Origin of the sequence: Oricola indica (assembly GCF_019966595.1) — a bacterium.
Taxonomy (GTDB): domain Bacteria; phylum Pseudomonadota; class Alphaproteobacteria; order Rhizobiales; family Rhizobiaceae; genus Oricola; species Oricola indica.
This window is the reverse complement of record NZ_JAINFJ010000001.1, coordinates 1,076,743-1,133,353: the sequence shown is the minus strand read 5'-3', so window position 1 is coordinate 1,133,353 and position 56,611 is coordinate 1,076,743. Positions and strand designations below refer to the sequence as shown.

The window sequence follows — 56,611 nt, the reverse complement described above, 5'->3', positions numbered from 1 at the left end:
TGGAGCTGCCGGTGCGGCATCACGGTCGTCGTTTCCGCCGCCGCCGAAAAGGCCGGCCAGCAATCCGCCGCCTCCTCCGCCGCTACGTCCGCCCGAAACGATTGCCGTCGCCTGGCCCTTGCGCTTGCGTTCCTTGTAGGCGGCGAGCGCCTGATTGTAGCCGGGCAGGGGCTTGCCGTCGGGCGGCAGGTGCAAGGTTCCCCCCTTGGGGAATACCCGGGTTAGCTCCGAACGGCTCATGCGTGGCCATGCGCGGACGCTGCCGGTATCGAAATGCACGAAAGGAGAGCCGGATTTCGGATAGTATCCGACGCCGCCGCCCTGAAGCTTGAAGCCGATCTCGCGCAGCTTGGAGAGCTTGACGCCGGGGATATAGAAATCCATCGCCTTGCCGACCATGTGCTGGCTTTTCTTGGCCTGACCGCCGCGGGTCCGGCGCAGCATCTCGTTGGTCGCCGGCGAACGGTAGGCAGAGACGACGTGGATATAATCCCTTGCGCCTGACATCTGATAGGCTTCCCAGATGATGTCGAAGAGCTGAGGGTCCATCTTCGTCGGTTCGTTACGGCGCCAGTCGCGCAAGAAGCGATTAAGCTTGTTAAGCCCGCTCTGGATATAGCGCCCGTCCTTCTTGAAGGTGATCTCGGCGCGTTCCTTGGTATGAATGTAGTAGAGTTTCAGCGTGCGCGTTTCGGCCTGCGCAGCGGCGAATGCCGTCAACATGAGGGGCAAAGCCAGACAAGACATGACCGCCGCGTGCCAGAACGCACGCGCGACCCAGCGACAGGGCCTTGCCGCCTGATTTGTCTTCCGGAACCTCAAAACACATCAACCTGTAAAAACAGCAACGCCCCGGAGGCTAGCGGAAACATGGTTAACCGCTTGTTAGCGTGGTGATCGCACCGATAGCCGGCAAAATCCAGTCGGAAACCTTGCGAAAGGGCAATCTGCACCACGTATCCCCGGTGTTCCCCCGATATCTGGCCCTGATGATCGGAAAATGCGGTGATACGATGGCAAGACAGTGCGGGTCGAAACCCGCAAAACTTCATGGTTACCAATTGCATATGTGCAATGGGCGGGACCTGCTGGATTCGCGGCGGGTGGTTACTCGGCGGCCAGTTCGGCCTGGTCGAGATTATATTCCTTGAGCTTGCGATAAAGCGTCGAGCGGCCGATTCCGAGCCGGCGGGCGACCTCGCTCATCTGACCGCCGTAATGGTCGATCGCGAAGGCGATTGCCTCGGCTTCGAGTTCGACCAGTGGACGGACGTTGCCGGTGCTGTCGAGAATGCGCAGCACGTCCGCCGGTTGCGTTGGTTCGCGCCAGACCGAATTCGCGCTGCCGGCGGGGCTGGACAGGGCGCTGTCCAGAGGAGGCGTGGAGGCGAGTGTTTCCCGGCCGCCGGTTCCTGAAAGCTCTTCGGGATCGATGCCGTGCACCTGGGCCTGTATCTGCGGGAAATCAGATACCTGGAGGGTCTTGCCGTCGCAAAGGACCATCGCCCTGAAAACGGCATTCTGAAGCTGCCTGATGTTCCCCGGCCAGTCGTGGGCCTGGAGCAGCGCCAGCGCTTCCGGCGATATCCCGCGCGCGCGAAAGCTGCGTTGCTCGCGCCTGTACATCTCGATGAAATGATGAACCAGTTGGGGAATGTCGGTATCGCGCTGGCGAAGAGCGGGCACCAGAATGGGAAAGACATTGAGGCGATAGAACAGGTCCTCGCGGAACCGCCCGGCCTTGATGGCTGCGATCAGGTCGCGATTGGTCGCCGAGATGAAACGGATATCGACCTTTCTGATCGTGCGCGATCCGACGGGTTCGATTTCACCTTCCTGGATGGCGCGCAGCAGCTTGACCTGCGCTTCCAGCGGGAGTTCGCCGATCTCGTCTAGGAACAAGGTGCCGCCATTGGCCTCGACGAATTTACCGGTGTGCTTTTCCGTCGCGCCGGTGAACGCACCCTTCTCGTGACCGAACAGGATGCTCTCGATCAGATTTTCCGGAATCGCGCCGCAATTGACGACGACGAAAGGCTTGTTCGAGCGGATGCTCTCTGCCTGGATCGCGCGGGCGATCAGTTCCTTGCCGGTACCGGAATCGCCCTCGATCAGGACGGGTATGTCGCTGGCCGCCGCCTTGCGCATCAGGGCGCGAACGCGATCCATTGCCTCGCTGCCGGCGATCATCCTGTGCCGGGCGGATGCGCCATTTTCGCCCGCGTCACGGGTCTGGCGCGTCTTGACCTTGATCGCGGCTTCGAGCGCGCTTTTCAGCCGTTCGGGCGAGACCGGCTTGACGAGGAAATCGAATGCGCCGGCCCGCATCGCGGAGATGACCACATCGATGCCGCCCTGCGCGGTCAGAACGATGACGGGGGTTTCAATGTCGCGCTCGCGCATCGCGCGCATGATGGTAAGGCCATCGATATCCGGCATGACGAGGTCGAGCAGGATGGCGTCGATTTGCGCGTCCGGATCGGTGATGGCGTCGAGGGCCTTTGCGCCGCCATCGACCACGCTGGACGAATAGCCGAGGCGTCCAACCGCAGCCTCGATCAGGCGGCGCTGGACGGGATCGTCATCGGCTATGAGGATATGCGCACTCATCGCTTGAATGGCTTCGTACCTTTAGTATGTTCCGGTAGCAGGCACCCGGATTTTCTCCTGTGCGCCAGGTTGGCACATATATCTCAAGGGCGGGCTAAGCCTGCCGGTCAAAGTTTAACGATCGCCGGGCATTTGCCGGCGGACATGCGGGGCAGATCCATGATTCATCATTCGACCTTTCTGCGGGAAGACATCGCGAGTCGATCACCCGCCGAGGGCGCGGCAGCGGCACAGTTCGGCGATCTGCCGGAATGGAACCTCGGCGATCTCTATCCCTCGATCGATGCGCCGGAACTGAAGGACGATCTGGAACGCGCCGCCGCCGAGGCGGTCGCGTTCTCCGATACATGGAAAGGCAAGCTGTCGCTCGCCGCCGGAAACGGATCGCTTGGCAAGGCAATCGCCGCATTCGAGCAGTTGGAAGAATTGCTCGGTCGGATCATGGCGTTTGCGAGCCTGACCTATGCCGGCGAGACGGCCAATCCGGCCAAGGCCAAGTTCTACGGCGACATGCAGCAGCAGCTCACCGACATCAGTTCGAACCTTCTGTTCTTCGCGCTGGAGCTGAACCGGATCGAGGACGAAGCGCTGGAGCGCACCCTTTCCGAGGACGATTTGCTGGCGCATTACCGGCCGTGGGTGGAGGATCTTCGCAAGGAAAAGCCCTATCAGCTTGAGGATCGCGTCGAGCAATTGTTCCATGAGAAGTCGCTGACGGGACGCGGCGCTTTCAACCGGCTCTTCGACGAGACGATGACGGCGCTTCGCTTCAATGTGGATGTTGAGGAGCTTGCGATCGAGTCGACGCTCAATCTCTTGCAGGATCATGACCGGGCGCGGCGCGAAAAGGGCTTCCGCGCCCTGACGGAGACCTTCGGCAAGAACCTGTCGACCTTCACGTTGATCACCAACACGCTCGCGAAGGACAAGGAGATTTCAGACCGCTGGCGCGGCTTCCAGGATATCGCCGACAGCCGGCACCTCGCCAATCGTGTCGAACGCGAGGTTGTCGATGCGCTGACGGAGGCAGTGCGCGATGCCTATCCGCGCATTTCACACCGCTACTACGCGATGAAGGCGAAATGGCTCGGGCTCGACGTGCTTGAAGCCTGGGACCGCAACGCGCCTCTGCCCGAAACGCCGCAGGCGACAATCGGCTGGGAAGACGCCCGAAACACCGTGCTTTCGGCCTATGGGGCGTTTTCGCCCGAGATGGCGGATATCGCGCGCCGCTTCTTCGACAAGTCGTGGATCGACGCGCCGGCGCGTCCGGGCAAGGCGCCGGGCGCCTTCGCGCACCCGACCGTGCCGTCCGCCCATCCCTATGTGCTGCTGAACTACATGGGCAAGCCGCGCGACGTGATGACGCTCGCCCATGAACTCGGGCATGGCGTGCATCAGGTGCTCGCCGGCGAACAGGGCGCGCTGATGGCGCAGACGCCACTGACGTTGGCGGAGACGGCATCGGTGTTCGGCGAGATGCTAACCTTCCGGTCCATGCTCGACAGCACCAGCGAAAAGCGTGAGCGCAAGGCAATGCTGGCGCAGAAAGCGGAAGACATGATCAACACGGTCATCCGCCAGATCGCCTTCTACCAGTTCGAGCGCAAGGTCCACACGGAACGGCGAAACGGCGAACTGACTTCCGACCAGATCGGAGAGTTGTGGATGAGCGTGCAAGGCGAGAGCCTCGGGCCGGCCATCCGTTTGCCGGCGGGCTACGAGACCTTCTGGACCTACATTCCGCATTTCATCCACTCGCCTTTCTATGTCTATGCCTATGCGTTCGGCGATTGCCTCGTGAACTCGCTCTACGCGGTCTACCAGGACGCCGAATCCGGCTTCCAGGCGAAGTATTTCGACATGCTTCGTGCCGGCGGCACCAAACACCATTCGGAGCTGCTGGCGCCTTTCGGGCTCGACGCATCGGACCCGGCTTTCTGGTCCAGGGGCCTGGCGGTCATCGAGGGCATCATCGACGAACTGGAAGCAACCGACGCGTGAGGCCGACAGGGTGACGAGGCCGGTCCATACGCCCTATGACGGTTCGGCAACGCCGTTCACGATCGGGCTGAAGCCGTTCGATGTGAACGACTGGATCGAGCCGGAAGATGACCTCGAAACCTATCTCGTCGAGAAGGAACGGCTTTTCGCAAGCGTTCCGGAACGTGTCTTCATGGCGCGTTCCGATACGGTCGCGGCGCAAGGCGAAGTGCTCGATGCACTCGTCCGCTACCTGCCGGATCGCTTTCCGGCCGCCTATCGCCATGAAGGCTCGGAACTGGTCATTGGCGACGGGCGCCGCCGCGTGCGCCTCGATCCCGACGATCCGGCGCCGCTGAGGACTGCATCTATGCTGGTGCCGGAAGATCTGGTGCTGATGCGCAAATTCGACGACGGATGGCGGCTCGTCGCGGCGTCGCTCTGTTTTCCCTCGTCATGGTCACTGGCGGAGAAATTCGACAGGCCGCTCCAGATTATCCACACCACCGTTCCGGCTTTCGGGCCGGGCACGCGCACGGCCGGACTGATCGAACGAATCTTCGACAGCCTCAAGGTCGAGTTGCCCGTCGAGCGGATGAACTGGTCGTTGCAGGAAAACGCCGATCTGTATCATCCGCGCTCGAAGAACCAGCGTGACGAGGCGACCGAGGGACAGGGCGGCTTCCTCGCCGGACAACCGGTCGAAACCGTCTATCTGAGGGTGGAACGCCAGACGCTGCGCAAGATGCCGGTCTCGGGCGACATCCTGTTCACGATCCGCATCCATCTCGACCCGCTGTCGGTTCTTCCGCGCCATCCCGGAGGACAGGATCTTGCTAGCGGGTTGGAGAAGCAGCTCGCGGCGCTGAATGCCAAGCAGCTTGCCTACAAGGGGCTCGCGGAAGGCCGCGAACGGCTCGTCGGGTGGCTACGCGAACAGGCGAGCGGGTAAAGAAAAGGCCGGCTCCGTGAGGGCCGGCCTCTTTCCGTTTCTGCGGGGACGATCACTCCGGCAGGATGCGAACCGCGCCCTTGTCGGCGGAAGCGGCAAAGGCGGCATAGGCCTTGAGCGCCGTCGTGACGTTGCGCTTGCGCGGTGCCGAAGGCTTCCAGCCGGTGGCGTCCTGCTCGCTGCGGCGCTTGTCCAGTTCGGCGTCCGAAACCGCGAGATTGATCGTGCGGTTGGGGATGTCGATCTCGATCGTGTCGCCTTCGCGCACCAGACCGATCGCGCCGCCATTCGCCGCTTCCGGCGAGGCGTGGCCGATGGAGAGACCGGACGTTCCGCCCGAGAAACGCCCGTCGGTGATCAGCGCGCAGGCCTTTCCGAGGCCCTTCGACTTCAGATAGCTTGTCGGATACAGCATCTCCTGCATACCGGGGCCACCCTTCGGGCCTTCATAGATGATGACCACGACATCGCCGGCCTTGATCTCGTTCGAGAGGATCGCCTTGACCGCCGCATCCTGGCTTTCGAAGACGCGGGCCGGACCGGTGAATTTCAGGATCGACTCATCGACGCCGGCCGTCTTCACGATACAGCCGTCGAGCGCGATGTTGCCTTTCAGGACGGCGAGGCCGCCATCCTTGGAGAACGGATGCTCGACCGAGCGGATGACGCCTTTCTCGCTGTCGGTATCCAGATCTTTCCAGCGCGCTTCCTGGCTGAAAGCGACCTGGGTCGGCACGCCGCCCGGCGCGGCGCTAAAGAAGGTGCGCACGTCTTCGCTATTGGTGCGTCTGATGTCCCAGCGGTCGAGTGCGTCGCCTATCGTTGCCGAATGGACGGTCGGGCAGTCGCGATTGATCAATTCGCCGCGGTCGAGTTCGCCGAGGATGCGCATGATGCCGCCCGCGCGGTGGACATCCTCCATGTGAACGTCGGCCTTGGCCGGCGCCACTTTGGAAAGGCACGGGACATTTCGCGACAGACGGTCGATATCGTCGAGCGTGAAGTCCACCTCGCCCTCATGGGCGGCGGCCAGGATGTGCAGCACCGTGTTGGTCGATCCGCCCATAGCGATATCGAGCGCCATGGCATTTTCGAAGGCCGCTTTTGAGGCGATATTGCGCGGCAGGACGCTGTCGTCCTCCTGCTCGTAGTAGCGGCGGGCGATATCCACGATCAGATGCCCGGCCTCGACGAAAAGCCGCTTGCGATCGGCATGCGTGGCAAGCGTCGAGCCGTTACCCGGAAGCGACAGGCCCAACGCCTCGGTGAGGCAGTTCATCGAGTTGGCGGTAAACATGCCCGAACACGACCCGCAGGTCGGACAGGCGGAGCGCTCGATGGCCTGGACCTCGTCGTCTGTCACCTTGTCGTCGGCGGCGGCGACCATGGCGTCGATTAGGTCGAGCGCCTTGGTCTTGCCATTCAAAACGACCTTGCCCGCTTCCATGGGGCCGCCGGAGACGAAAACGGCCGGGATGTTGAGGCGCATTGCCGCATTCAGCATGCCGGGCGTGATCTTGTCGCAGTTGGAGATGCAGACCATCGCGTCAGCGCAATGCGCATTGACCATGTATTCGACCGAGTCGGCGATGATCTCGCGGCTCGGCAGTGAATAGAGCATGCCGTCATGGCCCATGGCGATGCCGTCATCGACCGCGATCGTGTTGAATTCCTTGGCAACACCACCGGCCGCCTCGATTTCGCGGGCGACCAACTGGCCCATGTCCTTGAGGTGGACGTGGCCGGGCACGAACTGCGTGAAGGAGTTGACGACCGCAATGATCGGTTTGCCGAAGTCGCCGTCCTTCATGCCCGTGGCGCGCCACAGTCCGCGGGCGCCGGCCATGTTGCGGCCGTGGGTGGTTGTGCGTGAACGATAGGCGGGCATGTCGATATCCTGTTCCTGCGTTTGATTGTCGGGGGCAAATAGCGCGGATTTGCCGTTTCAGAAAGCCCTGCTGTTGGTATTCGCGGGGCGGAACCAAACCGGGCGACGGCCTTTTCCCTTTATTATGACAGTCTGGTGTGGTTTAGCGGCAGTCCATCAAGAGGCTTTGCAAGAGTTGGAGAATGGTTCGGATGGCGAGTGAAACCTGGCCCGTATACGGCGAAATCACGGGACCGGTCGTGATGATCGGCTTTGGCTCTATCGGGCGTGGCACGGTGCCGTTGATCGAACGGCATTTCTCCTATGATAAGGATCGCTTCACCGTCATCGAGCCGCGCGACATCGAAGCCGACCGCGCCCTGATGGAGCGGCACGGGTTGCGTCACGTTCAGGTGGCGCTCAACGAAGACAATTACAAGGAAGTTCTCGGGCCGCTTCTGACAGAAGGCGAAGGTCGTGGCTTCTGCGTCAACCTTTCCGTCGACACGTCGTCGCTCGACATCATGAAATACTGCCGCAAGCTGGGCGTTCTCTATATCGACACCGTCGTGGAGCCGTGGCTCGGCTTCTATTTCGACGAAAAGGCCGACAACTCCACGCGCACCAACTACGCCCTTCGCGAGACCGTTCGCCGGGAGAAGAAAAAGAACCCCGGCGGCACCACGGCCGTCTCCTGTTGCGGGGCCAATCCGGGCATGGTGTCCTGGTTCGTCAAGCAGGCGCTCGTCAATCTCGCCAAGGACAGCGGTCTGGAATTCACGGAGCCCAAGCCGGAGGACCGCGAAGGCTGGGCGAAGCTGATGAAAAAGGTCGGCGTGAAGGGTATCCACATCGCGGAGCGCGATACGCAACGCTCCAAGACACCGAAGGAACCGGACGTCTTCTCCAACACATGGTCGGTCGAAGGCTTCGTCGCGGAGGGCCTGCAGCCGGCCGAACTCGGCTGGGGCACGCACGAAACCTGGAAGCCGAAGAATGCCCGCAAACACAAGAAGGGCTGCAAGGCCGCGATCTGGCTCGACCAGCCGGGCGCCGCGACGCGCGTGCGCACCTGGTGCCCCACGCCAGGCCCGCAATACGGTTTTCTCGTCACGCATAACGAGGCGATTTCGATTTCGGATTTCTTCACGGCGCACAACCGGAAGGGCGAGGTCACGTTCAGGCCGACCTGTCATTACGCCTATCATCCCTGCAACAATGCGGTGCTGTCGCTGCACGAAATGTTCGGACAGGCCGGCAAGGCGCAATCGCGATTCGAGGTGATGGAGGAGGACCAGCTTGTCGATGGTATCGACGAGTTGGGCGTGCTTCTCTACGGCCACAATAAAAATGCCTACTGGTTCGGATCGCAGCTTTCGGTCGAGGAAACGCGGGAGATCGCGCCCTATCAGAACGCGACCGGCCTGCAGGTCACCTCGGCTGTGTTGGCCGGCATGGTGTGGGCGCTCGAAAACCCGGAAGCCGGCATCGTGGAAGCCGACGAAATGGACTACCGGCGGTGCCTTGAAGTGCAATTGCCCTATCTTGGCCCGGTGAAAGGCTATTACTCCGACTGGACGCCGCTATCCGACCGGCCGGGTTTCTTCCCGGAGGACATCGACACGTCTGATCCGTGGCAGTTCCGCAACATTCTTGTTCACTGACCGGCAGACACCGTGACGTCGTGATAGTTTTCGCGACTTCACGTATAGTAAAAATGCCGTATATTAAGACAACCGATTCCCAAGCGAGGTGCACAATGCTCTCCCGTCACATGATCAAGGCCGGTGCTTTCGGCGCCACTCTCATCGCGCTGACAACACTTGCAGGCTGCGTCATGGACGCACCGGGCGGTGGCGGGCGTTTTGCCATGCGCTCGGGTCCGGCCGAAGGAAACTGGGGCGATCCCGGCGGCAATATCGCCGCGACCTTCAGGAACGGCAGCTTCACGGCCGTGGCGACCGACACCGGCAACAAGTCGGCGCAGGGGAGCTACAACTACACCGGCTCCAATTCCCTTTCGCTCGATTATCTCGCGATCGTGCGGGGCGAGCGTATCCAGGCGAATTGCCTGCTGGTCGCGGGCAGCAGTTCAATGAACTGTACGGAAAACACCGGTCGCCAGTTCTCGCTGGTGCGGCGGGGCTGACCGGCCAACCGGCCGCCTTCCATTCACGGCTTCGGCGAATTGTCCCGCGGGCGCGGAATTCGCCTCAAAACGCCTTGCCAAGCGGTGCGCGCAGTGAAAACATTGCGGGCAACGGCCGGCTTCGTTCAATCGTTACATCGCGATGCAATGAGTCGGCCGCACGGCGCTGCAAGCCACCGCGCGCCTACCGACCAGGGAGTATGAAATGAACCGAATTCTGAAACTTGCCACGCTCAGCGTTTCCGCACTGGCGATCGGAACGGCCACGGCCAGCGCCGATTACGAGTTGAACATCATCCACATCAACGACCTGCACAGCCGCATCGAGTCCATCAACAAGTATGACTCGACCTGCTCGGCGGACGACGAGGCGGAAGGCGCATGCTTTGGCGGCGTTGCGCGACTGGTGACCGCCGCGGCCGCCGCGCGCGAACGTGTCGGCGACGGCAACCTGCTCTTCCTCAACGCAGGTGACAATTTCCAGGGCTCCCTTTTCTACACGACCTACAAGGGCGAGGTTGAGGCCGAGTTCCTGAACAAGATGGGCACCGACGTCATGACGATCGGCAACCACGAGTTCGATGACGGCGAAGAGGGCCTCGCGCCCTTCCTCGAGAAAATCGACTTTCCGGCGATATCGGCGAACGTCGTTGCCGACGGCGCATCCGCGCTTGCCGACAAGATCCCGGCCTATGTGATCATCGAGAAGGGTGGCGAGAAAATCGGTATTGTCGGTGCGGTTGCCAACGACACCGGCGAACTCTCCTCTCCCGGCGAGCATGTTCTGATCGCTGAGGATGTCGAGAAGATCACCGCCGCGGTCGAGGAACTGACCGGCGAGGGCGTCAACAAGGTTATCGCGCTGACCCATGTGGGCTATCCGCGCGATCTGGCGGCGATCGCGAAGATCCCGGGCGTGGACGTGGTTGTCGGCGGTCACACCAACACGTTCCTGTCGAACACGGCCGAAGGCGCCGCCGGACCGTACCCGACATGGGTCGACAATCCTGACGGCTACAAGGTGCCGGTCGTGCAGGCCTATGCCTACTCGAAGTATCTCGGCGACCTGAAGGTCGTGTTCTCCGATGAAGGCGTCGTGACGGAAGCGACCGGCGAGCCCATCGTGATGGATGCATCCGTGACGCCCGACCAGGAATCGCTGGACCGTATCGCCGAACTGGCTGCGCCGATCGAGGAACTGAAAGGGAAGGTCATCGGCGATTCGGCGGACGCAATCGAGGGCAACCGCGATGTTTGCCGCGCCATGGAATGCTCCATGGGCAACCTCGTTGCCGATGCGATGCTCGATCGGGTGAAGGATCAGGGCGTCCAGATCGCGATCCAGAACGGCGGAGGGCTGCGCGCCTCCATCGACGCCGGCGAGGTGACGATGGGCGAAGTTCTTACCGTTCTTCCGTTCCAGAACACCCTGGCGACTTTCCAGCTCAAGGGTTCGGACGTCCTGGTCGCGCTGGAGAACGGCGTCAGTCAGGTCGAGGATGGTGGCGGACGTTTCCCGCAGGTTGCCGGGTTGAAGTTCACGTTCGACACCTCCAAGGAACCGGGTTCGCGTATCTCCGATGTGATGGTTGCGGATGCGAGCGGCGCGTTTGCACCAATCGATGCGGAAGCGACCTACGGGGTTGTGTCCAACAATTTCATGCGTTCCGGCGGCGACGGTTACTCGGTGTTCGCGGATAGCGGCATGAATGCCTATGACTACGGTCCGGGTCTCGAAACCGTGGTCGCGGACTATGTCGCCGCCAACAGCCCGTATGAGCCCTACACGGATGGTCGTATCACCGTCGCCGAGGCGATGGCGGATGAGGCAGCCATGGAAGAAGAGCCGGCAATGGAAGAAGCGGCCGCGGAACCGGCTGCGGAAGAAGCCGCGACCGAGGAAGCCATGGCCGAGGAGCCGGCGGCCGACGTGAATGTCGAAGTGCCGGAAACCTCACTTGGCGCAGGCGCGCTTTCGACCGAACCGCCGATGGTTGAGTCCGAAGAGGTGGCCGAAACCGAAGAGATGGCTGAAACAGAGGAGATGGCGGAGACCGAGGAGATGTCCGAGGGCGAGGCCATGATGGAAGAAACCAAGCACACGATCGTGCGTGGCGACAATTTCTGGGATCTCGCCCGGAAATATTACGGCGACGCGACGATGTGGACCAAGATCGCCGAGGCCAATCCCGATATGGACTCCTCCGATCTCGATATCGGTGCCGAACTGGTCATCCCGAAATAAGCTCTGCTTTCTTCGCAAATTCGAAGGCGCGGGAAATTCCCGCGCCTTTTTCGTTTGAAGCGCGGATTGACGCATGTCCCGGCATTGAATTTGCGCGGGTCGCGGCTAAGTTCCGGCCAAAGGAAAGCGGCCATGAACATGAAAACGACAATCGACCGTGACGAAGCGAGGGCCGTCGGGCCGCTGCCGGCAGATCATCCGCCCGTGAAAATCCAGAAGGTCGGCGTCCTGCTCGTCAATCTTGGCACACCGGACGCTACGGACTACGCCTCCATGCGGCGGTATCTGAAGGAATTCCTGACAGACAAACGCGTGATCGAGTGGCCAAAGGCGCTGTGGTATCCGATCCTGTTCGGTATCGTGCTCAATACGAGGCCGGGCAAGGTCGGCAAGGCCTATGAACAGATCTGGAACAAGGATCTCGACGAGAGCTACTTGCGCACCTATACGCGCTCGCAGGCGGAGAAGCTTGGCGCGGCTCTGTCAGGCCATCGGGAAATCGTGACGGACTGGGCGATGCGCTACGGCAATCCGTCGATCGATTCCCGCATGACCGCGCTGCGCGATGCGGGTTGCGACCGCATCCTCGTCTTTCCGCTCTATCCGCAATATTCCGCCGCGACGACAGCGACGGTGAACGACAAGACGTTCGAATCGTTGATGGCGACGCGCTTCATGCCGGCCATTCGCACCGTGCCGGCCTATCACGACGAGCCGGTCTATATCGAGGCGCTGGCCCGATCGATCGAAGCGCATTTTGAGACGCTCGATTTCGTGCCCGAGAAGGTGATCGCCTCCTATCACGGCATTCCCCAAAGCTATTTCAAACGCGGCGATCCGTATCACTGCCACTGCCAGAAAACCTCGCGCCTGCTCGAAAAGCGGCTTGGCTGGGAAAAAGGCCGCTTGCTGACCTGTTTCCAGTCGCGTTTCGGGCCGGAGGAGTGGCTGCAGCCTTACACCGACAAGACCATCGAGAAACTCGCCCAGGAAGGCGTGAAATCGCTTGCCGTATTCAATCCGGGTTTCGTTTCCGACTGCCTGGAGACGCTGGAGGAAATCGCGGGCGAGGGCGGCGAGATCTTCCACGAGAATGGCGGCAAGAACTTCACCCATATCCCTTGCCTCAACGATTCCGATGACGGCATGGCCGTGATCGAGGCACTGGTTCGTCGCGAATTGCAGGGGTGGATCTAGGCGCGCCCGACAGGATCGGATTCCGTTGCCTTTGTAAGGGCTGATTTACATCCCCATATTACAAGGGCTCGGGGTTAATGCCATTTGCGGCGTCTGGAGGGCTCTATGTTCGGTCTCGATATTGCCATCGCGGTTTTCGCCGCGCTTGTCGTCATCATCCTTTTCGCGGCGATCAAGACCGTACCGCAGGGATTTGCCTACACGGTGGAGCGTTTCGGACGCTACACGCGCACACTTGAGCCCGGGCTCAATATTATCGTGCCATTCTTCGATCGCATCGGCTCGAAGATGAACATGATGGAGCAGGTGCTGGACGTACCGACGCAGGTCGTGATCACCCGCGACAATGCTTCCGTGGAGGCGGACGGTGTCTGCTTCTACCAGGTGCTGAACGCGCCGAAGGCGGCTTATCAGGTTTCGGGGTTGGAAAACGCCATCCTCAACCTGACAATGACCAATATCCGTTCGGTGATGGGTTCGATGGATCTGGACGAGTTGCTCTCGAACCGCGATGCGATCAACACGAAGCTGCTGCATGTCGTCGACGAAGCGGCGAGCCCGTGGGGTATCAAGATCACCCGTATAGAGATCAAGGATATCAATCCGCCGGCCGACCTCATCGCGTCGATGGGCCGGCAGATGAAGGCGGAGCGCGACAAGCGCGCCGAGATTCTGGAGGCCGAAGGCGCACGGCAGGCGCAGATCCTGCGTGCGGAGGGCATGAAACAGTCCGCTATCCTGAAGGCCGAGGGCGAGCGCGAAGCTGCCTATCGCGAGGCGGAGGCCCGCGAACGCCTTGCCGAAGCGGAAGCGAATGCGACCCGGTCGGTGTCAGAAGCGATTGCGGGCGGTTCGACCCAGGCGATCAACTACTTCGTCGCCCAGAAATACACCGAGGCGCTGCAGACAATCGGCTCGGCGCCGAACCAGAAGATCGTCATGTTGCCGATGGAAGCGGCCTCGCTGATCGGTTCGCTTGGCGGAATCGGGGCGATCGCCAAGGAAGTTTTCGGCGACAGAGCGCTTGAGGAAGCACGCGGGCGTGCCGCGCCGCCGACGGTTCCGCCGGTTCCCGGCCGGCAGTGACGGGCGGACGCCAAGATGATCCTCGAAACAATACGGGAATTCGGCGGCTGGAGCTGGGTCATTCTCGGTTTTGTCCTGCTCGGGCTCGAGATTCTTGCGCCTGGCATTTTCTTTCTATGGCTTGGCGCGGCGGCGCTGGTAATCGGCGCGATCTCGCTAATGGTCTGGGGATTGGGCGCGGAACTCTGGGTCTGGCAGGTGCAGGTGCTCGGCTTCCTGATCCTGTCGCTCGTGCTCGCCTATGCGGGTCGGTCGTGGATATCGCGCAATGAGGTCGAGAGTGATGAGCCGACGCTGAACGACCGGGTCGCGCAATTGGTCGGCCAAATCGCCACACTGGAACAGCCGATCGTCAACGGCGTCGGCCGCGTTCGCTTGGGCGACACGCTCTGGCGGGTCAGTGGCGAGGACATGCCGGCAGGGACGAGGGTGCGCATTCGTGGCGGCGATTCCGATCGCCTGGACGTCGAAAGCGTCTAGGCGACCGAGAGCTGGCGAGCAACATCGGCATAGTCGACCGGCTTTGACAGAATCGCAAAGGGGCCGGGCGCGTGGCCGATGATCTCCCCGCGGCTACGGCCTGTCACGAAAGCGTAGGGAATATGCGACCCGTACACCTGTTCGGCGATGCAGAGGCTCGTCTCGTCGCCGAGATCGTAATCGAGAATCGCAGCGCGGATCTCGTGAGCTTTCAACAAGTCCATCGCGGTATCCGTATTGTAGGCGAGCAGGCACGCGAAACCCGCGATGGTCAGCGTATCTTCGGCGTCGAGCGCGATCAGGGGATCGTCCTCGACAAGCAATACCGGCAGTTTTTCGCGTGTGTTGGTCATGACAGGCTAATGACCGAGATACAGTTTGGTTGCCAGTGACGTGTCCCAAACCCGGAAATCCGGCCAAATCCGCGCGGTTTGGTAAACGCGCCGTTAAGCATGCCGCGGACGCGCAGAAACGTAGCCCGTCAGGCGACACCAATGCGCAGGAGGTCGTGGAAATGCACGACGCCGACCGGCTTTGCCCCTTCGACCACGATCAGCGCCGAAATGTTGTGGCGATTGAGCAGTTCCATGGCGGTCGCCGCCAGGGTCTGTTCCGTTACGGTCTTCGGCGAAGGCGTCATGATGTCATCAACCGTATGACCGGTCAGGTCGCGTTCGATATTGCGGGCCAGGTCGCCGTCGGTGAAGATGCCGACAAGGTTGCCGGACCCGTCGGTGATGCCGACGCAGCCGACGCGCTTCTCGGCGAGTACATGAACAGCCTGCGCCATGGGCGTTCCCAGCGGAACGAGCGGTACTTTGCTACCGACATGCATGATCTCGCCGACATGGGTCAGGTTCGCGCCGAGCTTGCCGCCCGGGTGAAAGGTGTGGAAATCCGTCGCGCTGAAGCCGCGGCTTTCGAGCAGCGCGACCGAGATCGCGTCGCCCAGCGCGAGTTGCATCAGGGTCGAGGTGGTCGGGGCAAGCCCGTGCGGGCAGGCCTCGTCCGATTTCGGCAGAATGAGAACGATGTCCGCCTCGCGCGCCAGCGTCGAGTTTTCGCCGGACGTCATCGCGATAAGGGGAATTTCGAAGCGGCGCGAATAGCGCAATATGCCACTCAGTTCCTGTGTTTCTCCCGACCATGACATGGCGATGATCGCGTCGTCGCGTGCGATCATGCCAAGGTCGCCATGATTGGCCTCGGCGGGATGCACGAAAAAGGCGGGCGTGCCCGTCGAGGCAAGCGTCGCTGCCATTTTCGAGCCGATATGACCGCTCTTGCCGACGCCGGTCACGATGACGCGGCCCTTGATGCCGTTGATTTTTTCGATGGCAGCCAAGAATGATTCGCCGAGCCCGTTTCCAATGGCATCGGCCAGTGCGGACAGGCCCTTTTGCTGAAAGGCCAGTGTCTTCAGGGCGGAAGCGATCGGCTTTTCGACGGGTTCCAACAAATGCGCTTTGCTGCTCATTGCCGTTCGCTACTCCACCGCCGGGATTTTGTCCATGAGGGATGCGCCGGGCCTGGGCAAACGGGCCCGTAATCCGGTGGAAACGCTTCTCGTTCCTAAGGTTTCGTTAACCACCGACGTTTAGGTTTCGGTAAGGAAAACGAGGTGATTGGCCGTGCCGACGGTCCTGTTCGAAAAAGACTGTGGCCGGACGTTCGTTCCGGAGCGATTCGCTCTGTTGCTCGCAACAGGCGGGTTGGGGCTTTGCCTGTGCGCGCCGGTCTTTGCGCAAGACCTTGGAGGCCTGCGCGGCGTGTCCGGAGACGACACGGCGCAGGACGTTGCGGACCCGAAAGCCGAAATCATTCTGCCTGACGACGATGCCGTCTTTACGCCGACGCGGGCATTGCCAGTGCCGGCCGTGGGTCCCTTGCAGACCGGAAGCGTCGGGGAAGAAGGGAATCCCTACGCGGCGCTCGGTACCCCGCTCGGAAGTTTCGTCTTGCGCTCGACCCTCGATCTTGGCCTCAACGGCAAACGCGAGTCGGGCTCGAACACCTTATCCGGCGAGGGATCGCTTCAACTCGACCTCGAGTCCGACTGGTCTCGGCATGCGTTGGACATTTCCGCCTTCGGACGGCTGCAGCGCGGGTTGAGCGGGGACGATACGCTCGAACCCGAGGGCACGATCAACGCGACCGGACGGCTGGATATCGGTGCCTCGACGACACTGACCGGTAGGTTGGGCTACAGCTACGCGCTGGACGACCCGCAATCGGCCGCTTTCATCGCGGCCACCGATCCTGGGCTCATTCCGGTCGTGACCGGGGTCAACGATCCGCCGACGCAGACATTTTCCGGTTCGCTCGCGTTACGCCAGGAAGTCGGAAGGCTCTATGGCGAAGGCGAACTCTCCGTCGAACACAGCATGTATGGCGACGCGGAGTTGAGCGACGCGACGGTCATCCCGCAGTCGGATCTGGACAATACGATGATCGACGGCCGGCTGCGCGCCGGCATCGAGGCGTCCGCTGTTTTCTCGCCCTTCATTGAGGCGACTTATGGTGTGCGGCGGATGCGCGAGACGCCGGATAGCGGCGGGCTCGATCGCAATTCCGTTCGCTATGGGTTGCGGCTCGGCACGGGGATCGATCTTGGCGAGAAGCTGAACGGCGAGATTTCGGCCGGCTATTTGCGCGAGGACATCGCCGATTCCGCTCTCGCGGATATCGCCGGCGTGTCCGTCGACGCGACCTTCAACTGGTCGCCTCGCCGGGAGACGGATGTAACACTCGACCTTTCGACTTCGACGGAAACCAGCGGCGGCACCTCCGAAAGCGGAGCATTGCTCTACGCGGCGAATCTCGGGGTAACCCACCGTGTACGGGCCAATCTGACGGCGGAAGCCGGCTTCGGCGCGGAGTATCGCGACGCCGATGGCAGCGCCGACGAGGTCACTCTGAACGCGGACGCCGCGTTGACATTCTGGTTCAATCGCTTCGCTGGCCTGAGGACACGGGTCGGGCACGAAGAGACGCTGAGTTCCGACCCGGCCCAACGTGGCCGGACGACAAGTGCTTATGTCGGGCTGCGATTGCAGCGCTGACGAGCGTGCCGAAATTATGCCATCGAATCGGGCGATACTTGCTCAACAGCAAGGTGACCCGGACGCCGGCGCGGCACGGATTGAAACATCAACCTTGAAAGGAGTGACAGTCATGCCTCTCGTCCCCGGTATCCGGCACGCTGGGATCGTTGTCGCCGCTGCGGCACTTCTCGCACCTTTTACCGCATCTGCTTTCGCGGATGCCGGCTTCCAGCGATGGATCGGCGATTTTCGCGGAACGGCGATCGCCCGCGGTATTTCACCTTCCGTCTATGACCGCGCTTTTGCGGGGATCACCGACCCGGACCCCGCGGTTCTCGAAAAGGCGCGGTTCCAACCCGAATTTCGCGACGAAGCCTGGCAGTATATCGACGGGCGCGTACACGAGCGTTCCGTCGCGACCGGGCGCCAGATGCTGCGCAAATATGGTCGCCTGCTCAATTCGATCGAGCGGAGCACCGGCGTCGACAAGCATATCGTGCTGGCGATCTGGTCGATGGAATCCGATTACGGCGAATTCCTCAAACGCCGTGACCGGCTCCATTACGTGCCGCAGGCGCTCGCGACACTGGCCTATGCCGACCGCCGGCGCGCGAAATATGCGCGCGGACAATTGATCGGCGCTCTCAAGATCCTGCAGAGCGGCGATGTTTCGCGCGACGGGCTGATGGGTTCGTGGGCCGGCGCCATGGGACATACCCAGTTCATCCCGACCAGCTATATCGCCTATGCCGTCGACGGCGACCGCGACGGGCGCCGCGATATCTGGAACTCGGTTCCCGACGCCCTGTGGACGGCCGCCAATCTCTTGCGCCGCAATGGCTGGCAGAAAGGCGAGACCTGGGGCTACGAGGTGACCCTGCCGCCGGGCCGGAAATTTCCCGGCGGGTCGATGTCGCTGTCCAAATGGGCGTCCATCGGCGTTACGCGCGCCAACGGGAAGCCGTTTCCACGTCCGGGGCAATCGGCGGAGTTGAAGGTCCTGCAGGGGCGCGACGGTCCGGCCTTCCTTATGGTGAAGAACTTCTTCGTCATCAAGCGCTACAACAATGCCGACAAATATGCGCTCGCCGTGGGCATGCTCGCCGACCAGATCGCCGGCTTCCCCGGACCGCGCAAGGATTGGAAACGACCTTTCACCCGGCTCAGCATCTCCGAAAGCGAGGAATTGCAGAAGCGGTTGAAGAGCGCCGGGTTCTATGGTGGCGAGATCGACGGAAAGATCGGACCGGAATCGCGCAGTGCGATCCTGTCGTTCCAGGAGCGGTACGGCCTGGAGCGGGATGGCTATGCGTCGATGGAGTTGCTAAAAGTGCTGCGAAAATGAAGACGCCGCCGCGCATGATGCGCCAGGGATTTTGACCGTGATGTTCAAGCGTATTCTCGTTCGGCCGTTTCTCACGCTTTTCCTGGCGATGGCGGTTCTTTCGACTGGCGCGACCGGTCTTCCGGGCCCGCTCCTTGGGGTGAGCGCGGCTCTCGCCCAGTCGAACGAGGACAAGCTTGTCCGTCCGCGCTCGCTGATCGACCTCCTCTTTCGTCGCAACACGGAATCGCGACAGATCCAGGAAGTTCCCAAGCGCGAGGTTAAGCGCGCCCGGGTGGCGCCGCGAGAACCGCAGCGCGCTGCCGCTCCGGCGCCGGAGCCCGCGCCCGAAAAACTCGAAAACGCGCTCGTCATCCTCGTCGTCGGCGATTTCACGGCGTCCGGTCTCGCGCAGGGGCTGCGTGAAGCCTTCAAGGATGCGCAATCGATCGTCATCGAATCACGCGCCAGCGGTTCGTCGGGATTCGTGCGTGACGACTATTACGATTGGCCGGGCACGATCGAAGGGATCATCGCGGAGGTCAAACCGGCGCTGGTGGTGACCATGATCGGTTCCAACGACCGGCAGGCCATGCGCGTGGACGGGCGCACCGAAAAGGTGCGCAGCGAAGCCTGGGAACGCGAATACAAGGCTCGTATCGAGCGTTTCGCGGGTATCGTGCAGAAGAGCAATACGCCCCTGATCTGGGTTGGCGGTCCGCCCTACCGGTTCAAGAGCATGTCCACCGACATTCTGGCCTTCAACGAATTCTACCGGACGGCAGCCGAGGCGGTCGGGGGGTCATTCGTCGATATTTGGGACGGTTTCGTCGATCAGGACGGCGCGTTCGTCCTGAGCGGCTCCGACATCAACGGCCAGACAGTCCGCCTGCGGAATTCCGACGGCATCAACTTCACCAATGCCGGCAAGCGCAAGCTCGCTTTCTATGTCGAGCGGCAGATCAAGGCGATGTTCGGAGATGCCGCATCGTCGTTACTCACCGTGCTTGCGCCGGAGAGCTATTCGACCTTGCGGCTTCCGCCGCTGCAGGTCGAGGACGAGGTCGTGCGCATGGACCCGATTCCCATCGCGGATCCGGAACTCGATGGCGGCGCGGAACTGCTTGGCGATATCCACTCCGTGGCGGAGCGCCGGCCGGAAAATCCGCTTCAAGCCAAATCGCCGCGCAATCGTCTTGTCGAAGACGGTGTTCCGCCGGCCGCCAAGCCGGGGCGCGCGAACGATTTCGCCTGGCCGCCCGCCTGAGCGCGGACGTCAATCGTGTTTGGGCGCGGTCTCGGCGAAGCGGGCTTTCTTTTCCGGCGTCGCTTCCGTCTGGTATCGGTCGCGCCACTCTGAATAGGGCATGCCATAGATGATCTCGCGCGATTCGTCCTTGGACAGTTCCCGGCCGTCCGCTTCGGCCGCGTCGCGGTACCAGTTGGAAAGGCAGTTGCGGCAAAAGCCCGCCAAGTTCATCAGGTCGATGTTCTGCACATCGGTGCGCTCGCGCAGATGTTCGACCAACCGCCGGAACGCGGCGGCCTCGAGTTCGGTGCGCTTGTTTTCCGGAATGTCGGTCATGATGCGTTCTCCGGTTGAGGTCGATAAGGTCCATATCGTCGGCGATCGGACGCATTCAAGACCGGTGAACACCGCCAATATCGCGAAAACAACGCTGTGTTCCAGCTTTGCATTGACATAAAGTGTTGCCATGCGACAAACCACGACAGGAATTCCGATTTGTTTCGCGTCATACCAACGTCATCAGAAATGCCGATAAGCCGTTCCTATAAATCGATTTATGTGCGACTTTTCTGGCTGGTTTTGATGTCGGTCGGGGTGGCAATTGCAAAGCCGGGAACGGCGCAGGCCGATTTTCGCGTGTGCAATGCAACACAGGATCTCGTCGGCGTCTCGATCGGTTACCGAGCCCGGGCGGGTTGGATTACGGAAGGGTGGTGGGCCATCGAAGGTTCGACCTGCAAGACGCTGATCGAGGGACCGCTGGAGTCGCGGTATTACTACCTCTACGCCGAGGACGGCGTGCGCGGCGGTCGCTGGGACGGGCCTGTGAGCATGTGCATCGCCGAACTCCAATTCAAGATAACCGGCGTCAATGACTGCTATGCGCGCGGTTTCCAGAAAGCCGGCTTCCGCGAATACGATACCGGAAACCAGACGAACTGGATGGTCCAACTCGTGGACGATCCCGAATCCGAGGCGACCTCCGCCTCAGAACAGCCCTTCATCACACAAGGAGACGGCCAGTGAGACGCGGTCGCAAAGTCAAGATTCTCGCGACGCTTGGCCCTTCGTCCTCGACAGAGGAAATGATCTCGAAACTGCACAATGCCGGAGCCGACGTGTTCCGCATCAATATGAGCCATTCCAGCCATGACATGATGCGTGACCTCGTGAAGCGGATTCGCGCCGTTGAGAAGCAGGTCGGGCGTCCGATCGGCATCCTCGCGGACCTTCAGGGTCCCAAACTGCGCGTCGGGACATTTGCCGACACGACGGTCGAACTCAAGCCGGGGCAGACCTTCACCTTCGACGACAATGACGCGCCGGGCGATGCCACCCGGGTCAAGCTTCCCCATCCCGAAATCCTCGAAGCCGTGCAGCCGGGCCATCGCCTACTGGTCGATGACGGGCGGCTGGAACTCATCGCCGAAAAGTCAGACGGCAAGTCGATTACTGCGAAGGTCGTCTCCGGCACGAAGATTTCGAGCAAGAAGGGCGTCAGCCTTCCCGACACCACGCTGGGCGTCGGGGCGCTGACCGAAAAAGACCGCGCCGATCTCGACGCGGTTCTCAAGGAAGAGATCGACTGGGTGGCTCTGTCCTTCATCCAGAGGCCGGACGATCTTGCGGAAGCGCGCAAGATCGCGCGCGGGCGCGTCGGCCTGTTGTCGAAGATCGAGAAGCCGCAGGCCGTCGAGCGCCTCGACGAGATCATCGAGCTTTCCGATGCGATCATGGTGGCGCGCGGCGATCTCGGTGTGGAGATGCCGCTGGAAGCCGTGCCGGGCATCCAGAAGCAGATCACGCGCGCCGCGCGCAAGGCCGGCAAGCCGGTCGTGGTCGCGACACAGATGCTGGAATCGATGATCTCGGCGCCTGTGCCCACCCGCGCCGAGGTTTCCGATGTGGCGACGGCGGTTTACGAAGGCGCGGACGCTGTCATGCTGTCGGCGGAATCGGCGGCGGGCGACTATCCCGAGGAGGCCGTCGCGACGATGTCGCGCATCGCCGAGAAGGTCGAACGCGATACGCTGTTCCAGGGGATCATGAACGCGCAGCGCCCGGAGGCGGAAGCGACGGGGTCGGATGCGATTTCCGCGGCAGCCCGGCAGATCGCGCATACGCTCAATCTCTCGGCGATCGTTTGCTACACGTCATCGGGAACCACCGGTCTACGCGCCTCGCGCGAACGGCCCGATACGCCGGTAATCGCGCTCTCGCCGGTCATCGAGACGGCTCGTCGCCTTGCGCTGGTCTGGGGCCTGCACTGCGTGGTGACAGACGATGCGATCGATCTCGACGACATGGTCGATCGCGCCTCCCGCATCGCGTTTCGGGAGGAGTTCGCGAAACCTGGCGACCGGATCATCATCACGGCCGGCGTGCCGCTGCGCACGCCCGGTGCCACCAACATGCTGCGGATCGCCTATATCGGCTCCGACGGCCTGTCCGGAATCTGACGGCTTACTCGAGACAGCGTTCGACCGGGCCGAACCTGTCGCCGGCAATCTCTGTTTCGAGCGCCTTGCCCATCGCCTGAAGGTCGCGCGGTGCGCCGGCGAGTTTCTCGATCGCCGCGACCGCGAGGTCGGTGGCGACGTAGTCGGGCTTGTGGCCGAGATTCTCTATCCAGACCAGTTCGGCATTCGGGAGATCCCGTTCAAGTCCGAGCGAATGCACGCGCGGCAGCACGATGGCGTCCTTGTTGCCGGTGATCACGACAGCCGGTGTCTCGATGCGAGAATATAGCGGCGCGGTCTTGGTCACGTAGTCCAGAAGCCGTGCAACGTCGGTTGCATTGGCACGGAAATGCCATGGACGCAGCACCAGTGCGACGCCGGTTCTCTCAACATAATTTTCCGCAGGCCTGTTCGGCGTGAAGACGCATTCGGTTCCCGGCCTGACCCGCATCAGGCCGAAGGGGAGCGCCAGCGTCTCGGAGAATATGCGACCGATCACGGGGACTGGCGTCAGGTCGTAATACCAGTCGACGCCGCCGGGCCAGGGATGGCTGACGGGGGCAAGAAACAGCGTACCGATGGTCTTGCCGGGATGGTTGAGCGCGAAGGTGGCCGCGATCGCGCCACCGAAGGAATGCCCGACGACCACCGCCTTTTCGATGCCGAGTTCCTCCATCAGCGCGGCGACGGTAGCGGCCTGGCCGTCCGGGGTCTCGTTCGACTTCGGGCCGCGCCCGGACCAGCCGTGGCCCGGACGGTCGAGGAAGAGAAGGTCGGCGCGACCGCCGAGTTGGCCGAGGAACGCTTCGCGCGGATCGTTGAGATTGCCGCTCGCCCCGTGAAGAAAGACGACCGGCGGCAGGTCGGTCTGTCCGTTGCCGCGGTCGAATATGTAATGCATGCGCGTATTATTGACCGTCGCGAACTCGCCCTGCGCCGGGTAGCTGCGCTCGATCCACCACGCTCCAACGCGGGTCACCGCGGCGAGGAAGATGAGCAGCGCGATCAGTGAAAGGAGCGCCGCATAGACGAGATTCATCGGTGGATGGTCTTTCGGAAACGGGATGTGGATATCAGACTGGGTCTGCGGCGAGTTCGTCGATCAGGCGGATCACGGCCTGTTGAGCCGATTGCATGGCCGGATAGACCTCGAGCGCGCGGGACCATGCCTGCAGGGCGGCTTGCTGGTTGCCTGTCCTTTCGAAAATCGTCGCCATACCGGCGAGAGCTCCGAAATGGCGCGGTTCGAGTTCGAGCACCTTGTTGATGTCGGTCATGGACTTGGCGAAATTGTCCATCGAGTAATGCAGCGTCGCCCTGCGGTTCCAGCCTTCGGTGAAATCCGGCGCGCGCATGATCACCTGGTCGAGGAAATCGAGCGCCACATTGTATTTCTTCGCCTCGTAGGCTTCGTTCGCCCAACCCATCATCAGGTCCACGGTGGCGCTGCCCGAGCGAAACCACTCCGACCATATGCCGTCGGCCAGTGTCTTCGCGTGACGCGGATCGCGCGCCTTCTTCAATTTGGCGAACAGGTCGTCGAGCCTGGTTCCCTCCGGCTCCGCTGCCAAAGGCACGTCGTCATAGACAGGTGGTTGGGGCGCCAGATTTTCTTCGGGAACGGGCAATGGCTCTTCCATGCCGGGTTCTTCGAACTCCTGGGCATGGAGGGCGGGCGCGGAAAGCGCGAGAATGGCGGTCACGGTTGCGAAGCGCAAAAACGTCTGCATGCGGGTAAGGTATTTCCCGCATCGCAAACGTCAAATGCAAAATTGCGTGAAGTCCACGGCCTTATGGCCAAACAGGCAGATCAGCCCTGGCGCGCCTTGTAGCGCGGGTTCTGCTTGTTGATGATGTACACGCGGCCTTTGCGGCGGACGAGCCGGTTGTTGCGGTCGCGGGACTTCAGTGCCTTGAGCGAGTTCTTGATCTTCATTGTAGCGCCTATGTGGCCCTTCGCGGGCTCAAACAAAAACGCGCCGGAAGGCGCGCGAAACCAGTCGGGCGGTGGATAACCGCAATTGTGTCCGGATGTCAACCGGAGCGGGGAAGAACCCGGGTAAAATGGCCCATCTTTCGACCGTCGCGGATTTCGGCCTTGCCGTAGTCGTGGACCAGCGTGTCGGCCGCATTCGCGAGTTCAGGAACTCGGTCGATGTCGCTGCCGATCAGGTTTTCCATCACGCAGTCGCTGTGGCGCGAGCCGTCGCTGAGCGGCCAGCCGGCGATGGCGCGGATATGTTGCTCGAATTGCGAAACCGTGCAGGCGGCCTCCGTCCAATGCCCGGAGTTGTGAACGCGTGGCGCGAACTCGTTGGCGCGCAGGCTGCCGTCCGCCATGACGAAGAACTCCAGTCCGAGGACGCCGACATAGGAGAGCGCGCCGGCAAGCCTGGCGGCAGCGTCGCGGGCGGCCATTTCGATGGAGGGTTCGACGGCGCTCGGCACAGTCGATGTTGACAGGATTCCGTCCTCGTGCACATTGCGCGGCGGATCGAAGGAGACGACGGTGCCATCGGCGACGCGTGCGGCGATCACCGAAATCTCGCAGGAAAACGGCGCGAATTCCTCCAGGATGACCGGCGCATTGCCGAGGCCTTCGAGCGCCTCGGCGGGTGTCGGGTCGGAGGCTTCGCCGCGGAAACGGATTTGCCCCTTTCCGTCATAGCCGAGGCGGCGGGTCTTCAGGATGCCGCGCCCGCCGAACTCCGCGAGCGCAGCCTCGAGCGCCGGGGCGTCCGCGATGGCGCGAAAGTCGACGGTCTTGATACCGACTTCGTTGAGGAAGGTTTTTTCGTTGAGCCGATCCTGGGCGATTTCCAGCGCAAGGGCGCCGGGCCGCAGGTCGGCGACTGTTTCCAGCCAGCGCGCGGCATCGAGATCGATGTTCTCGAATTCGAATGTCACGACATCGCAGCGGCGGGCGAGTTCCTTTAGGGCCGCGAGATCGTCATAGGCGGCGGTAATCTGCGCATTGCAAACCTGCGCGGCGGGACAATCCGCCTGCGGTTCCAGCACACAGGTTCGAAATCCGAGGCGCGCCGCGGCCATGGCAAGCATACGCCCCAGTTGTCCACCGCCTATGATCCCGATCGTGGCGCCACGGCGCAAGGTCATTTGCCGGCATCCTCGTCGGTTGGTTGATCGGCGACCGCGTTTGTCCGGGCGGCGCGCCATTCATCCAGCCGGGTTGCGAGTTCCGGATCCGAAAGGGCGAGAATGGCTGCGGCCATCAGGCCGGCGTTGGTCGCGCCCGCCCTGCCGATCGCCAGCGTCCCGACCGGTATGCCGGCCGGCATTTGCACGATGGAGAGTAGTGAATCCTGGCCGGAAAGCGCCTTCGAATGAACCGGTACGCCGAGCACCGGCAAGGGGGTCAGCGATGCCGTCATGCCAGGCAGGTGCGCTGCGCCCCCGGCGCCGGCGATGATAACGCCGAAACCTTCGGCCTTCGCCGTCTTTGCGAATTCATACATGCGGTCCGGCGTGCGGTGCGCGGATACGATTCGGGCTTCGTGGGGCACGTCCAGCTCGACGAGGACATCGGCGGCATGGCGCATGGTCGGCCAGTCGGACTGGCTGCCCATGATGATAGCGACTTTGCTGGTCATTGCGTGGATCGTTTCTTTGCGGTCAGGCGATAATGTCCGGAATGATCTGGTCTTCAAGTTGCTGAAGCTTGTCCTTGACGGCGAGCTTCTTCTTTTTCATGCGCTGGATCTGCATCCGGTTACAGCCGGTTGTCGTCATTGCCTCGATGGCGGCGTCGTAGTCGGCGTGTTCCTGTTTCAACCGCGCAAACGCAAGCCGCAAATCGGCCTGATCCTGCTCAGACATGGCGCTTCCTTCTTGCCTTCGTTGCGGCGGTTCACCCTGCCTGGTTTCAACGAAACGAATGGTTCACTCTTTGCAACAAATCTTCACCCATTTCCACAGAGTCATGTTCGACAGTCACCGGTTTTCATGTCACCATCCACGTTCGGGCCGCACAAGGCTCGACCAAACTGAAGGAGATATTCACATGTCCATAGAAGCTCATTTGGAGTCCCTCGTGCGCAAGCATGGAAATCTGGAAACGGAAATCTCCCAGATCCTGTCCCGTCCCAGTCCGGACCAAGTCGAGCTTACCCAGCTGAAACGCGAAAAGCTGCGCGTGAAGGAAGCGATCGAACGCATTCGTTCCGAAACGCGTCACTAGCGATAGCATTTTAGCGATCCGCAGACCGGCGGCGGTCACTCAGTCGCCGGTCCAGAACTGATCCAGCCAGATATTGAGTGGCAGAAACGCCGCCGGGTTCAGTTCGTATATTCTTTTGGTGCCCTGAGCGCGCACCGACACCATTCCCGCATCGAGCAATATCTTCATGTGCTGAGAAACGGCCGGCCTTGAAATCGGCAAGTTTTCGGCAAGCTCGCCCACTGTTCTGGGCGTGCGGCGCAATTCCTCCAGAATGTAACGTCGATGCCCGTCGGCAATCGCGTGAAAGGAGTCTGTGGAATTCATCTTGAAACGGGTAAGATCATTCTTACCCGGGGTCAAGAACCCAGGCTAGTCATTCCGTCGTAGACCAGTTTAAGTCCGACCACGAAAATCATCGCATACATGAACGGATAGAAGATATTCCGATCGATCTGCCGCACGAGCCAGGCACCGGCCAAGGTGGCGACCGGGGCGATGGGCATGAGTATGGCCGACGTCGCGAGGTTGGTGTGGTCGAGCTGCCCCAGCGCGAAATACGGGATCAGCTTGATCGCGTTCATCACCGAAAAGAAGATCACCGAAGTGCCGACATATACTTTCGGATCTTGCCCGAGAGGCAACGTGTAAAACTGGTAGGGCGGGCCGCCGGCATGCGATACGAAACTGGTGAAGCCCGACAGGACGCCGAGCAGCGATCCCTTCGCGAAATTGTGCTCGCGCGCCTCCCTCACGGATGCGCTCAGACGTTGGCGCAGATAGTCGGCGGCAAAAAGAAGCGCGATCGCGCCGACGAGAAGGCGCACATGCGATGCGGTGACCCAGGTCGCGGTATACCAGCCAATGGCCACGCCAAGTACGCCGGCCGGCATCATGATCTTGAGCGTGTGCTTGTCGTAGATGCCGCGCCAACTCCACAGGCTGACGATGTCCATGACGATCATGATCGGCAGCATGATCGCGGCAGCCTTGATCGGTGACACGACGAGCGCCAGGAGCGGCATTCCCATCAGCCCCATTGCGCCGCCGAACCCGCCCTTGGACAGGCCGACGAAGATGACCGCTGGTATCGCGGCGGCGTAGAAAAGGGGATCGGTGATGAATGGCATCCGGCGTTTCTGAAAGCCTTTCCGAACCCGATTTCGCAACGATCTGCGCTTACGGCATTTTTCCGCCCTGTGAAAGGTCGCTGCGGCCGTGTGGTGGGAACCCGCCGTAAAACCGTCCATTTTCAGGTTGAAGCGGAGCTGCAGGAAACATAGTAAGCGCCGATGGAAAACAAACAGACAGAACGTTGCGGGCTCGTGCTTGTCGCGCCGCCGGACCAATCGGGCGTATCGTTCGCCGACCGGCTCACTGCCGCGCTCGAAGGCGGCGAGGTCGCATCGGTCATCTTCCCGGCTTATGACCTGGATGAAGCTGCCTATCAGGCGCATCTCGAAGTCTGCATCCCTGTCGCCCAGGCGCATGGTGCGGCGGCGATCGTCGTCAATGACACTCGCGCCTTCGGCCGGACGAGCGCAGACGGGCTGCATGTCGATACCGGTATTCGGGACGTCGCCGAAACGGTGGAGCGCCTGAACGGCAGTCATATCGTAGGATCGGGCGGTGCGGAAACCCGCCATAAGGCTCTGGAAATGGGCGAGGCGAGACCCGACTACCTCTTTTTCGGCCGTTTTGGACAGGACACGCATCCAAGCCCCCACCGCAAGAATGTCGATCTCGCCGAATGGTGGGCCTCGATGGTCGAAATCCCCTGCATTCTGATGGGCGGCGCTTCGCTGGATACGCTTGGCGAGGCTGCCGCGACCGGCACCGAATTCGTGGCGTTGTCGAGAGCGGTCTTCGGCGAGGGTATCGATCCTGCCGCTGCCGTGGCTGCCGCGAACGACATACTCGAAAGCCATTCCCTGGGCCGCGACGCATGACTTTATCCCGCGGACATCGCGCGTGGGTGATTGTCGGTATGGTGGCGGCGATCGTCGCGGCTGCGCCTGCGGCGGGCGCTCCTGGAGGCGAAGATGTCGACATCGCGCCTTCGCGTTTCGGTGAACCGCTGCAGACGGGTGGATCGGATGATGCCGCTGCGACGCCGGATGCCGAAGGTGTTGTGCCGTCGCGTTTCGGCGATCAGCCGGCCGACGAGGCGTTCGGCGCCTATCAACGCGGCCTCTACCTGACCGCGCGCAATCTCGCCCTGCCGCGCGCCGAACAGGGCGATGCGGCGGCGCAGACCCTTCTGGCTGAAATCTATGCGCGGGGACTGGGTGTGCCGCGCGACCCGGAAGAAGCGGCCAAGTGGTATCGTCGCGCCGCCCGACAGGGCATTCCGGAGGCGCAGTTGCAATTCGCGCTGATCCTGATGAACCGGGACAAGAAACCCGAAACAATGGAAGAGGCCCGTGAACTGATGCGTGCGGCGGCCGATGCCGGAAACGCCAATGCCCAGTTCAACTTCGCGCAGATGATCATCGACGAACGGCCGGGATCGCAGTCTATGGCGAAAGCCTATCCCTATTTCCTCGGCGCGGCCGAGAAGGGAATTGCGGATGCGCAATATGCCGTCAGCCAGATCCTCCTGAACGGCAGCGGCGGGGTCGAGCGTGACCCGGCGGCCGCGCGCGAATGGCTGCTCAAGGCGGCGCAGCAGAATTTCGACACGGCGCAATACGATCTCGGCAACTGGTACCTGCAGGGGATCGGCGGCGATCGCGATCTGGAAAAGGCCTATCTGTGGACCGTGCGAGCGGCGCGTGCGGGCAATGTCGCCGCCCAGGCCGGTGTCGCCAAGCTCTACTGGGGAGGGCTCGGAACCGAGCCGGACGATGCCGAGGCTGCGGCATGGACAGTCATCGTGCGACGGGCCGGCCTGCGTGACCGTGCCCTAGACGATTTCTGGGAAGGTTTGACCGAAGAGGAACAGCGCGCGGCCATCGAGCGGGCTAACCAGTTGCGCTGAGAATCCCTCGCGAAAGCCGGAGCCACGCGCATGCCGCTTGAAAGATCGCCGCAAGTGTGGTCTTGAACCGGCCAAATCCAGACCCGTTCCGGGCATAATAATAGTCGGTGATCTCACATGAAAATCAATGGAAACGAAATCAAGCCGGGCAATGTGATCGAGCACAATGGCGGCCTCTGGGCGGCGGTCAAGTGCAACGCGGTCAAGCCTGGCAAGGGCGGCGCTTTCAACCAGGTCGAACTCAAGAATCTCATCGATGGCACAAAGCTGAACGAACGCTTCCGCGCCAACGAAACCGTGGAGCGCGTGCGGCTGGAGCAGAAAGACTTCCAGTATCTCTACGAGCAGGGCGATGCGCTCGTCTTCATGGACAACGAGACCTATGAGCAACTCGAATTGCAGAAGGATTTCGTCGGCGATCGCGCTGCGTTTCTGCAGGACGGGATGACCGTCACCGTGGAACTGCACGAGGAAAGGCCGATCGGCGTCTCCCTGCCCGACCATGTGGTTCTCGAGATCGTGGAGGCAGATCCGGTGGTCAAGGGCCAGACGGCGACATCCTCCTACAAGCCGGCCGTCATGGAAAACGGCGTGCGCGTCATGGTGCCGCCCTTCATCGAGGCCGGCGAGAGGATTCTCGTCGACACGAACGAAATCACCTACATCCGCCGCGCCGACTGACCCGTCGTCGCCGCCTTTCGAAAGACTGAGGACAAGCTGCGATGGCGCGTTCCGCACTTATGAATGTAATGGTTCAGGCCGTGATGAAGGCCGGCCGCGGACTGGCGCGCGATTTCGGCGAAGTTCAGCATCTGCAGGTCTCCGTCAAAGGACCGGGCGATTTCGTCAGCCAGGCCGACCTGCGAGCCGAAGAGGTGCTGCGCGCCGAGCTTGAACGCGCGCGGCCGGATTACGGCTTTCTGCTGGAGGAAGGCGGGTCTGTCGAAGGCAGGGACCCGCAGCATCGATGGATCATCGATCCGCTCGACGGCACGACGAACTTCCTGCACGGGTTCCCGCATTTCGCGGTGTCGCTGGCACTTGAGCGACAGGGCCAGCTCGTCGCGGGCGTCATTTTCAATCCGGCGACGGACGAACTCTATACGGCCGAAAAGGGCGCGGGCGCCTTCCTCAATGATCGCCGCCTGCGTGTTGCGGCCCGGCGCAAGCTGACGGACTGCGTGGTCGGCTGCGGGGTTCCGCATCTGGGGCGGGGCGACCACGGGCGTTTCCTCGTACAATTGCGCCATGTGATGAGCGAGGCCGTCGGCATCCGCAGGACGGGCGCCGCGGCTCTCGATCTCGCCTATGTGGCTGCCGGCCGTCTCGATGGGTTCTGGGAGGAGTCGCTTTCGCCCTGGGACATGGCTGCGGGTATCATCCTGATCCGGGAGGCGGGCGGTTTTATTACCGACGCATCCGGCGGCACCGACATGTTCGGCCGTGGTGACATCGTCGCCGGCAACGAAGCGATCCAGAAGGCGCTGCTCTCCACGATCAACCGCCCATTGACAAATCGCTGACCCGGTCAACACTTGTTGCGGCGCACAACCTTTTATTTCTGCCACTTTTCTGGCTAATGTCGCGTGATCCAGGGGTTGTATGCGGGCAGAGGGATTCGTGAATGAGCATCGGTGACGCAGAACAGGCAGGCGTAACTGCCCATCAGCAAGGCCGTTTCGATCCCTACCGCCTGTCGAATCCGCAGGTTTTCCTGTTCTCGATGATCATCTTCCTGGTGATCGTCGGTTTCGTCGCCGCAATCCTGTACCGTCAGATATCGACGGCTTTCATGACCAATCCTGGACTGAACGGTCTCATCCTGGGCGTTCTGGGCGTTGGTATCATCCTCGTCTTTCAGCAGGTGATCGGCCTGTTCCGCGAAGTGCGGTGGGTCAATACCTTCCGCGCGGGCGATTCTCTGATGGCGGCGCGGCGGGATCCGGTCCTGCTCGCGCCGATGCGTTCTCTTTTGAGCCGCCAGCAGGCGATGACGCTTTCGACGCTCTCGACCCGTTCAATTCTCGATTCGATCGCCACACGGCTGGACGAGGCGCGCGACACATCGCGCTACCTGACCGGCCTTCTCGTGTTTCTTGGCCTGCTCGGCACCTTCTGGGGCCTGTTGCAGACGATCGGCTCCATCGGGGCGACGATCCAGTCGCTCGATCCCGGGTCGGGCGACATGAACGATATTCTGGATTCGCTCAAGGCCGGACTCAGCTCCCCGCTCGAGGGCATGGGAACGGCGTTTTCCTCGTCGCTTTTCGGTTTGTCGGGATCGCTGGTCCTGGGCTTTCTCGATCTGCAGGCAGGCCGCGCGCAGAACCGCTTCTACACGGAACTTGAAAACTGGCTCTCCTCTGTCACCGATCCGGATTCGGGCGTCGCCAATGCCGCTGCCGCCTCGGAAAGCAGCGAGGACATGAAATCGGTCGCCGAGGCGCTGCGGACGATGCAGGGCGGATCCGGCGGCAATCAGCGGGCGACGGCCGCCATGGCTAATCTCGCGGAAGGCATACAGGGGCTGGTGCGCAACATGCGCAGTGAGCAGCAGATGATGCGCGACTGGGTTGAAACGCAGTCCGAAGAGCAAAAGGACATGCGCAGGACGCTTGAGAGACTGGCTGCGGCTATCGAAAAGAACGACAGGAGCGAATAAGCGTGGCGCTTGCGCGAAATCGCCGCCATGACGGGCGCGTCGACTACTGGCCCGGCTTCGTCGATGCAATGGCGACGCTGCTGCTCGCCATCATGTTCCTGCTGTCGGTCTTCGTGCTCGCGCAGTTTCTGCTCAGCCAGGAGATCACCGGCAAGGACGCCGTTCTAAACCGGCTGAACTCCCAGATCAACGAGTTGACGCAACTTCTCTCGCTCGAACAAAGCAACCGGCAGGATGCCGAGGATCAGTTACTGGCCCTGCAGGCCTCGCTGGAAGCGGCGGAGAACGAGCGCTCGCGTCTGGAAAGCCTGCTCACCGCCGGCAGCGGAGCGAGCGTGGCGGCGCAGGACCGCATCGGTATCCTGAGTGATGCGCTGACCGAGGAACGCCAGATAAGCCAGCGCGCCCTCAGCCAGGTTGAATTGCTCAACCGGCAGATTTCCGCGCTGCGCCAGCAGATCGCGGCGCTGGAGGATGCGCTGGACGTCTCCGAACAGCGCGACCGCGAATCCAATGCCAAGATTGCCGACCTTGGCCGGCGGCTCAATCTCGCGCTGGCGCAGAGGGTGCAGGAACTGAACCGCTATCGTTCGGATTTCTTCGGGCGGCTGCGCGAAATCCTTTCGGACCGCGAGAATATCCGCATCGTCGGCGACCGTTTCGTGTTCCAGTCCGAAGTGCTGTTTCCCTCCGGATCGGCGCAGTTGAACCCGGCCGGTGCGACCGAGATGGGCAAGCTTGCCGCGGCGCTGATTGATCTTCAGCGCGAGATCCCTGGTGAGATCAACTGGGTGCTGCGCGTCGACGGCCATACGGACAATGTGCCGGTATCCGGCACTGGCCGTTTTGCGGACAACTGGGAATTGTCGAGCGCGCGGGCGACTTCGGTCGTCAAATACCTGATATCGGAAGGGGTCCCGCCGGAACGCCTCGTCGCGGCGGGCTTCGGCGAGTTTCAGCCGCTCGACCCGGCCGACACGGACGAGGCGCGGGCGCGTAACCGCCGTATCGAACTCAAGCTGACCGAGCGCTGAGGCTTTCCGGGCGCGCGCCCGGTCAGCGGTTTGTGGGTTCCGTCGCGGTTGAACGACCATGCGCCATAGGCGAGAATCCCTCCCGTCGCGAAGCCAATGGCCAGGAAGATCAGTTTGATGACAAACATTATCTCTGCCCTCCGGCTGGATCGAAGATGGCCGGAGCATGACGGAACGCCCGGTTTTCGGAAAACCGGCCCGTGCCGGGTCCGGCATGACTGACTTTTGCGCCGTCTTTCCATGGCCTGAAGGTGCGGGACATCGGATTCTCCTTTTCTACGAGGATCATGTCGTGACGCGCGTGCGATAGTTCCAATCGATTGTTTATATCTCTCCGATAGATTATCTCTATCTGGTCATGCCTTTCCGACCATCGCCAAGACAGCTCGAATATCTTCTCGCCGTAATCGAGACCGGGCATTTCCGGGAAGCGGCCCGGCTGTGCAACGTCTCCCAGCCAACCCTGTCGGCGCAGCTCCAGTTGCTTGAGGATCAGCTCGGCGCCGCGCTGATCGACCGGACGCCGGGACGTTCGCGCGCAACGCCGATCGGAGAGAAGGTTGCCGTCCTGGCGCGAACGACCCTGACCTCGCTCGATGAGATCGTGGCCGTTGCCCGTCAATCCACCGGGCAGATGGGCGGTCTCGTCCGCCTCGGGGTCGCGCCGACCTTCGGGCCGTACTACCTGCCGCGCCTTCTGCCGCATCTGCACGATGCCTATCCCGACCTTGAAATCTATATTCGCGAGGACAGGGCGCATCTCCTCGAAGCGTCAGTCATGGAAGGGACCATCGATTGCGCACTCGGACCTCAGCCCGAGGAGCGCTCGAGGCTGGACTATCTGGAATTGATGGTCGAGCCGCTTTACCTGGGCATGGCTTCCCGCCATCGATTGGCCACCGCGGGGGAGGTGAGGATCGAGATGCTGGCCGGCGAGCGCATGCTCACACTTGGATCAGGGCACAGGCTCAGCCATCAGGTCAGGGCGCTGAGCGCGCAGTCGGGCGCGGTGATGCGCGAGGAGTACGAGGGCACCAGCCTCGACGCCTTGAGGCAGATGGTCTCGATCGGCATGGGCCTGTCCCTGTTTCCCGAACTCTACGCTGCATCGGAGTTTGCGCGGCGCGAGGAACAGGTTGTCCTCAGGCGTATCGCCGACTTGCCGCTGGCGCGGTCGGTCGGCCTGCTTTGGCGGAAAGACCACGTCCGCGCATCGCATTTCGCGAGTTTCGGAGCGGCCTGTCGGCGCATCGCGGAGACAATCGGGACGCCCCGCCCGTCTTCGCTCGGTTGAGAAAGCCTACTCGGCAGCGCCGGCCACGGCCTCTACACCCGCATCGAACTGCAGCTTTGCCAGCCGCGAATAGATGCCGTTCTCGCGCCGCGAGAGGGATGAGTGCGTGCCCTCCTCGACGATATGGCCCTCCTGCATGACGAGGATGCGGTCGGCCTTGAGGATCGTCGCCAGGCGGTGGGCGATGACGATCGTCGTGCGCCCCGACATGAGCTTCTCGAGAGCTTTCTGGACCAGCTTCTCGCTTTCTGCGTCCAGTGCTGACGTCGCTTCGTCCAGCAACAGGATCGGCGCGTCTCGCAGGATCGCGCGGGCAATGGCAATGCGCTGGCGTTGCCCGCCGGAAAGGGTCAGGCCCCGCTCGCCGACTTCAGTGTCGTAGCCCTGCGGTAGCGCCGTAATGAAATCATGCGCCTGGGCGGCCTTTGCCGCCTCGATCACCTCTTCGCGGGAAGCGTCCGGACGGGCGAAGGCAATGTTGTCGGCCGCCGTGCCGGAGAAGACCGCGACGTCCTGCGGCACGATCGCGAAGCGTGCGCGCGCTTCGTCGAGTGCGGCGTCGCGAAGATCGACGCCATCGACGAGGATGCGTCCCTCGGTTGGATCGTACTGGCGCAGCAGGAGAGCGAAGAGCGTGCTCTTGCCGGCGCCCGAGGGACCGGCGACCGCCACGGTTTCGCCGGGCGCAATGGAGAAGTCGAGGCCTCTGACAGCGCTTTCGTCCGGGCGGGTCGGGTAGGCGAAGGAGACGTTTTCGAAGGCGACGGCGCCGGATGCCGGCGACGGCATCGCAACTGGCGATGCGGGTGAGACGATCGCCGGCTGCTCGTCGAGCAGTTCCGACAGGCGCTCGGCGGCTCCGGCGGCGAGTTGCAATTCGCCCCAGACTTCGGACAGCGCGCCGAGCGCACCGGCGGCGAAGACTGCATAGAGCAGGAACTGCCCGAGCGTGCCCGGCGACATGGTGCCTGCCAGGACGTTCTGCGCGCCGATCCACAGAACGGCGACAACGCTCGAAAACACCATGAAGATGGCGAAAGCGGTCAGCGCGGCACGTGTCTTGGCCGAGATGCGCGCCGCGCCGAAGGCAGCCTCGACAGCGCGCGCGAAACGCGACGTCGCGAGTTGCTCGTTGGTGAAGGCCTGAAATGCGCGCACCGAGCCGATTGCCTCACTGGCGTAGGCGGTCGCATCGGCCAGCGTATCCTGCGCGGCGCGCGACCTTACGCGCACGCGGCGGCCGAAGGCGACCAGCGGCAGGACGATGACGGGAATAGCGCCGATGACCACGCCGGACAGCGACGGGCTCGTTATGACCATCATCGTCAGTGCGCCGAAGCAAAGGATGACATTGCGCAGTGCCACCGATGCCGTCGCGCCGACGACGGATTTTATCTGTGTCGTGTCGGCGGTCAGCCGTGACACGATTTCGCCGGACATGGCGCTGTCGAAGAACGAGGAGGAAAGCGTCATGACGTGCGAGAAGACGTCGCGGCGAACGTCGGACACGACCCGTTCCCCGAGCGTGATGACGAAGTAATAGCGAAGCGCACTCGCGGCCGCGAGCAGGGCGGCGAGCACGACGAGCATTGCAAAGTAGTTGTTTATCAACTTCCCGTCGGCGTCGGAAAAGCCGTGGTCGATCATGCGCCGCACGGCGGTCGGAAGCGACAATGTAGTTGCGGCCGCCAGAACGAGGGACACCACGGCGCCGGCCATCAGCCCCTTGTAGTGAAGGAGATAGGGCCAGAGCCGTGAAAGGGGACGAAGGGCCTGCCGGTTTCGCGGTTTGGGGGTTTTCCGCGATGATTCAGTCATGGTGTCTCGCAATTCGTTCCGGTCGTCATGGGCACCGGTCTATTTTGTCCATACGCCCGGTCTTGAGCTTCGGTCGTCGGTGATGTATAGGCTCCGCATCTTTTTTGGAAGCCGTGGCCTAATGGCGCACGGCTTTCGTGATTTCAGACAGCCGCGGTATGACGGCCGGCAATCCGGACCGATCGCCCGCAGGCAAGGCAGGACAAGACAGATGAAGGCTGATATCCATCCCGAGTACCACATGATCAAGGTCGTCATGACCGACGGCACGGAATACGAGACCCGTTCGACCTGGGGCTCCGAGGGCGATACGCTCAACCTCGATATCGACTCCAAGTCGCATCCGGCCTGGACCGGCGGTCAGCAGAACCTGCTCGATCGCGGCGGTCGCGTTTCCAAGTTCAAGAAGCGCTACGAAGGCCTCGGCGTCTGATCCGACGCGCACTGCGAAAAACAAAAAGCCCGGACGATCGTCCGGGCTTTTTTCGTTGCCGATCTGCCGGCTTCAGCGGGACGCGAAAGCCGTGCGAAGCAATTCAATCTGGGAGCCGACGGGGTTGCCGGTCGGCGCAGCCTGGGTGACGGTTTCGATCTCGGTGCCGAACAAATCCTGGTCGAGACGGCAGACATAGGCCTGCAGGCGCAGGGACCGGTTGACCAGCAGGCGAAACGTCTCCGGAAGCTCGTTCCAGCCATTGGCATTCGTCTTGGCGGAGGAGGTGTCGAGACGGATCTTTTCCTTCTCGGTCATCATCTGCTCGCGGCTCATCTCGCCTGCGTTCAAGGCGCGCTGCAGCAGAAGCCAGGACGCGATCTGCATGAGGCGGGTGGTCAGGCGCATCGACTCGGCCGCGTAGAGCGTCGCAGAGATGCGCGACAGGCGCTTCGCTTCCGCGCGGCCCTCTCCGTCGAGATAAGCGGCCGTTTCCTCGACCAGCCCCATACCGTCGGCATAGAGCTTCTTGAACGCGGTCGACGATGCCTTTCGCTCGATGAAATTGATCGTGTTCGACCGCTTGCTCAACTCCGACATACCCGTAAACCCCACCTGATTCCTGCGCCATTTTCTGCTTGATCATGATGTACGTGCAGGGGCGCTCCCGCACACCGGCATATTGGGCATGTTCACAGTTCAGCGCAACAAGATGCTTAATGCAAGGTTAACGCCACCGGAGGGCATGTCCCGCTATGGCGCACTGGACTCAGGACAAAAAAAAGAGCCGCAAAAAGCAGCTCTCAGGAGTTAAAACAGGGAGGCGTCAAACAAAGCAACGGTGTCGCTTCGAATGAGTTCGGACGAATCCGAACGAACACAGTAAACAGCCGTAAAGCTTAATACCGGGTTAATGGAATTGCGAATTCCTGCCGTTTGCGCCTTTTCGGGACAAATTACAGTTTGAAAAATGCTTCGGCCGCATTTCGGCTGTCCGACTTGGTATCGACTTCGCGTTTCAACCGCGCGATCTCTTCCCCGAGCGCATCAATCGTCTCGTTCAATTCGTCCACCGACATCAGCGAAATGTCCTGGCCAAGCTGGTAGGCCGGTTTCCGTTTCGGCTCTTCTTCGTCCATCGGCTTCTCCTTCGCGCATGCGGTTGCCGTTCGCCCTGCGCAACCCTACAGTCCCGGCCGGGCGAGGAAAAGACAACCGAAAAAGCGGGACCAGGGCATGACGATGATGAAGGCGGTCGAGATCGGCGAACCGGGAGGGCCGCGCGCACTCAAGATAACGGAACGTCCGCGACCGGAAGCCGGCGAGGGCGAAATCCTCGTTCGCGTCAAATGCGCCGGCGTGAACCGCCCGGATGTGCTGCAGCGCATGGGCGCCTATCCGCCACCGGCCGGCGCTTCCGATATTCCGGGTCTCGAAATCTCAGGCACCGTCGAGTCCACGGGTCCCGGTGCGACACGGTTCGCGGCCGGCGATGCGGTTTGCGCTCTGCTGCCGGGCGGAGGCTATGCCGAATATGCGGTGGTCCATGAAACGAATGCGCTGCCCGTTCCGGGCGGATATGCCTTTTCGGAAGCGGCCGCGATCCCGGAGACCTATTTTACCGTCTGGCACAATGTCTTCCAGCGCGGTGGCCTGAAGGCGGGCGAGGTTTTGCTCGTTCATGGCGGCACGTCGGGCATAGGAACGACGGCGATTCAGCTTGCGAAGGCGTTCGGCGCCAAGGTGATCACCACAGCGGGCAGCGCGGAGAAATGCGCCGCATGCGAAAAGCTGGGCGCCGACCGCGCGGTGAACTATCGCGAGGAGGATTTTGTCGAGGCGGTCAGCGAGTTCACGGACGGCAACGGCGCCGACGTGATCCTCGACATGGTGGGCGGCGACTACATAACCCGCAACTACGAGGCGGCGGCGCTCGAGGGCCGCGTGGTGCAGATCGCATTCCTCGGCGGACGAAAGGCCGAGGCCGATTTCTCGCTGCTGATGGTCAAGCGACTTGTTCATACCGGTTCGACGCTTCGCGCCCGCCCGGTCGAGTTCAAGGCCGGGTTGGCGCATGAACTGCACGAGAAGGTTTGGCCACTGCTCGCCGACCGCAAGATACAGCCGGTCATGGACATGATTTATCCGCTGGCCGAGGCCTGGCGGGCGCATGAGCGCATGGAGGCGGGCAATCATATCGGGAAAATCGTGCTCGACATCGGGTAGCCGCCTTGTCTCGCAATGATTTCATTCGCCGGATGGACAGGGCCCGGCGAACCGGATAGCGTTGCGTCACCGGCTCGGATCAAGGCGCCGGTAGATGAACGGAAGGCCCCCCTTGCCGAAGTCCACGAGACCTGCCGGGCGCCGCTTCCAACTTTTTCTGATCAAACCGTCCCACTATGACGACCGGGGCTATGTGATCAGATGGTGGCGTTCGATGATACCATCCAATTCGCTGGCCGCGGTCTACGGAATTGCAGCCGATTGCGCCGATCGCGAAGTGCTCGGACCCGATGTCGAAATCGACATCGAGGTGATCGACGAAACGAACACCCGTGTCGATGTTCCCGCAATCCTCGCCCAGCTTCGCGAGAATGACGGCTTCGGCATGATCGCGCTGGTCGGCGTGCAGTCGAACCAGTATCCGCGTGCCGTCGATATCGCGCGGATGTTCCGTGAAGCCGACGTTCCGGTGGCCATCGGCGGTTTCCACGTGTCCGGCTGCCTCGCCATGCTCGACGACGACAATGTCGATCTCGATCAGTGCCGAAAACTTGGCGTTTCCATATTCGCCGGCGAGGCGGAGGGTCGTTTCGACACCGTCCTGCGGGATGCCGCAGCACGACGGCTCGAACCGGTCTATAACTTCATGAACGATCTGCCGGGTATCGAGGGCGAACCGGCGCCGTTCCTGCCGAAACGCTTCGTGGAACGGACCACCGGGCTCAGTTCCAGCTTCGATGCCGGGCGGGGATGTCCCTATCAATGCTCGTTTTGCACGATCATCAACGTACAGGGGCGCAAGTCACGCTTTCGGACCGCCGATGACGTCGAGCAGCTTGTCCGGCTCAACTGGGCCGAAGGCATCCATAAATTCTTCATCACAGACGACAATTTCGCCCGCAATCGAGAATGGGAGTCGATCTTCGATCGCCTGATCGAACTGCGCGAGCGCGACGGCATTCCGCTCGGCCTGATGATCCAGGTCGACACGCTTTGCCACAAGATCGAGAACTTCGTCGAAAAGGCCAAGCGTGCCGGCGTCACGCGCGTTTTCATCGGCCTCGAAAACGTCAATCCGGAAAACCTCGCCGCAGCCAAGAAGCGCCAGAACAAGATCACCGAGTATCGCGAGATGCTGCTCGACTGGAAGGCGCAGGGGATCATGACGCTTGCCGGGTACATCCTCGGGTTTCCCGCCGATACGCCGGAAACGATCCGCCGCGACATCGCCATCATCCAGGAGGAACTGCCGCTCGATGTCATAGAGTTCTTCATTTTGACGCCGCTACCGGGGTCCGAAGACCACCAGAAGGCCTGGCGCGCGGGAACGCCGCTGGAACCGGACCTGAACGCCTACGATCTCAACAATGTCTGCATGCCGCATGAGCGCATGAGCCGGCAAGAGTTGGAGGACATCTACAGCGAGGCCTGGCGCCTTTATTACACGCCGGCCCATATCCGGACCCTGTTGCGTCGTGCCGCGGCGACCGGATGTTCCGTCACCAGTCTGGTGAAGCTGCTCGTCCAGTTCGGAATCGGTGTGCGCCTCGAGGGTATCCACCCGCTCGAAATCGGTGTTGTGCGTCTACGGCATCCCTCCGAACGCCGACCCGGTTTGCCGCAGGAAAACCCAGTCTCCTTCTGGACGCGTTTCGCAGTTGAGACCGTCGCCAAGCAGATGCGGCTTGTCGGCGCGATTGCGCGCGTGGCGATCCCGGCAATCGTGATCACGAAGAATCCGGCCACCAAGGCCTATACCGACAAGGCGCTCACGAAAGGCGCGGAAGACGAGACCCTCGATCTCTATCAGAAGACGACCGGCGGACAGGCGGCTGTCGCCCATTCAAAGAAGATCGCAGCGCTGACGGCGCGCGCATGACGCTTGCCGCGCCAGCCCTGTCAAACAGGGATACCCAGTAACTTTGGTCATGCTCATTCGCTTCGGCTACGATCTCACCGTCACGTGCGAACTTCCAACTCCGATGGTTTGCCTGATGGACATCAGGCCGGAACGCGCAGGCTCGATGCTTGCGCCGGAGAAGGTCGTCACCTCGCCGGAGGTCGAAACGCACACCTATGTCGACATGTTCGGCAATGTCTGTCGCCGCTTCGTCGCGCCGGCCGGCGATTTCTCGATATGGGCGGACGGAACCGTGGAGGATTCAGGCGAACTGGATCCGGTCAGGCCGGAACTGCAGGAAATACCGGTCGCCGAGTTGCCGGATGACTGCCTCTCCTATCTGCTAGGCAGCCGGTATTGCGAGACCGACGAACTCAGCCAGACGGCCTGGGATCTGTTTGGCAACATCGCGCCCGGCTGGGGCAGGGTCCAGGCGATCTGCGATTATGTGCACAGTCACCTGACGTTCGATTACATGGCGGCGCGTTCCACGCGCACCGCACTTGACGCCCATGTCGAGGGAGTGGGCGTCTGCCGAGATTTCGCCCATCTCGCCATCGCTTTCTGCCGGTGCATGAATATCCCGGCACGCTACGTGAACGGACATCTCGGCGATATCGGCGTTCCGATTCTCGACCCGATGGATTTCTCTGCCTGGATGGAAGTTTATCTTGGCGGCGAATGGGTGACGTTCGACCCGCGCAACAATATACCGCGCATTGGCCGGGTGGTGGTGGCACGCGGACGTGACGCGGCCGACGTGCCGCTGATCAACTCCTTCGGCCCGCACGTGTTGAAGTCGTTCCGGGTCTGGACCTACGACGTGACGGGATTGTAGCAGACGAGAAAAAGCCGGAGCGTCGCCGCCCCGGCTTTCCCGATCGGCCTTGGGAGGCGTCGATTACATGGCGCCGAGGCGCAGGAAGAGCGTCTCACCGTTCGAATCGTCGATGCCGTCATTGTCGGTCACGGCAAATCCGTTGCCGGCGGCATCAATGGCGAAGCCTTCGATCTTGTCGACGACATAACCGCCGGTCGATTTCAGATCCGGGATGAAGTCGTGAACTTCTTCCTTGGAGACGAGCGGCAACTCGCCGCCGAGCGGGGCCGGCGTCATTTCGGACAGCGGCACGCGGAAGAGCTTCTTCAGCTTTGCGGCCTGACCGATCTGGTTGTCGCGCTCGACGATGTAGGCGAAGTCACCATTGGCGGTGATCTCCGACAGGCCGACCCAGCCGGCACCCTTTTTCTCGAGCGGGTAACGCACCGCGCCCCATTCCCCGGTGTCTGTGTTGTAGGAAACGAGCTTGACCTGACCGGCCTCGTCGTCGGCCCATTCACGCTGGATGGCGATCCAAAGCGTATCGCCGATGCGGGTGACGCCTTCGGAACCGAAGCGCTTCTCGACGGCCAGAAGTTCCGGCGGGAAGGCGACCTGCTTCTTGATCTCGCCCTTGGCGTTGACGTGGTAGAGGGCATGCGGGATCAGGCGGTCGGTACGGCCTTCCGATGCGATCCAGAAGCCGCCTTCGCCGTCCGTGGTTATCCCTTCCTGATCGAAGAGCTGGGCCGGCGCGCCGTTGCGGGTAACGCGGGTGGCCTTGATGATCTTCGCCGGTGTCTGGTTGGCGTCGATGGTGAAGATCGTCGGCTGCATCGAATAGAAGCTGTCGTTGACGCCATAAAGGATGCCTGCCTGCTCCTCATCCGCGACGAGACCCGACATGGCGCCCCAGCCGATCGGACGATCACCGTCCATGCCTGAAACGAGCATCGGATAGGCGGCTTCGCCTTCGTCGTAGGAATAAATGGTGACATGCGAACGCACGCCGCCATCGTCGATCAGATCGGCCTCGTTGGCGACGGCGAACAGGTTGCGGCCGGGAATGGCGACTGCGCCTTCCGGGGCGAGCGCCGTCGGCAGGAGCTGCTTGAACACGGGCTCCGCGCCGGTGTCTTCATAAACGCCGACCACGGAACCGCGCTCGGAAAGAAGGAAGATGAAGGTCTTGTCGCCGAACGTGCCGACTTCCATGCCTTCGGGCTCTGCGCCCTTGTTGCCGGAGCGCTTCTCCGGATAGTGGCCGGCCATCGCGACCTCGTATTCGAAGGAGAGACCGCTTTCATAGAGGACTTCGCCTTCCTTCGAGAAGATGGTGAAGCCGCGCGATCCGCCCTTCCAGTCGCCCTCATTGGCGATGACGAAGCGGTCATTGTCGAGCCACTGCACGGCGTCCGGCTCGCGCGGGACGGCGGTGAGCTTGTCGTCGAAGGTCAGCGCGCCTTCTTCCGCGGTATCGACATTGTCGAGATCGACCGTGCCTGCGGAGAAATGCGAGAGGATTTCACCGGTCTTGCCGTCTACGACGGCGAGGTAGTTGTTCTCCTGCATCGTGACGACGATTTCGCCCGCATCGTTGAAATCGACGAATTCCGGCTCTGGATCCTCCGGCGCGATATCGGCGATACCGGTCATGTCGACCATCTTCAGGCTGCCGCAGTCCAGTGCTCCGTTCGAGGCAGAAACGATGGCGAGACCGCCGGCGGGCATCTGCGGAAGACCGCCGTCGCCGGCATCCTCATCGCGTTCGTTCTCGATCGCAACCGCGACCATGGAACCGTCTTTCGACAGCGCGACGGAGTCGGGCTGGCCGCCGAGGTCGCAGCTCTGTTCGATCTCGCCCGATTCCAGATTGACGGAGAGGAGGGCGCCGGACGGCTCGGTGTAGCTTTCGGATGTGTTCAGGCCGACAAAAGCGTGGCCGGACTGGATGACGAGGGATGTCGGCTCGCCGTCGAGCTTGACATATCCGCCAGGCGCCGGATTGGCCGGGTCCGAGATGTCGATCATTCCGATGCCGCCGAAGGGGCTGTCGGAATAGACCAGCGTCATGCCGTCTTCGGTGACGTAGATGATCTCCGAGGAGGTCTCCGATGCCGGGTCGGCATCCGCCGGAAGGTTGGTGTTGACCGGGAAGGACGCGACGCGGTTGAAGACCGGATCAGCGGATGCGGCGGTGGCGGCGAGCAGCGCGGCGAGCGCCGTACCAGTGGCCAGCAGTCTGGTTTGTTTGGACATGCCTCAGCTCCCTGAGATTGCGTGGAATCGGTAAAACGGACGCGGAATCGGCCCGGCAATCGACGCGCGACTTGTTGGCGAGGTGCATGACAGCGCCATGACGGGATGACGAAGAAATGATGACAGCTTTCGCGGTCCGCTTAGCGCGCCGTTAACGACGTTGCGATTCGCGATGAGGGCGTTAAGTGTCTGTCAAAAGCGCGATTGTTACGAGTTCGGGGAGCGTCTGTCGCAACGGCAGGGCATGATGCCGATCGCTCTCCCGGCCGGGCCGGATGTCGCGCGCCGCCATAGCGGACGCGCCAACGCCATCAACAACAAGTCGTCAAGACAGACCGGCCAATCGGCAACCAGCGAGATTGGCCCGTCGGATGAATTTGCATGGGTCGGCACAGCAAGCGTGACTACATTGCAGGGGAGAGAAGCGGGTTGCGCGCGACAGGCGCGGGCTCGAAATCCGGCAATGCCTCGGAGGTGGAGATGCGCCATGCGCTGGCTGCATCCTACCAGTCGATGTTCGCTGCGATCCTCCTGCCGATCTCGTTCTATTTCGCCCTGACTGTCTTTTATCACCTGTTGGTTGCGGATGCCGCCGGCCATGCATTCTTGTCGGTTTCCTCGGCACTGATCGCGATGGCTTTCCTCGCGATGGGCCTTGATGTTCGTCGGCGGGCCCTGAGCTATCGCGAACTGGAATTTTTTGGCTTCGCCTTTTTCGCGCTGATCAATCTCAAGGCGGCGGCCAACAACTTCGTGCAGCTGGAGCCGGCTAAGCTCTTCTTTTTCATGCTGCCCATGCTGATTGTCGCCATCTTCGGTATCAGCACACGGCTTGTTGTCACCGCGATCCTGTCGTCGGTCGCCACCATGCTGGCTTTCGCGAGCTAGGCAGGCGGCGACATGCTCTTGCAAGCCTCGATGATCGCGCTTGCCGGCTCGCTCGCGGGCTATTGCATCTCGACACTCACACGCGGGGCGATATCGCGTGAGATTCGGGCGCGCATGACCGCCGAGACGCTGCGGCAGACGGCCGAGGCGCAGGCTGACCAGGACATGCTGACCGAATTGCCGAACCGCCGGAATTTCTTCAGGCGCCTTCGAGAGAGGCTCGAACGTGGCCGTGCCGGTGGCGAGGAGTTCGTGCTGGGCGTCGTCGATCTGGACGGCTTCAAATCGATCAACGACAGTTACGGCCACACAGTGGGCGACCTTTTGCTGATCGAGGTTGCCGCGAGGCTTCGTGACGCCGGAGGCGGGAACGGGCTGGTCTCGCGGCTCGGCGGCGATGAGTTCGCGATCCTGATCGACGGCGCGCGAAACGATGAGCAGTTGCATGGGCATGGCGACACGATCCGGGAAAGCATTGCCAGCCCTTACCTGATATCGGACATCGAGTTTTCCGTCTCCGCGTCGGTGGGATTCGTTCGCTCGACGATCGCCGATCTCGATGAAACGGGCCTGATCGAGCGGGCCGACTTCGCCATGTTCCGCGCCAAGGCAAACGGCAGCGGCACGGTCATCTTCTCGCACGAGCACGAAGAGGATCTGGAGCAGATCGGCCGTGTGGAGCAGGCATTGCGGTCCAGCGACAAGGAAGCGGAGATGTCCGTCGTCTTCCAGCCGCAGGTGGATATCGCCTCCGGTGAAACGACGGGCTTCGAGGCCCTGGCGCGCTGGAACAGCCCGTCACTGGGCAATGTGCGCCCCGACGTTTTCATCGCGGCGGCGGAACGGACCGGCCTGATCGAGGAAATGACACCAATCCTTCTCGGGAAGGCACTCAAGATCGCCAGGGACTGGCCCGGCGATATCAAGCTGTCCTTCAACCTGTCCATTCGCGACATCATGTCGTCGACGGCAATCGACAAGCTGTGCCGGATCATAGAGGCAAGCGACATCGATCCCGCTCGGCTCGAATTCGAAGTGACCGAAACCCTCATCATGTCTGACTTCGAGACGGCGCGAAAATCGCTTGCGAAACTGCAGACGCTCGGCGCCAGGGTCGCGCTCGACGATTTCGGCGTCGGTTATGCCAATTTCGGCCATATCGACCAGCTGGATATCAACACGATCAAGATCGATCGCAGCTTCGTTACGCGGCTCGCCGACGGGGGCCGTACCGCGAAGGTCATCAAGACGATGGTGGACATGTGCGCGACACTGGGTGTCGGCTCGATCATCGAAGGCGTGGAGACGGAGCAGGAACTCGACGTCCTTCAGGGAATCGGTGCGCGCAAGGTGCAGGGTTATTATTACTCGAAGCCGATGCCGCCGGACGAGATTCCGGCCTTCCTGTCGCGGCGTTTCCTTGCGCGGATCGGCGGCGGGCCCGCGTCGGTCGCACGCGCCGTCTGATCTTAGCCGGAATAACCTGTTATCCGTGACGCCCGGCTTTATTGCGAAGCGCGCCGAGATGCGCTATGGAGCGCTCATTCTTCCGGAAATCAGTGGTTAGACACCACGCCCGCGGCCCCGGCGCGGACGAACAGGAAAGGTTTATCCAATGGCCAATACACTTCTGATGCCCAAGGCGACGGCCGTCTGGCTCGTCGACAACACGGCGCTTTCCTTCGACCAGATCGCGCAGTTCTGCAAGCTGCATCCTCTCGAGGTCAAGGCGATTGCGGACGGTGAATCGGCGCAGGGCATCAAGGGCCTGGACCCGATCAATACCGGCCAGTTGACGCGCGACGAAATCGCCAAGGCCGAATCGGACACGAATTACCAGATGAAGCTCGCGGCCGCGAAATATGCAGTCCCGGAACTGCGCAAGAAGGGACCTCGCTACACGCCGGTCTCGAAGCGTCAGGACCGTCCGAACGCGATCCTCTGGCTGGTGCGCAACCATCCCGAACTCAAGGACGCGCAGATCTCGCGTCTCGTCGGCACGACCAAGAACACGATCGAACAGATCCGCAACCGCACGCACTGGAATTCGGCGAATTTGCAGCCGGTCGATCCCGTGGCGCTGGGGCTTTGCTCCCAGATCGATCTCGATTTCGAGGTGCAGAAGGCGGCCAAGTTGCGGCCGGCACCGGTCGAAGGAGAGCAGGGCGACAGCTTGCTGCCGGCCTCGGAAACCGAAAACCTGCCCGCCGACGACATTCTTTCGCAGCCGGTCAAGCCGAAGGAAGACGAGGAGCTCGACGCGGACGCCGTCTTTGCTCGCCTTTCCTCCCTCAAGGGCTCCCAGAGCGAGGAAGAGGGCAACGAGGACGAGCAATAGGCCTCATTTTCCTTTTTGCCATTTGCGAGGCCCGCTTTCAGGCGGGCCTTTTCTTTTTCGGACAGGTGTTCCCGAACCCGCCGCGAAGGCGTGACAAAAAGTATGCTTTCTTATCAATTTTGCGTAGGCTGGCGCTGACCGCCGGGATTGGGCGGCGCACAGAGGATGCGTGATGAACGAACGAGGTCCGAGGGCGGCCAGTCTGGGAATGCCGGGGCACCTTATAAGGCGCTTGCATCAGGTTTCGACGCATATCTTCTCGCAGCGCGTCCGTGAGGCGGGATACGATCTGACACCGGTCCAGTTCGCCGCGCTCGATGTGTTGCGTTTCAGCCCCGGCACGGACCAGGCAGGTCTCGCCGATGCGATCGCGAAGGACCGGGCAACGACCGGCTCCGTAATCGACCGGTTGGAACAGAAGGGGCTCGTCGCCAGGACAGTCAGCGGCCGCGACCGGAGGGCACGGGAACTGACGATCACCGAGGAGGGCAACAGGATCGTCGATGCTGTTCTGCCGGTGGTCGAGCGGCTTCAAAAGGAAATTCTTCCCGGCCTTGACGACGACGAGTACAGGCAGTTTCTCGCCCTGGCCGCGAAGGCGGCGAAAGCCCCGGATCTCTGACGTTTCGGCGTGGCGGTGATCTAATGTCCGCCCGGAGACATATCGCCGCGTTCTTCCATCTGGCGATAGAAGTCGCGCAGCGTCTTGCCGCGTTCGGGACGGAAGGTTTCCGGCAGCGTCTCGACATCGCGGACGCGGTCGACGCGGAACATGCGGAAATCCTCGCGGAGCAGGCACCAGCCGACGAACAGCCAGCGCCCGCCCCAGAACCAGAGGCCGAGCGGGCGGATGGAGCGGCTGGTGGTGCGGTCTTCCGCGTCGACATAGGCGAAACGGATGACGTTTTTCGATTCCGCCGCGCGCTCCACCACGTCGAGATTTGCGCGTACGCTGTCGGGCAACAGGAAAGTCGGCGCGTGGATCTCTGTCGAGTGCAGGCGTGCGCGCTCGGCATCGGGAAGGACCGCCTCGATCTTGATGAGCGCTTCTTCCGCAGCACGCGCCAGGGTGGCTCCGCCCCAGGCCTTCACGAGGCGGGCGCCTGCCACGAGCGCGACGATCTCGTCACGCGAAAACATCAATGGCGGCAGGTCGAAGCCTTCGCGCATGATGTATCCGACACCGGCCTCACCGTCGATGGGAACCCCTGTCGACTGGAGGTCGGCAATGTCGCGATAGATCGTGCGTTCGGAGACTTCGAGCTTGTCGGCGAGTTTTTTCGCCGTGACGAGCCGGCCGCCCCTCAGGTGCTGTACGATCTGGAAGAGGCGGTCGGCGCGTCGCATGGTCGTCAGGCCGCCCTGAACAGTCCGATGGAGTTTCCGTCGGGGTCCGTCGCATAGAAGAAGCTGCCGGCGGGGATGTCGATCGCCGGCGACAGCACTTCGCCACCCGATGCCTTCACCCGTCCCATCGCGTCGTCGAGCGATCCGTCGATCGCGAGGTGGATCGTGTTGCCGGTTCCGGCTTCGGAGGGTTTGCCCGGATAGAGATGTCCGGACACGCCTAAGTCGGCCATGGAGGAGAACATGACCATCGGGTTGGGGCCATCGTCGTTGCGGGTCATCGTGATGGACAGCACTTCCTCGTAGAAGCGCTTGGAAGCGTCGAGATCGGTAACCGGGATCTCGAACCAGACTGCTGTATTCCGGGGTGCGTCGGACATGGCCGTTTCCTTTCAAAGATTGGCTGACGACCCGAATGTGTCATACCCCTCCTGACATCATTCTGTCAGGAGGGAAATGTCCGACAGTCCGGCTTACTCCTCTTCGGGCACCGGCACCGTGTAATTGAGCGCGAGGCGTCCGCCATCTGCGTAGATCGTCTGGCCCGTGATGTAGCCGGCGTCGTCGGAGGCGAGGAAGGAAACGGTCGAAGCGATTTCCGCCGTCTCGCCGATGCGCAGAAGCGGGGTCCTGGACAGGATGCGATTGCGCGCTTCCGGGTCATCATTCACCGAGGACAGCATCTCGGTCATGATCGAGCCCGGGCCGACGGCGTTGACCCGGATGCCGTAAGGCGCAAGCGACATGGCCATGACCTTCGTCAACTGGTTCACGCCGCCCTTGGAGACGCAATAGGGCACCTGATTGGGGATCGCGACGGCGCCGTTGATCGACGACATGTTGACGATGGCGCCGGCGGGGCCGCTATTCTTGACCTTTTCCACCATCAGGCGCGCGGCAGCCTGTCCGCACAGGAACTGTCCCTTGATGTTGACGCGCATCACGCGGTCGAAATCCTCTTCCGTGATATCGAGGAAATCCGCGCCATGCACGATACCGGCATTATTGACCAGGATGTCGACGTCGCCGAAGACGTCGAGCACGGAGGCCATGAGGTTGTGGACGCTGAGGCGGTCGCCGACATCGACGCCGATGGACCGGACATCGCCCAGGTCGGACAGTTCCTCGGCCGCGGCCGCACCCTTTTTCTCGTCTATGTCGGCAAGCATCACCCGCACGCCGTCGCTCAACAGTCGCTTGACGATCGCGTATCCGATTCCCTGCGCGCCGCCGGTGACGATCGCGATCTTTCCGTCGAGTGCCATGATAGTCTCCTGTTTCTTTCAGGCAGACCTAACGCTTCCGGCGGCAAATGGAAATGCTGCGGCCGCGCGAGGCGGACGCTCGTTCTCATGAGTCAGAAATACTCTCTCAGGCAGCGGCCAGGCCTACCTTGCGTTCCCTGAGCACTTCGCCGATTTCGTCGAGGATAGCCGGGTCGTCGATGGTGGCCGGCATCTTCCAGTCCTCGCCGTCGGCGATCTTCTGCATGGTTCCGCGCAGAATCTTGCCGGAGCGGGTTTTCGGCAAACGGTTGACGGTGAGTGCGATCTTGAAGGCGGCGACAGGGCCAATTTCGTCACGCACCAGCTTGACGACTTCTTTCTCGATCTCCTCGGCCGGACGGTCGACACCCGAATTGAGGACCAGGAAACCGGCCGGCAACTGCCCCTTGAGGCTGTCGGCGATGCCGATGACGGCACATTCCGCGACATCCGGATGACCCGCGATGACTTCCTCCATCGCCCCGGTCGATAGGCGGTGGCCGGCGACATTGATGATGTCGTCGGTGCGCGCCATGATGAAGAGGTAGCCGTCCTCGTCCATGTAGCCGGCGTCCGATGTCTTGTAATAACCGGGGAACTCGTCGAGATAGGCCGCGCGGAACCGGTCGTCGGCATTCCAGAGCGTCGGAAGGCAGGACGGCGGCAGCGGCAGCTTCACCACGATATTACCAAGCGTCCCGGCGGGCACCGGATGTCCCGCATCGTCGATGATCTGGACATCGTAACCGGGCATCGCGACCGTCGGAGAGCCGATCTTGACCGGCAGTTCGCCGAGACCGAGCGGATTGCCGGCGATGGCCCAGCCGGTTTCGGTCTGCCACCAGTGGTCGATGACCGGCACCTTCAACTTCTCCTGTGCCCATTTGATCGTGTCGGGATCGGCGCGTTCGCCGGCCAAAAACAGCGAGCGAAGGCTCGACATGTCGTAGTTCGGGATCAGTGCGCCCTTGGAATCTTCCTTCTTGATGGCGCGGAAGGCGGTCGGCGCGGTGAAGAGCGACGAAACGCCGTGTTCCTGGATCACGCGCCAGAAGGTTCCGGCGTCGGGTGTGCCGACGGGCTTGCCCTCGAAGACGATGGTCGTCGCGCCGATCAGAAGCGGTGCGTAGACGATGTAGGAATGCCCGACGACCCAGCCGACGTCGGACGCGGCCCAGAAGACCTCGCCGGGTTCGATGGCGTAGAGCGCCCGCATGGAGTAGCTCAAAGCGACCATGTGCCCGCCATTGTCACGCACCACGCCCTTGGGCTGACCCGTCGTGCCGGAGGTGTAAAGGATGTAGAGCGGGTCCGTCGCCGCGACGGGGACACAGGGGACCTTGGTCTCGCCTTCCATATGCGCCCAGACGGCTGCGGCGTAATCGGTGTCGCGGCCCGGTTCGAGATCGTAGGGATGCTCCTCGCGTTCCAGTACGAGGCAGTGATCGGGCTTGAACTTCGCCTGGGCGATGGCCGCGTCGAGCAGGGGCTTGTAGGGCACCTGCCGTGATGGCTCGATGCCGCAGGACGCAGCGACGACAACCTTCGGATGACAATCGTCGATGCGGGTGGCGAGTTCGTGCGCCGCGAAGCCGCCGAAGACGACGGAATGGATTGCGCCGAGGCGGGCGACCGCCAGCATGGAGAAGACGGCTTCCGGGATCATCGGCATGTAGATCAGGACCCGGTCGCCCTTCTCGACACCGAGATCACGCAGGACCGCGGCAAGTGCCTCGACCTCTTTCAGGACTTCGCCATAGGTGAACTTGCGCTGCTTGCCGGTGATCGGACTATCATAGATGACCGCGGCCTGGTCGCCTCGCCCTGCTTCGACATGGCGGTCGACAGCATTGTGGCAGGTGTTGCACTCGGCACCGGCGAACCAGCGGCCATAGACGCCGTCTTCCGGATCGAAGACTTTGTCCCACGGCTTGAACCAGTCTATGGCCTCGGCCTGCTTTTCCCAGAACAGGCCCGGATCTTTCTTCCAGTCGTCATAGACGGCTTGATAGCTGGACGTATTGCTCATGGCGTTACTCCTCCCGCGTGCAAGAGCCCCCGTTCCGGCTTCCCCTCTGGAACGCGGTTTCCTCGTGCCAGAACGGATGCTATTCGTCCATTTGACTAACGCCTAAGCTGATCGGTGCATGAGCGCGACAATTGCGCACAGCCCGCAACCCGAGCCGAACGGATAATCTCTTGGTCAAACTGCTATCAGTATTCGTCGTGCTGGCGATGATTGTCCAGATCATCAAGCCACTGGGCGTGCCGGGACTACGACGACGCAGCGATTTCTGGAAGCTGCCCCTGGCGGGTCTGTTCGCGATCGTCCTGATCAGCGCCCTGCAACTTTAGCGGCGCGGGGGAGGGGCGTTCGGGGACCAGGTACTGCGCCAGATGTTCCGCCCAACTGCGATATCCGGCCGGCCCGGCATGAAACCCGTCCCGGGCGAAACCCTGCGGGCCGTGGATCGGCACCGGATCGGCCATCACGGCCCCGCGCTCGTTGCACAGGCGGGCGCCCATGGCGTTTATGAGTCCGGCGCGAATCTGGAGAATGCGGCCGAGCGCCGGGGGAAGCGCCGGAATGCGGGTCATGTCGGCAACCGGCGACCAGACGATGCGCGCGTCGGGAAAGCGTGCACGCACGGCATAGAGCAGTGTGCCGAACTCGCGCTTGAAGCGGCGGATGACGTGAAAGTTCTTCATGTCGTTCGTGCCGATCGCCAGGACGACATGGGTGAAGTCGCGATCCTCGACATGTGGAATGACGTGATCACGCAGATCGCCTGAAGTCGCCGAGTTCGCGCCGGCCGCGCGCCAGCGCACGGGTCGGCCCGAGCGCTGGTTCAGCGTGCGCGCGATATTGAAGGCCAGCGTGTCATCGAGACGCGTCATGCCGACGCCGGCAACGGAGGAGTCGCCCGCAACCAGGATGGATATCTCATCACCCTTGCCGTCGAACCGTCCTTCATGGGGGACTTCGGCGGGGTGCAGGCGTTCGATCCGCAGGCGGACCGAGATGCCCTGCCAGACATAGACGGGGAACGCGACCCAGCTGAAAAGCGCCTTTGAGACCATGCGGCGAAAGATCCGAAAATGAGATACCCGTGGCACCTAACGGCGCCACGGGCATTATTTAGAGACGTTGCGCGTCTCAGCAATATGACAGGGCTGCGAAAGTCAGCCGGCCCGCGAGGCTTCGAAGATGCTGTCGATCGCGTCGGCGAGCATCGCATCGAATTCCGCGTCGCTCTGGTCGGCGGACAGACCTTCGCTCAGTGCCCGCGAGAAGCTGGCGATCATGCCGGTGTTCTGAGCCAGTTTCTCGTTCGCCTCATCGCGCGAATAACCGCCGGAGAGCGCGACGACCCGCATGACACGTGGATCGTCGATGAGCGGCTTGTAGAGGTTGGGCTTGGTCGGCAGGCTCAGCTTGAGCATGACCTGCTTGCCTTCCGGAACGCCGTCGAGGTGCTTCTTGATCTCGGCCAGCAGGATGTCCTCGGCCTCTGCCTTGTCGTCGATCGAGATCGTGACTTCCGGCTCGATGATCGGGACGAGGCCATGCGACAGGATCTGGCGTCCCACCTCGAATTGCTGGTCGACGATCGCCGCGATGCCTTTCGGATTTGCCGCATCGATCACCGAGCGCATCTTGGTGCCGAATACGCCTTTGGCGACCGCACGCTCCAGCAGGGCGTCGAGATCCGGCATCGGCTTCATCAGCTTCACGCCGTCCGCCGCGTCGGCAAGGCCTTTGTCCACCTTCAGGAACGGTACGACACTGCGGTTCTCCCACAGATACTGCGCCGTCGGCACGCCGTCGATTTCGCGGTCCATGGTCTGTTCGAACAGGATGGCGCCCATCACCTTGTCACCGGTGAAGGCGGGCGATTTGATAATCCGCGAGCGCATCTGGTGGATGAGGTCGAACATCTCGTCTTCGTTCGAATAAGCGCTTTCCGAAACGCCGTAGAGTTTCAGCGCCTTCGGTGTCGAACCGCCCGATTGGTCCAGCGCCGCGATAAAGCCGTCCTTGTTCGCGACCTGCGCTGCCATATCCGATTGCGTCATTCGTATCTCCCGAGGTTGGTCAAGGTCCGAAGCGCGCGGCGCGTGCCGGCGCTTAAATTGTCAGGCCGGGCCTTAGCAAAGGGCCATCCTGGAAGGAATATCACAGGCCTCGGCCTAAACCGATTAAAATAGTTCAATCGTTTAAAATAGCCTGAAAAGCTGATCCGTGATGGGTCTCCGCGTGTCGCTTTTGGCTTCAGGCAGAGAGCGCGGCGACGCCAGGCAATTCCTTGCCTTCCATCCATTCGAGGAAGGCGCCGCCCGCAGTCGAGACGTAGGTGAACTTGTCCGCCACGCCCGCGTGATTGAGTGCCGCGACCGTGTCGCCGCCACCCGCGACGGAAACAAGTTTGCCGGCCACGGTCTGCTCGGCGGCGAACCGCGCGGCAGCGACGGTCGCCGCGTCGAACGGCTCGATCTCGAAAGCGCCGAGCGGGCCGTTCCAGACCAGCGTCGCGGCGTGGTCGATCCAGCCGTTGATCTTCTCGACGGTCGCCGGACCGGCATCGAGGATCATGGCGTCGGCGGGCACGTTCTCGATATCGACGGTTTCGCTGTCCGCTCCGGCCTTGAACTCGCGCGCGACAACACCATCGACGGGCAGCACGATGGCGCAGCCCGCGGAGGCAGCTTCCGACATGATCGCGTTTGCGGTGTCCGCGAGATCGTGTTCGCACAGCGACTTGCCGACTTCGACGCCCTTGGCCGCGAGAAAGGTGTTGGCCATGCCGCCGCCGATCACCAGCGCGTCCACCTTTTTGACGAGGTTCTGCAGGAGATCGATCTTGGTCGAGACCTTGGCGCCGCCGACAATGGCGACGACGGGCTTGGCAGGCGCGCCAAGGCCCTTCTCAAGCGCCTCGAGTTCGGCCTGCATGGAGCGGCCGGCATAGGCGGGAAGCAGCCATGCAAGGCCCTCGGTCGAAGCATGGGCCCGGTGCGCCGCCGAGAAGGCGTCGTTGACATACATGTCGCCATTGGCGGCCATCGCCTTGGCGAGGTCCGGATCGTTCTTTTCCTCGCCGGGGTGGAAGCGGGTGTTTTCAAGGAGGAGGACATCGCCGCTCGTCATCTCGTCGATTTCCTTCTTCGCGGCTTCGCCGATGCAGTCGGAGGCGAAATCGACACGGTGATCGAGTTCCTCTTCCAGTGCCTGCGCCACCGGGCTCAGCGACATCTCCTCGACGACCTTTCCCTTCGGCCGGCCGAAATGGGCGAGCAGAATGACCTTTCCGCCCCTGCGGGACAGTTCGGAGATGGTCGGAACGACACGTTCGATGCGTGTCCGGTCGGTCACGACACCATCGGCCATCGGCACGTTGAGATCGACACGCACCAGCACGCGTTTGCCGCCGATTTCCTGCGGCATGTCGTCAAGTGTCTTGAACTGCGTCATAAACGGAACTCCTCTGTCGTACCGCCATGCCTACAGCCGGCGGCTGTCACGTTCAAGCGGGCTGAATGTCACTGGTCGCCGGCACCGCTTTCATCATTATCGGTGTTGTCATCCGAATTGCTCTTCCTGCGCCACCGGGATTTGAACAGGAAGGACATCAGCTCCCGGAAACTGAGAAAAACCGGAATGTTGGGCCTGGTCTTCGGTTCCAGAGAAAGACCCGCGGCCACCACGTTTCCGTGTTCGTCGATATCGCGCACGATCAGCTCTACAGGACCAATGACCGTGCGATCCGCATAATCGGCACGACCGCCAAGGCGCGCGCGCAGCAGCGCATCGATGGTTCCCGCGCCTTCCTGCTCGTCCAGTTCGAACCCGTAATTGGCGCCCAGTTCGGCGGCGGGGCGCGTGGGGTCGATGGTGAAAACCCCGAAGAAGTCGGCATCGTCGCTGTTTACGGGTTTCGGCTGGGCGAACAGCCGGTCGAGCAGTTCGGGATAGCCGGACGGCACGAAGAGGTAGACATAATCGTTGGGGCGCAGCCGGCCCGCATACTGGTAGCGCATGGATTTGCCATCGCGGACCACGAGGGAAGGCCGCGCCCAGCGCGGAATGCGCCCGCCGGTGACGATCGGGCTGTTGTCGACGACACGATACACCAGCAATTCGTGCGAGACGGAGCCGGGAAGTTCGAGTTCCAGTTTCTCGATCGCGCCCATGCGTGGGGGCACGACGAGACCGAGGCGTCTTGCGAGAGGATTGATCGTCCAGCCCTGCACGAGAAGCGAGATCATGACGATGATGAAAGCCGTGTTGAAGAACAGCATTCCGTTCCCGATCTGGCCGATGAACGGAAGGATCGCCAACAGGATGGATACCGCGCCGCGCAACCCGACCCAGGATACAAAGGCCGTTTCTTCCGGCTGGAACCGATACGGGGCGAGACAGAGCCAGACCGCGAGCGGGCGGGCGACAAGGATCAGGAAAAGCCCCAATGCGATGGCGGGCAGGGCAATCGCGCCAAATTGCGAAGGTGTGGCGAGGAGACCCAG

54 protein-coding genes and 1 pseudogene (2 of these 55 running past the window's edge) are annotated in these 56,611 nt (G+C 62.0%); 29 read left to right on the top strand and 26 right to left on the bottom strand.

Annotated elements, in window-relative coordinates; genetic code table 11:
* Together LC343_RS05435 and LC343_RS05430 are read right to left on the bottom strand one after the other, a co-directional pair.
* Window positions 1–747, bottom strand: partial view of a peptidoglycan L,D-endopeptidase MepK gene (locus LC343_RS05435; protein ID WP_487345352.1) — the beginning only. 948 nt of this gene lie to the left of the window's left edge; only the first 747 of its 1,695 coding nucleotides appear in the window; its start codon is at window positions 745–747; its stop codon lies off the left edge, out of view.
* Between the two features lie 360 nt (window positions 748–1,107).
* Window positions 1,108–2,610 carry a sigma-54-dependent transcriptional regulator gene (locus tag LC343_RS05430; protein WP_223476058.1) on the bottom strand — a complete coding sequence of 501 codons (1,503 nt, stop codon included), beginning with the start codon at window positions 2,608–2,610 and terminating at the stop codon, window positions 1,108–1,110.
* Window positions 2,611–2,769: 159 nt separating this feature from the next.
* On the opposite strand from LC343_RS05430, the gene LC343_RS05425 reads away from it, so the two are divergent.
* Complete coding sequence (locus LC343_RS05425; protein WP_223476057.1) at window positions 2,770–4,614, top strand: M3 family oligoendopeptidase; 1,845 nt, start codon at window positions 2,770–2,772, stop codon at window positions 4,612–4,614.
* 10 nt (window positions 4,615–4,624) lie between these two features.
* A complete protein-coding gene (locus LC343_RS05420) occupies window positions 4,625–5,545 on the top strand; it encodes a heme-dependent oxidative N-demethylase family protein (protein ID WP_223476056.1) in 921 nt (306 codons plus the stop codon).
* 52 nt (window positions 5,546–5,597) lie between these two features.
* On the opposite strand, the gene ilvD is transcribed toward LC343_RS05420, so the two are convergent.
* Window positions 5,598–7,433 carry a dihydroxy-acid dehydratase gene (gene ilvD / locus LC343_RS05415; RefSeq protein ID WP_223476055.1) on the bottom strand — a complete coding sequence of 612 codons (1,836 nt, stop codon included), beginning with the start codon at window positions 7,431–7,433 and terminating at the stop codon, window positions 5,598–5,600.
* 191 nt (window positions 7,434–7,624) lie between these two features.
* On the opposite strand from ilvD, the gene LC343_RS05410 reads away from it, so the two are divergent.
* From LC343_RS05410 to LC343_RS05385, 6 genes are all read left to right on the top strand, one after another.
* A complete protein-coding gene (locus tag LC343_RS05410; RefSeq protein ID WP_223476054.1) occupies window positions 7,625–9,076 on the top strand; it encodes a homospermidine synthase in 1,452 nt (483 codons plus the stop codon).
* A 95-nt stretch (window positions 9,077–9,171) separates the two neighbouring features.
* A complete protein-coding gene (locus LC343_RS05405) occupies window positions 9,172–9,561 on the top strand; it encodes an Omp10 family outer membrane lipoprotein (RefSeq protein ID WP_223476053.1) in 390 nt (129 codons plus the stop codon).
* A gap of 205 nt (window positions 9,562–9,766) precedes the next feature.
* Window positions 9,767–11,806: a 5'-nucleotidase C-terminal domain-containing protein gene (locus LC343_RS05400; RefSeq protein WP_223476052.1), complete on the top strand. Its 2,040-nt coding sequence runs from the start codon at window positions 9,767–9,769 to the stop codon at window positions 11,804–11,806.
* A 132-nt stretch (window positions 11,807–11,938) separates the two neighbouring features.
* The gene (gene hemH, locus LC343_RS05395; RefSeq protein ID WP_223476051.1) at window positions 11,939–13,003 is read left to right on the top strand and encodes a ferrochelatase; all 1,065 of its coding nucleotides are present in this window, start codon (window positions 11,939–11,941) and stop codon (window positions 13,001–13,003) included.
* Between the two features lie 105 nt (window positions 13,004–13,108).
* On the top strand, window positions 13,109–14,089 hold the full coding sequence (locus LC343_RS05390; protein WP_223476050.1) for an SPFH domain-containing protein: 981 nt from the start codon (window positions 13,109–13,111) through the stop codon (window positions 14,087–14,089).
* A 15-nt stretch (window positions 14,090–14,104) separates the two neighbouring features.
* Window positions 14,105–14,569: an NfeD family protein gene (locus LC343_RS05385; protein ID WP_223476049.1), complete on the top strand. Its 465-nt coding sequence runs from the start codon at window positions 14,105–14,107 to the stop codon at window positions 14,567–14,569.
* On the opposite strand, the gene LC343_RS05380 is transcribed toward LC343_RS05385, so the two are convergent.
* Both LC343_RS05380 and LC343_RS05375 read right to left on the bottom strand, forming a co-directional pair.
* The gene (locus LC343_RS05380) at window positions 14,566–14,922 is read right to left on the bottom strand and encodes a response regulator (protein ID WP_223476048.1); all 357 of its coding nucleotides are present in this window, start codon (window positions 14,920–14,922) and stop codon (window positions 14,566–14,568) included. The two genes, LC343_RS05385 and LC343_RS05380, sit on opposite strands and share 4 nt — an antisense overlap.
* A 128-nt stretch (window positions 14,923–15,050) precedes the next feature.
* Window positions 15,051–16,046: a KpsF/GutQ family sugar-phosphate isomerase gene (locus tag LC343_RS05375; RefSeq protein WP_223476047.1), complete on the bottom strand. Its 996-nt coding sequence runs from the start codon at window positions 16,044–16,046 to the stop codon at window positions 15,051–15,053.
* Between the two features lie 154 nt (window positions 16,047–16,200).
* Here LC343_RS05375 and LC343_RS05370 point away from each other — a divergent pair, with 154 nt between their 5' ends.
* The 3 genes from LC343_RS05370 to LC343_RS05360 all read left to right on the top strand — a co-directional run bounded on the left by LC343_RS05370 (window position 16,201) and on the right by LC343_RS05360 (window position 20,204).
* On the top strand, window positions 16,201–17,631 hold the full coding sequence (locus LC343_RS05370; RefSeq protein ID WP_223476121.1) for an outer membrane beta-barrel protein: 1,431 nt from the start codon (window positions 16,201–16,203) through the stop codon (window positions 17,629–17,631).
* A 112-nt stretch (window positions 17,632–17,743) separates the two neighbouring features.
* The gene (locus LC343_RS05365; RefSeq protein ID WP_223476046.1) at window positions 17,744–18,958 is read left to right on the top strand and encodes a lytic murein transglycosylase; all 1,215 of its coding nucleotides are present in this window, start codon (window positions 17,744–17,746) and stop codon (window positions 18,956–18,958) included.
* 40 nt (window positions 18,959–18,998) lie between these two features.
* Entirely contained in the window at window positions 18,999–20,204 is a 1,206-nt protein-coding gene (locus tag LC343_RS05360; RefSeq protein ID WP_223476045.1) for an SGNH/GDSL hydrolase family protein, read from the top strand.
* 9 nt (window positions 20,205–20,213) lie between these two features.
* Here LC343_RS05360 and LC343_RS05355 read toward each other — a convergent pair whose 3' ends face one another.
* Window positions 20,214–20,522, bottom strand: coding sequence for a DUF1244 domain-containing protein (locus LC343_RS05355; protein WP_223476044.1), 309 nt, complete (start codon window positions 20,520–20,522; stop codon window positions 20,214–20,216).
* A 246-nt stretch (window positions 20,523–20,768) separates the two neighbouring features.
* Here LC343_RS05355 and LC343_RS05350 point away from each other — a divergent pair, with 246 nt between their 5' ends.
* Window positions 20,769–21,212 carry a DUF1036 domain-containing protein gene (locus LC343_RS05350; RefSeq protein ID WP_223476043.1) on the top strand — a complete coding sequence of 148 codons (444 nt, stop codon included), beginning with the start codon at window positions 20,769–20,771 and terminating at the stop codon, window positions 21,210–21,212.
* Entirely contained in the window at window positions 21,209–22,645 is a 1,437-nt protein-coding gene (gene pyk, locus LC343_RS05345; protein ID WP_223476042.1) for a pyruvate kinase, read from the top strand. Before LC343_RS05350 ends, pyk begins: the two co-directional genes overlap by 4 nt.
* Window positions 22,646–22,649: 4 nt before the next feature.
* Here the strand turns inward: pyk and LC343_RS05340 are convergent, their stop codons facing one another.
* The 6 genes from LC343_RS05340 to LC343_RS05315 form a co-directional block, all read right to left on the bottom strand.
* Window positions 22,650–23,684, bottom strand: a complete 1,035-nt coding sequence (locus LC343_RS05340) for an alpha/beta fold hydrolase (RefSeq protein ID WP_223476041.1) — start codon at window positions 23,682–23,684, stop codon at window positions 22,650–22,652.
* A gap of 34 nt (window positions 23,685–23,718) precedes the next feature.
* Window positions 23,719–24,375 (bottom strand): tetratricopeptide repeat protein, encoded by a 657-nt coding sequence (locus tag LC343_RS05335; protein WP_223476040.1) that lies wholly within the window; start codon window positions 24,373–24,375, stop codon window positions 23,719–23,721.
* Window positions 24,376–24,455: 80 nt separating this feature from the next.
* Window positions 24,456–24,581, bottom strand: coding sequence for a type B 50S ribosomal protein L36 (gene ykgO, locus LC343_RS05330; RefSeq protein ID WP_223476039.1), 126 nt, complete (start codon window positions 24,579–24,581; stop codon window positions 24,456–24,458).
* A gap of 98 nt (window positions 24,582–24,679) precedes the next feature.
* A complete protein-coding gene (locus LC343_RS05325; RefSeq protein ID WP_223476038.1) occupies window positions 24,680–25,762 on the bottom strand; it encodes a 5-(carboxyamino)imidazole ribonucleotide synthase in 1,083 nt (360 codons plus the stop codon).
* Window positions 25,759–26,256, bottom strand: coding sequence for a 5-(carboxyamino)imidazole ribonucleotide mutase (gene purE / locus LC343_RS05320; RefSeq protein WP_223476037.1), 498 nt, complete (start codon window positions 26,254–26,256; stop codon window positions 25,759–25,761). Before purE ends, LC343_RS05325 begins: the two co-directional genes overlap by 4 nt.
* Window positions 26,257–26,278: 22 nt before the next feature.
* Complete coding sequence (locus LC343_RS05315; RefSeq protein WP_223476036.1) at window positions 26,279–26,482, bottom strand: YdcH family protein; 204 nt, start codon at window positions 26,480–26,482, stop codon at window positions 26,279–26,281.
* Between the two features lie 184 nt (window positions 26,483–26,666).
* Here LC343_RS05315 and LC343_RS05310 point away from each other — a divergent pair, with 184 nt between their 5' ends.
* Window positions 26,667–26,843, top strand: a complete 177-nt coding sequence (locus LC343_RS05310; protein ID WP_223476035.1) for a YdcH family protein — start codon at window positions 26,667–26,669, stop codon at window positions 26,841–26,843.
* A 39-nt stretch (window positions 26,844–26,882) separates the two neighbouring features.
* Here the strand turns inward: LC343_RS05310 and LC343_RS05305 are convergent, their stop codons facing one another.
* Together LC343_RS05305 and LC343_RS05300 are read right to left on the bottom strand one after the other, a co-directional pair.
* Complete coding sequence (locus tag LC343_RS05305) at window positions 26,883–27,149, bottom strand: ArsR/SmtB family transcription factor (protein ID WP_223476120.1); 267 nt, start codon at window positions 27,147–27,149, stop codon at window positions 26,883–26,885.
* 32 nt (window positions 27,150–27,181) lie between these two features.
* Entirely contained in the window at window positions 27,182–27,952 is a 771-nt protein-coding gene (locus tag LC343_RS05300; protein WP_223476034.1) for a sulfite exporter TauE/SafE family protein, read from the bottom strand.
* A 162-nt stretch (window positions 27,953–28,114) separates the two neighbouring features.
* Here LC343_RS05300 and LC343_RS05295 point away from each other — a divergent pair, with 162 nt between their 5' ends.
* The 7 genes from LC343_RS05295 to LC343_RS05265 all read left to right on the top strand — a co-directional run bounded on the left by LC343_RS05295 (window position 28,115) and on the right by LC343_RS05265 (window position 34,792).
* Complete coding sequence (locus LC343_RS05295) at window positions 28,115–28,771, top strand: thiamine phosphate synthase (RefSeq protein ID WP_223476033.1); 657 nt, start codon at window positions 28,115–28,117, stop codon at window positions 28,769–28,771.
* Window positions 28,768–29,802: a tetratricopeptide repeat protein gene (locus tag LC343_RS05290; protein WP_223476032.1), complete on the top strand. Its 1,035-nt coding sequence runs from the start codon at window positions 28,768–28,770 to the stop codon at window positions 29,800–29,802. Before LC343_RS05295 ends, LC343_RS05290 begins: the two co-directional genes overlap by 4 nt.
* A 117-nt stretch (window positions 29,803–29,919) precedes the next feature.
* Window positions 29,920–30,483, top strand: a complete 564-nt coding sequence (gene efp / locus LC343_RS05285) for an elongation factor P (RefSeq protein WP_223476031.1) — start codon at window positions 29,920–29,922, stop codon at window positions 30,481–30,483.
* A 41-nt stretch (window positions 30,484–30,524) separates the two neighbouring features.
* Window positions 30,525–31,325: an inositol monophosphatase family protein gene (locus tag LC343_RS05280; RefSeq protein WP_223476030.1), complete on the top strand. Its 801-nt coding sequence runs from the start codon at window positions 30,525–30,527 to the stop codon at window positions 31,323–31,325.
* 101 nt (window positions 31,326–31,426) lie between these two features.
* Entirely contained in the window at window positions 31,427–32,464 is a 1,038-nt protein-coding gene (locus tag LC343_RS05275) for a flagellar motor protein MotA (RefSeq protein ID WP_223476029.1), read from the top strand.
* Window positions 32,465–32,466: 2 nt separating this feature from the next.
* On the top strand, window positions 32,467–33,498 hold the full coding sequence (locus LC343_RS05270; RefSeq protein WP_223476028.1) for a peptidoglycan -binding protein: 1,032 nt from the start codon (window positions 32,467–32,469) through the stop codon (window positions 33,496–33,498).
* A gap of 358 nt (window positions 33,499–33,856) precedes the next feature.
* Window positions 33,857–34,792 carry a hydrogen peroxide-inducible genes activator gene (locus LC343_RS05265; RefSeq protein WP_223476027.1) on the top strand — a complete coding sequence of 312 codons (936 nt, stop codon included), beginning with the start codon at window positions 33,857–33,859 and terminating at the stop codon, window positions 34,790–34,792.
* 6 nt (window positions 34,793–34,798) lie between these two features.
* On the opposite strand, the gene LC343_RS05260 is transcribed toward LC343_RS05265, so the two are convergent.
* A complete protein-coding gene (locus LC343_RS05260; RefSeq protein WP_223476026.1) occupies window positions 34,799–36,610 on the bottom strand; it encodes an ABC transporter transmembrane domain-containing protein in 1,812 nt (603 codons plus the stop codon).
* A gap of 211 nt (window positions 36,611–36,821) precedes the next feature.
* On the opposite strand from LC343_RS05260, the gene rpmE reads away from it, so the two are divergent.
* A complete protein-coding gene (gene rpmE, locus LC343_RS05255; RefSeq protein WP_223476025.1) occupies window positions 36,822–37,043 on the top strand; it encodes a 50S ribosomal protein L31 in 222 nt (73 codons plus the stop codon).
* A gap of 72 nt (window positions 37,044–37,115) precedes the next feature.
* Here rpmE and rcdA read toward each other — a convergent pair whose 3' ends face one another.
* Together rcdA and LC343_RS05245 are read right to left on the bottom strand one after the other, a co-directional pair.
* Entirely contained in the window at window positions 37,116–37,643 is a 528-nt protein-coding gene (gene rcdA, locus LC343_RS05250) for a protease adaptor protein RcdA (RefSeq protein WP_223476024.1), read from the bottom strand.
* Window positions 37,644–37,999: 356 nt separating this feature from the next.
* On the bottom strand, window positions 38,000–38,182 hold the full coding sequence (locus LC343_RS05245) for a DUF1192 domain-containing protein (RefSeq protein ID WP_223476023.1): 183 nt from the start codon (window positions 38,180–38,182) through the stop codon (window positions 38,000–38,002).
* Between the two features lie 97 nt (window positions 38,183–38,279).
* On the opposite strand from LC343_RS05245, the gene LC343_RS05240 reads away from it, so the two are divergent.
* The 3 genes from LC343_RS05240 (at window position 38,280) to LC343_RS05230 (ending at window position 42,007) form a co-directional block, all read left to right on the top strand.
* Window positions 38,280–39,269, top strand: a complete 990-nt coding sequence (locus LC343_RS05240; protein WP_223476022.1) for an NAD(P)H-quinone oxidoreductase — start codon at window positions 38,280–38,282, stop codon at window positions 39,267–39,269.
* A 94-nt stretch (window positions 39,270–39,363) separates the two neighbouring features.
* Window positions 39,364–41,148 carry a B12-binding domain-containing radical SAM protein gene (locus LC343_RS05235; protein ID WP_223476021.1) on the top strand — a complete coding sequence of 595 codons (1,785 nt, stop codon included), beginning with the start codon at window positions 39,364–39,366 and terminating at the stop codon, window positions 41,146–41,148.
* 49 nt (window positions 41,149–41,197) lie between these two features.
* Window positions 41,198–42,007: a transglutaminase-like domain-containing protein gene (locus LC343_RS05230; RefSeq protein WP_223476020.1), complete on the top strand. Its 810-nt coding sequence runs from the start codon at window positions 41,198–41,200 to the stop codon at window positions 42,005–42,007.
* Window positions 42,008–42,070: 63 nt separating this feature from the next.
* On the opposite strand, the gene LC343_RS05225 is transcribed toward LC343_RS05230, so the two are convergent.
* Window positions 42,071–44,248, bottom strand: coding sequence for an esterase-like activity of phytase family protein (locus LC343_RS05225; protein WP_223476019.1), 2,178 nt, complete (start codon window positions 44,246–44,248; stop codon window positions 42,071–42,073).
* A 381-nt stretch (window positions 44,249–44,629) separates the two neighbouring features.
* Between LC343_RS05225 and LC343_RS05220 the strand changes: the two genes are divergently transcribed.
* The 4 genes from LC343_RS05220 (at window position 44,630) to LC343_RS05205 (ending at window position 48,096) form a co-directional block, all read left to right on the top strand.
* On the top strand, window positions 44,630–45,136 hold the full coding sequence (locus tag LC343_RS05220; protein ID WP_223476018.1) for a hypothetical protein: 507 nt from the start codon (window positions 44,630–44,632) through the stop codon (window positions 45,134–45,136).
* A 12-nt stretch (window positions 45,137–45,148) separates the two neighbouring features.
* Entirely contained in the window at window positions 45,149–46,603 is a 1,455-nt protein-coding gene (locus LC343_RS05215) for a putative bifunctional diguanylate cyclase/phosphodiesterase (protein WP_223476017.1), read from the top strand.
* 148 nt (window positions 46,604–46,751) lie between these two features.
* On the top strand, window positions 46,752–47,474 hold the full coding sequence (locus tag LC343_RS05210; protein WP_223476016.1) for a DUF1013 domain-containing protein: 723 nt from the start codon (window positions 46,752–46,754) through the stop codon (window positions 47,472–47,474).
* A 172-nt stretch (window positions 47,475–47,646) separates the two neighbouring features.
* Complete coding sequence (locus tag LC343_RS05205) at window positions 47,647–48,096, top strand: MarR family winged helix-turn-helix transcriptional regulator (RefSeq protein WP_223476015.1); 450 nt, start codon at window positions 47,647–47,649, stop codon at window positions 48,094–48,096.
* A gap of 20 nt (window positions 48,097–48,116) precedes the next feature.
* On the opposite strand, the gene LC343_RS05200 is transcribed toward LC343_RS05205, so the two are convergent.
* The 8 genes and pseudogenes from LC343_RS05200 to LC343_RS05165 all read right to left on the bottom strand — a co-directional run.
* Window positions 48,117–48,821, bottom strand: a complete 705-nt coding sequence (locus tag LC343_RS05200) for a helix-turn-helix transcriptional regulator (RefSeq protein ID WP_223476014.1) — start codon at window positions 48,819–48,821, stop codon at window positions 48,117–48,119.
* Window positions 48,822–48,826: 5 nt separating this feature from the next.
* A complete protein-coding gene (locus LC343_RS05195) occupies window positions 48,827–49,201 on the bottom strand; it encodes a VOC family protein (RefSeq protein ID WP_223476013.1) in 375 nt (124 codons plus the stop codon).
* Window positions 49,202–49,294: 93 nt separating this feature from the next.
* Window positions 49,295–50,086, bottom strand: a complete 792-nt coding sequence (locus LC343_RS05190) for an SDR family NAD(P)-dependent oxidoreductase (protein ID WP_223476012.1) — start codon at window positions 50,084–50,086, stop codon at window positions 49,295–49,297.
* Between the two features lie 106 nt (window positions 50,087–50,192).
* Entirely contained in the window at window positions 50,193–52,115 is a 1,923-nt protein-coding gene (locus tag LC343_RS05185; protein WP_223476011.1) for a propionyl-CoA synthetase, read from the bottom strand.
* Between the two features lie 377 nt (window positions 52,116–52,492).
* Window positions 52,493–53,167, bottom strand: a pseudogene (locus LC343_RS05180) (SGNH/GDSL hydrolase family protein); the annotation flags it as partial.
* Window positions 53,168–53,269: 102 nt separating this feature from the next.
* Window positions 53,270–54,163, bottom strand: coding sequence for a fructose bisphosphate aldolase (locus LC343_RS05175; RefSeq protein ID WP_223476009.1), 894 nt, complete (start codon window positions 54,161–54,163; stop codon window positions 53,270–53,272).
* A 196-nt stretch (window positions 54,164–54,359) separates the two neighbouring features.
* Window positions 54,360–55,559 (bottom strand): phosphoglycerate kinase, encoded by a 1,200-nt coding sequence (locus LC343_RS05170; protein ID WP_223476008.1) that lies wholly within the window; start codon window positions 55,557–55,559, stop codon window positions 54,360–54,362.
* A 68-nt stretch (window positions 55,560–55,627) separates the two neighbouring features.
* Window positions 55,628–56,611: the 3' portion of a potassium/proton antiporter gene (locus tag LC343_RS05165; protein WP_223476119.1), read on the bottom strand. Its footprint extends 858 nt past the window's final position; only the last 984 of its 1,842 coding nucleotides appear in the window; its start codon lies off the right edge, out of view — the gene reads right to left on this strand; it ends in the stop codon at window positions 55,628–55,630.

Coding starts and splice junctions, on each gene's coding strand:
- LC343_RS05430 (WP_223476058.1), bottom strand. CDS start 2,610: ATGAGTGCGCATATCCTCATAGCCGATGACGATCCCGTCCAGCGCCGC.
- LC343_RS05425 (WP_223476057.1), top strand. CDS start 2,770: ATGATTCATCATTCGACCTTTCTGCGGGAAGACATCGCGAGTCGATCA.
- ilvD (WP_223476055.1), bottom strand. CDS start 7,433: ATGCCCGCCTATCGTTCACGCACAACCACCCACGGCCGCAACATGGCC.
- LC343_RS05410 (WP_223476054.1), top strand. CDS start 7,625: ATGGCGAGTGAAACCTGGCCCGTATACGGCGAAATCACGGGACCGGTC.
- LC343_RS05405 (WP_223476053.1), top strand. CDS start 9,172: ATGCTCTCCCGTCACATGATCAAGGCCGGTGCTTTCGGCGCCACTCTC.
- LC343_RS05400 (WP_223476052.1), top strand. CDS start 9,767: ATGAACCGAATTCTGAAACTTGCCACGCTCAGCGTTTCCGCACTGGCG.
- hemH (WP_223476051.1), top strand. CDS start 11,939: ATGAACATGAAAACGACAATCGACCGTGACGAAGCGAGGGCCGTCGGG.
- LC343_RS05390 (WP_223476050.1), top strand. CDS start 13,109: ATGTTCGGTCTCGATATTGCCATCGCGGTTTTCGCCGCGCTTGTCGTC.
- LC343_RS05385 (WP_223476049.1), top strand. CDS start 14,105: ATGATCCTCGAAACAATACGGGAATTCGGCGGCTGGAGCTGGGTCATT.
- LC343_RS05380 (WP_223476048.1), bottom strand. CDS start 14,922: ATGACCAACACACGCGAAAAACTGCCGGTATTGCTTGTCGAGGACGAT.
- LC343_RS05375 (WP_223476047.1), bottom strand. CDS start 16,046: ATGAGCAGCAAAGCGCATTTGTTGGAACCCGTCGAAAAGCCGATCGCT.
- LC343_RS05365 (WP_223476046.1), top strand. CDS start 17,744: ATGCCTCTCGTCCCCGGTATCCGGCACGCTGGGATCGTTGTCGCCGCT.
- LC343_RS05360 (WP_223476045.1), top strand. CDS start 18,999: ATGTTCAAGCGTATTCTCGTTCGGCCGTTTCTCACGCTTTTCCTGGCG.
- LC343_RS05355 (WP_223476044.1), bottom strand. CDS start 20,522: ATGACCGACATTCCGGAAAACAAGCGCACCGAACTCGAGGCCGCCGCG.
- LC343_RS05350 (WP_223476043.1), top strand. CDS start 20,769: ATGTCGGTCGGGGTGGCAATTGCAAAGCCGGGAACGGCGCAGGCCGAT.
- LC343_RS05340 (WP_223476041.1), bottom strand. CDS start 23,684: ATGAATCTCGTCTATGCGGCGCTCCTTTCACTGATCGCGCTGCTCATC.
- LC343_RS05335 (WP_223476040.1), bottom strand. CDS start 24,375: ATGCAGACGTTTTTGCGCTTCGCAACCGTGACCGCCATTCTCGCGCTT.
- ykgO (WP_223476039.1), bottom strand. CDS start 24,581: ATGAAGATCAAGAACTCGCTCAAGGCACTGAAGTCCCGCGACCGCAAC.
- LC343_RS05325 (WP_223476038.1), bottom strand. CDS start 25,762: ATGACCTTGCGCCGTGGCGCCACGATCGGGATCATAGGCGGTGGACAA.
- purE (WP_223476037.1), bottom strand. CDS start 26,256: ATGACCAGCAAAGTCGCTATCATCATGGGCAGCCAGTCCGACTGGCCG.
- LC343_RS05315 (WP_223476036.1), bottom strand. CDS start 26,482: ATGTCTGAGCAGGATCAGGCCGATTTGCGGCTTGCGTTTGCGCGGTTG.
- LC343_RS05310 (WP_223476035.1), top strand. CDS start 26,667: ATGTCCATAGAAGCTCATTTGGAGTCCCTCGTGCGCAAGCATGGAAAT.
- LC343_RS05305 (WP_223476120.1), bottom strand. CDS start 27,149: ATGAATTCCACAGACTCCTTTCACGCGATTGCCGACGGGCATCGACGT.
- LC343_RS05300 (WP_223476034.1), bottom strand. CDS start 27,952: ATGCCATTCATCACCGATCCCCTTTTCTACGCCGCCGCGATACCAGCG.
- LC343_RS05295 (WP_223476033.1), top strand. CDS start 28,115: ATGGAAAACAAACAGACAGAACGTTGCGGGCTCGTGCTTGTCGCGCCG.
- LC343_RS05290 (WP_223476032.1), top strand. CDS start 28,768: ATGACTTTATCCCGCGGACATCGCGCGTGGGTGATTGTCGGTATGGTG.
- efp (WP_223476031.1), top strand. CDS start 29,920: ATGAAAATCAATGGAAACGAAATCAAGCCGGGCAATGTGATCGAGCAC.
- LC343_RS05280 (WP_223476030.1), top strand. CDS start 30,525: ATGGCGCGTTCCGCACTTATGAATGTAATGGTTCAGGCCGTGATGAAG.
- LC343_RS05275 (WP_223476029.1), top strand. CDS start 31,427: ATGAGCATCGGTGACGCAGAACAGGCAGGCGTAACTGCCCATCAGCAA.
- LC343_RS05265 (WP_223476027.1), top strand. CDS start 33,857: ATGCCTTTCCGACCATCGCCAAGACAGCTCGAATATCTTCTCGCCGTA.
- LC343_RS05260 (WP_223476026.1), bottom strand. CDS start 36,610: ATGACTGAATCATCGCGGAAAACCCCCAAACCGCGAAACCGGCAGGCC.
- rpmE (WP_223476025.1), top strand. CDS start 36,822: ATGAAGGCTGATATCCATCCCGAGTACCACATGATCAAGGTCGTCATG.
- rcdA (WP_223476024.1), bottom strand. CDS start 37,643: ATGTCGGAGTTGAGCAAGCGGTCGAACACGATCAATTTCATCGAGCGA.
- LC343_RS05245 (WP_223476023.1), bottom strand. CDS start 38,182: ATGGACGAAGAAGAGCCGAAACGGAAACCGGCCTACCAGCTTGGCCAG.
- LC343_RS05240 (WP_223476022.1), top strand. CDS start 38,280: ATGACGATGATGAAGGCGGTCGAGATCGGCGAACCGGGAGGGCCGCGC.
- LC343_RS05235 (WP_223476021.1), top strand. CDS start 39,364: ATGAACGGAAGGCCCCCCTTGCCGAAGTCCACGAGACCTGCCGGGCGC.
- LC343_RS05230 (WP_223476020.1), top strand. CDS start 41,198: ATGCTCATTCGCTTCGGCTACGATCTCACCGTCACGTGCGAACTTCCA.
- LC343_RS05225 (WP_223476019.1), bottom strand. CDS start 44,248: ATGTCCAAACAAACCAGACTGCTGGCCACTGGTACGGCGCTCGCCGCG.
- LC343_RS05220 (WP_223476018.1), top strand. CDS start 44,630: ATGGGTCGGCACAGCAAGCGTGACTACATTGCAGGGGAGAGAAGCGGG.
- LC343_RS05215 (WP_223476017.1), top strand. CDS start 45,149: ATGCTCTTGCAAGCCTCGATGATCGCGCTTGCCGGCTCGCTCGCGGGC.
- LC343_RS05210 (WP_223476016.1), top strand. CDS start 46,752: ATGGCCAATACACTTCTGATGCCCAAGGCGACGGCCGTCTGGCTCGTC.
- LC343_RS05205 (WP_223476015.1), top strand. CDS start 47,647: ATGAACGAACGAGGTCCGAGGGCGGCCAGTCTGGGAATGCCGGGGCAC.
- LC343_RS05200 (WP_223476014.1), bottom strand. CDS start 48,821: ATGCGACGCGCCGACCGCCTCTTCCAGATCGTACAGCACCTGAGGGGC.
- LC343_RS05195 (WP_223476013.1), bottom strand. CDS start 49,201: ATGTCCGACGCACCCCGGAATACAGCAGTCTGGTTCGAGATCCCGGTT.
- LC343_RS05190 (WP_223476012.1), bottom strand. CDS start 50,086: ATGGCACTCGACGGAAAGATCGCGATCGTCACCGGCGGCGCGCAGGGA.
- LC343_RS05185 (WP_223476011.1), bottom strand. CDS start 52,115: ATGAGCAATACGTCCAGCTATCAAGCCGTCTATGACGACTGGAAGAAA.
- LC343_RS05175 (WP_223476009.1), bottom strand. CDS start 54,163: ATGACGCAATCGGATATGGCAGCGCAGGTCGCGAACAAGGACGGCTTT.
- LC343_RS05170 (WP_223476008.1), bottom strand. CDS start 55,559: ATGACGCAGTTCAAGACACTTGACGACATGCCGCAGGAAATCGGCGGC.